This is a genomic window from Desulfuromonadaceae bacterium, assembly GCA_019429445.1.
Lineage (GTDB): Bacteria > Desulfobacterota > Desulfuromonadia > Desulfuromonadales > JAHYIW01 > JAHYIW01.
On sequence record JAHYIW010000006.1, the window covers coordinates 57,672 to 113,380 of the forward strand.

General features: G+C 56.1%; 46 protein-coding genes and 3 pseudogenes (1 of these 49 only partly in view). 29 read left to right on the plus strand and 20 right to left on the minus strand.

Translation table 11 applies throughout. The features are described 5' to 3' along the window. The 6 genes and pseudogenes from K0A93_03330 to K0A93_03355 all read right to left on the minus strand — a co-directional run. Window positions 1-553: the 5' portion of an alpha/beta hydrolase gene (locus tag K0A93_03330; GenBank protein MBW6511139.1), read on the minus strand. It extends 272 nt beyond the left edge of the window; 553 of the gene's 825 nt are visible here — the first part of the coding sequence; the start codon lies at window positions 551-553; the stop codon falls past the left edge of the window. Between the two features lie 349 nt (window positions 554-902). Further along, entirely contained in the window at window positions 903-2,651 is a 1,749-nt protein-coding gene (gene tadA, locus K0A93_03335) for a Flp pilus assembly complex ATPase component TadA (protein ID MBW6511140.1), read from the minus strand. A 136-nt stretch (window positions 2,652-2,787) separates the two neighbouring features. Next, the gene (locus K0A93_03340; protein MBW6511141.1) at window positions 2,788-3,357 is read right to left on the minus strand and encodes a hypothetical protein; all 570 of its coding nucleotides are present in this window, start codon (window positions 3,355-3,357) and stop codon (window positions 2,788-2,790) included. Window positions 3,358-3,401: 44 nt separating this feature from the next. After that, complete coding sequence (locus K0A93_03345; GenBank protein ID MBW6511142.1) at window positions 3,402-3,656, minus strand: hypothetical protein; 255 nt, start codon at window positions 3,654-3,656, stop codon at window positions 3,402-3,404. A 347-nt stretch (window positions 3,657-4,003) separates the two neighbouring features. Next, window positions 4,004-4,348 carry an alkylphosphonate utilization protein gene (locus K0A93_03350; GenBank protein MBW6511143.1) on the minus strand — a complete coding sequence of 115 codons (345 nt, stop codon included), beginning with the start codon at window positions 4,346-4,348 and terminating at the stop codon, window positions 4,004-4,006. 65 nt (window positions 4,349-4,413) lie between these two features. After that, a pseudogene (locus K0A93_03355) lies at window positions 4,414-5,329 on the minus strand (transposase). A gap of 92 nt (window positions 5,330-5,421) precedes the next feature. Between K0A93_03355 and K0A93_03360 the strand changes: the two are divergent. The 8 genes and pseudogenes from K0A93_03360 to K0A93_03395 all read left to right on the plus strand — a co-directional run bounded on the left by K0A93_03360 (window position 5,422) and on the right by K0A93_03395 (window position 16,386). Then, window positions 5,422-6,760 (plus strand): annotated as a pseudogene (locus K0A93_03360) (IS1380 family transposase). A 379-nt stretch (window positions 6,761-7,139) separates the two neighbouring features. Beyond that, entirely contained in the window at window positions 7,140-7,427 is a 288-nt protein-coding gene (gene gatC / locus K0A93_03365; protein MBW6511144.1) for an Asp-tRNA(Asn)/Glu-tRNA(Gln) amidotransferase subunit GatC, read from the plus strand. A 45-nt stretch (window positions 7,428-7,472) separates the two neighbouring features. Continuing rightward, entirely contained in the window at window positions 7,473-8,930 is a 1,458-nt protein-coding gene (gene gatA, locus K0A93_03370; GenBank protein MBW6511145.1) for an Asp-tRNA(Asn)/Glu-tRNA(Gln) amidotransferase subunit GatA, read from the plus strand. A 108-nt stretch (window positions 8,931-9,038) separates the two neighbouring features. Then, window positions 9,039-10,487, plus strand: a complete 1,449-nt coding sequence (gene gatB, locus K0A93_03375) for an Asp-tRNA(Asn)/Glu-tRNA(Gln) amidotransferase subunit GatB (protein MBW6511146.1) — start codon at window positions 9,039-9,041, stop codon at window positions 10,485-10,487. Window positions 10,488-10,530: 43 nt separating this feature from the next. Then, window positions 10,531-11,580 carry an S-methyl-5-thioribose-1-phosphate isomerase gene (mtnA, locus tag K0A93_03380; protein MBW6511147.1) on the plus strand — a complete coding sequence of 350 codons (1,050 nt, stop codon included), beginning with the start codon at window positions 10,531-10,533 and terminating at the stop codon, window positions 11,578-11,580. A 1-nt stretch (window position 11,581) separates the two neighbouring features. After that, the gene (gene glnE / locus K0A93_03385) at window positions 11,582-14,776 is read left to right on the plus strand and encodes a bifunctional [glutamate--ammonia ligase]-adenylyl-L-tyrosine phosphorylase/[glutamate--ammonia-ligase] adenylyltransferase (protein ID MBW6511148.1); all 3,195 of its coding nucleotides are present in this window, start codon (window positions 11,582-11,584) and stop codon (window positions 14,774-14,776) included. 92 nt (window positions 14,777-14,868) lie between these two features. Continuing rightward, window positions 14,869-15,789: a diguanylate cyclase gene (locus tag K0A93_03390; protein MBW6511149.1), complete on the plus strand. Its 921-nt coding sequence runs from the start codon at window positions 14,869-14,871 to the stop codon at window positions 15,787-15,789. 87 nt (window positions 15,790-15,876) lie between these two features. Continuing rightward, on the plus strand, window positions 15,877-16,386 hold the full coding sequence (locus tag K0A93_03395; protein MBW6511150.1) for a rubrerythrin family protein: 510 nt from the start codon (window positions 15,877-15,879) through the stop codon (window positions 16,384-16,386). Window positions 16,387-16,848: 462 nt separating this feature from the next. Here the strand turns inward: K0A93_03395 and K0A93_03400 are convergent, their stop codons facing one another. Genes K0A93_03400 through K0A93_03415 form a run of 4 tightly spaced genes read right to left on the minus strand, consistent with a single transcriptional unit; the run spans window position 16,849 to window position 20,801 of the window. After that, window positions 16,849-17,328, minus strand: coding sequence for a HyaD/HybD family hydrogenase maturation endopeptidase (locus K0A93_03400; GenBank protein MBW6511151.1), 480 nt, complete (start codon window positions 17,326-17,328; stop codon window positions 16,849-16,851). Beyond that, complete coding sequence (cybH, locus tag K0A93_03405; GenBank protein ID MBW6511152.1) at window positions 17,325-17,981, minus strand: Ni/Fe-hydrogenase, b-type cytochrome subunit; 657 nt, start codon at window positions 17,979-17,981, stop codon at window positions 17,325-17,327. Before cybH ends, K0A93_03400 begins: the two co-directional genes overlap by 4 nt. Window positions 17,982-17,999: 18 nt before the next feature. Continuing rightward, on the minus strand, window positions 18,000-19,700 hold the full coding sequence (locus K0A93_03410) for a nickel-dependent hydrogenase large subunit (protein ID MBW6511153.1): 1,701 nt from the start codon (window positions 19,698-19,700) through the stop codon (window positions 18,000-18,002). A 3-nt stretch (window positions 19,701-19,703) separates the two neighbouring features. Next, window positions 19,704-20,801, minus strand: coding sequence for a hydrogenase small subunit (locus tag K0A93_03415; GenBank protein MBW6511154.1), 1,098 nt, complete (start codon window positions 20,799-20,801; stop codon window positions 19,704-19,706). Between the two features lie 398 nt (window positions 20,802-21,199). Here K0A93_03415 and K0A93_03420 point away from each other — a divergent pair, with 398 nt between their 5' ends. The 6 genes from K0A93_03420 to K0A93_03445 all read left to right on the plus strand — a co-directional run bounded on the left by K0A93_03420 (window position 21,200) and on the right by K0A93_03445 (window position 24,772). Then, complete coding sequence (locus tag K0A93_03420) at window positions 21,200-22,093, plus strand: complex I NDUFA9 subunit family protein (protein ID MBW6511155.1); 894 nt, start codon at window positions 21,200-21,202, stop codon at window positions 22,091-22,093. A gap of 6 nt (window positions 22,094-22,099) precedes the next feature. Continuing rightward, window positions 22,100-22,921, plus strand: coding sequence for a YfiM family protein (locus tag K0A93_03425; protein ID MBW6511156.1), 822 nt, complete (start codon window positions 22,100-22,102; stop codon window positions 22,919-22,921). A 397-nt stretch (window positions 22,922-23,318) separates the two neighbouring features. Then, window positions 23,319-23,543, plus strand: a complete 225-nt coding sequence (locus tag K0A93_03430; GenBank protein MBW6511157.1) for a hypothetical protein — start codon at window positions 23,319-23,321, stop codon at window positions 23,541-23,543. 11 nt (window positions 23,544-23,554) lie between these two features. Next, complete coding sequence (locus K0A93_03435; protein ID MBW6511158.1) at window positions 23,555-24,220, plus strand: methyltransferase domain-containing protein; 666 nt, start codon at window positions 23,555-23,557, stop codon at window positions 24,218-24,220. A 49-nt stretch (window positions 24,221-24,269) separates the two neighbouring features. After that, window positions 24,270-24,374, plus strand: coding sequence for a hypothetical protein (locus K0A93_03440; GenBank protein ID MBW6511159.1), 105 nt, complete (start codon window positions 24,270-24,272; stop codon window positions 24,372-24,374). Continuing rightward, window positions 24,371-24,772: a hypothetical protein gene (locus K0A93_03445; GenBank protein ID MBW6511160.1), complete on the plus strand. Its 402-nt coding sequence runs from the start codon at window positions 24,371-24,373 to the stop codon at window positions 24,770-24,772. The genes K0A93_03440 and K0A93_03445 overlap by 4 nt, the downstream gene beginning before the upstream one ends. Window positions 24,773-24,804: 32 nt before the next feature. Here the strand turns inward: K0A93_03445 and K0A93_03450 are convergent, their stop codons facing one another. From K0A93_03450 to K0A93_03475, 6 genes are all read right to left on the minus strand, one after another. After that, window positions 24,805-25,527: a pyridoxine 5'-phosphate synthase gene (locus K0A93_03450; GenBank protein MBW6511161.1), complete on the minus strand. Its 723-nt coding sequence runs from the start codon at window positions 25,525-25,527 to the stop codon at window positions 24,805-24,807. 122 nt (window positions 25,528-25,649) lie between these two features. Next, window positions 25,650-27,737, minus strand: a complete 2,088-nt coding sequence (locus tag K0A93_03455) for an AAA family ATPase (protein ID MBW6511162.1) — start codon at window positions 27,735-27,737, stop codon at window positions 25,650-25,652. Continuing rightward, entirely contained in the window at window positions 27,734-28,096 is a 363-nt protein-coding gene (locus K0A93_03460) for a TraR/DksA C4-type zinc finger protein (protein ID MBW6511163.1), read from the minus strand. Before K0A93_03460 ends, K0A93_03455 begins: the two co-directional genes overlap by 4 nt. Before the next feature lie 99 nt (window positions 28,097-28,195). After that, complete coding sequence (locus K0A93_03465; GenBank protein MBW6511164.1) at window positions 28,196-28,459, minus strand: TraR/DksA C4-type zinc finger protein; 264 nt, start codon at window positions 28,457-28,459, stop codon at window positions 28,196-28,198. A gap of 29 nt (window positions 28,460-28,488) precedes the next feature. Then, window positions 28,489-29,742: an MFS transporter gene (locus K0A93_03470; GenBank protein MBW6511165.1), complete on the minus strand. Its 1,254-nt coding sequence runs from the start codon at window positions 29,740-29,742 to the stop codon at window positions 28,489-28,491. 43 nt (window positions 29,743-29,785) lie between these two features. Beyond that, window positions 29,786-30,106 carry an arsenic metallochaperone ArsD family protein gene (locus tag K0A93_03475; GenBank protein MBW6511166.1) on the minus strand — a complete coding sequence of 107 codons (321 nt, stop codon included), beginning with the start codon at window positions 30,104-30,106 and terminating at the stop codon, window positions 29,786-29,788. Between the two features lie 476 nt (window positions 30,107-30,582). Here K0A93_03475 and trmB point away from each other — a divergent pair, with 476 nt between their 5' ends. From trmB to K0A93_03500, 5 genes are all read left to right on the plus strand, one after another. Further along, on the plus strand, window positions 30,583-31,284 hold the full coding sequence (trmB, locus tag K0A93_03480) for a tRNA (guanosine(46)-N7)-methyltransferase TrmB (protein MBW6511167.1): 702 nt from the start codon (window positions 30,583-30,585) through the stop codon (window positions 31,282-31,284). Then, window positions 31,277-32,470, plus strand: coding sequence for a tRNA pseudouridine(13) synthase TruD (truD, locus tag K0A93_03485; protein ID MBW6511168.1), 1,194 nt, complete (start codon window positions 31,277-31,279; stop codon window positions 32,468-32,470). Before trmB ends, truD begins: the two co-directional genes overlap by 8 nt. Before the next feature lie 84 nt (window positions 32,471-32,554). Continuing rightward, window positions 32,555-32,881, plus strand: a complete 327-nt coding sequence (locus K0A93_03490; protein MBW6511169.1) for a DUF4212 domain-containing protein — start codon at window positions 32,555-32,557, stop codon at window positions 32,879-32,881. Between the two features lie 11 nt (window positions 32,882-32,892). After that, window positions 32,893-34,401: a cation acetate symporter gene (locus K0A93_03495; GenBank protein ID MBW6511170.1), complete on the plus strand. Its 1,509-nt coding sequence runs from the start codon at window positions 32,893-32,895 to the stop codon at window positions 34,399-34,401. 60 nt (window positions 34,402-34,461) lie between these two features. Beyond that, the gene (locus K0A93_03500; protein ID MBW6511171.1) at window positions 34,462-35,268 is read left to right on the plus strand and encodes a sugar phosphate isomerase/epimerase; all 807 of its coding nucleotides are present in this window, start codon (window positions 34,462-34,464) and stop codon (window positions 35,266-35,268) included. Between the two features lies 1 nt (window position 35,269). Here the strand turns inward: K0A93_03500 and K0A93_03505 are convergent, their stop codons facing one another. Continuing rightward, the gene (locus K0A93_03505; protein ID MBW6511172.1) at window positions 35,270-35,725 is read right to left on the minus strand and encodes a universal stress protein; all 456 of its coding nucleotides are present in this window, start codon (window positions 35,723-35,725) and stop codon (window positions 35,270-35,272) included. 295 nt (window positions 35,726-36,020) lie between these two features. Between K0A93_03505 and K0A93_03510 the strand changes: the two genes are divergently transcribed. After that, window positions 36,021-36,800 (plus strand): IclR family transcriptional regulator, encoded by a 780-nt coding sequence (locus K0A93_03510; GenBank protein MBW6511173.1) that lies wholly within the window; start codon window positions 36,021-36,023, stop codon window positions 36,798-36,800. Window positions 36,801-36,879: 79 nt separating this feature from the next. Beyond that, window positions 36,880-37,683, plus strand: a complete 804-nt coding sequence (locus K0A93_03515) for an alpha/beta fold hydrolase (protein ID MBW6511174.1) — start codon at window positions 36,880-36,882, stop codon at window positions 37,681-37,683. Here K0A93_03515 and coaE read toward each other — a convergent pair. Beyond that, a complete protein-coding gene (coaE, locus tag K0A93_03520) occupies window positions 37,658-38,272 on the minus strand; it encodes a dephospho-CoA kinase (GenBank protein MBW6511175.1) in 615 nt (204 codons plus the stop codon). The genes K0A93_03515 and coaE overlap by 26 nt on opposite strands. A gap of 289 nt (window positions 38,273-38,561) precedes the next feature. On the opposite strand from coaE, the gene K0A93_03525 reads away from it, so the two are divergent. From K0A93_03525 to K0A93_03560, 8 genes are all read left to right on the plus strand, one after another. Continuing rightward, window positions 38,562-40,388, plus strand: a complete 1,827-nt coding sequence (locus tag K0A93_03525) for a long-chain fatty acid--CoA ligase (GenBank protein ID MBW6511176.1) — start codon at window positions 38,562-38,564, stop codon at window positions 40,386-40,388. A gap of 142 nt (window positions 40,389-40,530) precedes the next feature. Continuing rightward, on the plus strand, window positions 40,531-42,192 hold the full coding sequence (locus tag K0A93_03530) for a HEAT repeat domain-containing protein (GenBank protein ID MBW6511177.1): 1,662 nt from the start codon (window positions 40,531-40,533) through the stop codon (window positions 42,190-42,192). Further along, on the plus strand, window positions 42,185-43,498 hold the full coding sequence (locus K0A93_03535; protein MBW6511178.1) for an HD domain-containing protein: 1,314 nt from the start codon (window positions 42,185-42,187) through the stop codon (window positions 43,496-43,498). The genes K0A93_03530 and K0A93_03535 overlap by 8 nt, the downstream gene beginning before the upstream one ends. A 279-nt stretch (window positions 43,499-43,777) precedes the next feature. After that, complete coding sequence (locus K0A93_03540) at window positions 43,778-45,568, plus strand: autotransporter assembly complex protein TamA (protein ID MBW6511179.1); 1,791 nt, start codon at window positions 43,778-43,780, stop codon at window positions 45,566-45,568. Further along, entirely contained in the window at window positions 45,565-49,494 is a 3,930-nt protein-coding gene (locus K0A93_03545; GenBank protein ID MBW6511180.1) for a translocation/assembly module TamB domain-containing protein, read from the plus strand. The genes K0A93_03540 and K0A93_03545 overlap by 4 nt, the downstream gene beginning before the upstream one ends. A 132-nt stretch (window positions 49,495-49,626) precedes the next feature. Beyond that, window positions 49,627-49,923: a succinylglutamate desuccinylase/aspartoacylase family protein gene (locus K0A93_03550; protein MBW6511181.1), complete on the plus strand. Its 297-nt coding sequence runs from the start codon at window positions 49,627-49,629 to the stop codon at window positions 49,921-49,923. Window positions 49,924-50,103: 180 nt separating this feature from the next. Next, a complete protein-coding gene (corA, locus tag K0A93_03555) occupies window positions 50,104-51,159 on the plus strand; it encodes a magnesium/cobalt transporter CorA (protein ID MBW6511182.1) in 1,056 nt (351 codons plus the stop codon). Continuing rightward, window positions 51,159-53,609, plus strand: coding sequence for a mechanosensitive ion channel (locus K0A93_03560; protein MBW6511183.1), 2,451 nt, complete (start codon window positions 51,159-51,161; stop codon window positions 53,607-53,609). Before corA ends, K0A93_03560 begins: the two co-directional genes overlap by 1 nt. A gap of 58 nt (window positions 53,610-53,667) precedes the next feature. Here K0A93_03560 and trxB read toward each other — a convergent pair whose 3' ends face one another. Both trxB and grxC read right to left on the minus strand, forming a co-directional pair. Further along, window positions 53,668-54,618, minus strand: a complete 951-nt coding sequence (trxB, locus tag K0A93_03565; GenBank protein MBW6511184.1) for a thioredoxin-disulfide reductase — start codon at window positions 54,616-54,618, stop codon at window positions 53,668-53,670. A 3-nt stretch (window positions 54,619-54,621) separates the two neighbouring features. Further along, window positions 54,622-54,870, minus strand: a pseudogene (gene grxC, locus K0A93_03570) (glutaredoxin 3). Window positions 54,871-55,709: the final 839 nt, after the last annotated feature.

Below are 55,709 nucleotides of genomic sequence, written 5' to 3' on the forward strand. Positions count from 1 at the left end.
GCGCCAATGCTGTGGAAGAACAACTTTCGATCCATTGGCGAATCTCTCCGGCCAAACCGCGCCCGACGAGGGTCGCCCCCGCATGAGGCAGAAACTCCTGGCAAAGACCGTCGATAGCCGCGCGGCGTTGACCATCACGCGCCAACTCCTCAAGCGCCAGACGCCGCGCGCAGTCCGCGCTACTCTGCTCCACGATCGGAGGCGCCAACAGGCAAGTCCCCGCGACACGTTGAGGATATTTGGCGAGCAGTTCCAGAATCACCGCGTTGCCGGATGAGGCACCAATCATCACCGCCCGCCCGATACCAAGGCAATTCATCAACTTAATAATGTCATCCGCATGGGTCGAGAGAGTAAAAGAGGCGTCCCCCGACTGGCTCGCGCCGAATCCGCGCAGGTCTGGCGCAATCACCCGATATCCCGCCTGTGCCAGAGTTGCGCATTGCTCACGCCACATGCGCCGGTCAAGAGGGAACCCGTGAATCAAAAGGACTGCCGGGCCACTGCCAAGGTCATCGTAATCCAGTTTGAAATTATCAATTTGTACATTCATGGGATTCTCCGAAATCGTTGAGGGTTAGAGCATCTTTCCGGAGCATATGGCAATGATTATACCAGTGTTTGATCTGTTTATCAAAAATCGGATAGTTATTATGTTTCAGTAAGTTAAAAAGTTTTCTTAGATACTGGAACGATCAACGGCTGGAAAATTCTTTTGCAGAACAGCAAAAGCGTTATACAAAAAAGAATATAATTATCATCTGGCGCATTTTATAACACAAGTGATAACGACAATTATTATGTTATTTCAGTGAGTTAGGGTTTAATGTGAAGAGATATACGCGGTTTTTCGCAAAAACAAAAGAGGATCGATACGGTTTTTTTGCAGGTATGCAAAAAAGCTAATCGTTCCCGACATAGAGCGTTTTTTTCAATTCGTCAATGGTGGTAATCCCATGGAGGACTTTTTCGCAGCCAGCCTCAAAAAGGGAACGTGTTCCGTCGGCTCGGGCACACTCAAGCAGTTCCTGGCTGCTCGCTCCTTTGCGGATCAACTCCTTGATTTCATCGGTAATTCTTATCAGCTCGTAGATCGCGGTGCGACCACGATAACCACTCTCCATGCAAGCCGAGCACCCCGTCCCCTGTCGCAAGATGACATTCGCGGAATCTTCCGGTGCAATGCCGAGAAAATCGAGGTTTTCACGGGTGGGTTCGACAAACTCGGCACAAACGTCACAGACCTTGCGCACCAGTCTCTGGGCCATTACCAGTAACAGGGTGCTGGTGATGACATAGTGGGGAATGCCCATGTCGAGTAGCCGGACAATCGACTCGACAGCATTGTTGGTATGCAGGGTCGACAAGACCAGATGTCCCGTCTGGGCTGCACGCATGGCGATGGTGGCGACTTCCGTGTCGCGAATTTCACCGAGAAAAATAACGTCCGGGTCTTGGCGCAGGATTGAGCGCAGACCGTCCGCAAAATTCATGCCGCCGCGTTTATTGACTGGAATATGGTTGATGCCGGGGAGCGTTGCCTCGACCGGATCTTCCAGGGTAACAATATTGAGTTCCGAGTTACTGATAACATTCAGCCCCGAGTGGAGGGTTGCCGTTTTCCCGCTTCCGGTCGGTCCAGTGATCAGGATCATGCCGTGCGGGGCATTAAGACAGCGCTCGAAGATCTTGATATCATCGGGATCAAAGCCAAGCTGGTGGAGGGTTTCAAGTTTGTTGTCTTTTTTCAGCAGGCGCAGCACCGTTTTTTCACCATAAACAGTGGGGATTGTCGAGACCCGGAAATGGATAACCTGCCCTTGATAGTTAACGGCCAGATGACCGTCTTGAGGGATTCGACGGATAGTGATATCCATATCACTCATGACCTTGAGCCGAGCGGTGATTGCCGGAGCCAGTCGTTTCGGCGGGCTGAGAATGGTGCGCAAACGGCCATCGACACGGAGCCGAATCCGCAATGAGGTGGCGTAAGGCTCGACATGGATATCGCTGGCACGGCGGTTGATTGACTCGACCAGCAGAAAATTACACAGCGTAACAATCGGGGACTGGGTGCTTGCCAGCTGCAGTTCGTGAGCGAGGAGTGCAGCGGAGGCCGGCTCGTCCTCACCCGGTTCGCGCATCTCGACGTTTTCCAGTTGCTCAATCGCCTTGTTGTAGAAGTCCCCCCCTTGCAGAATCTCGTCGATCAGCCCCTTGGTTTCAAGGTGTCCCTCGATATAGCGTTTAAAGTCGCCCTCGGTGCAGGTCGCAATCACCAGTCGCGAAAACCCGGTCTTGAAGCGAATGTCGTCAATCGCCGTCAGGTTGTAGGGGTCCATCATCGCGACCCACAACTTGCGGTCTTCACATTTGATCGGGATGACTTCGTATTTGCGGATCAGCTCGACAGAAAGCAGGTTTTGCAGGTTGGGGTCGGGAATGACGTCTTCCAGATTGACAACTTCCACCCCCATCTGGTCGTTAAGCGCGGTACGAATCTGCTCTTCGGTGCACAGGTTGAGACTGACCAGCGTCGCCCCAAGTCGCCCACCGCCGCGCCGCTGTTCTTCAAGGGCTTTTTCAATCGCCGCTTCACTGACAACGCCCGCTTCAACCAGAAATTGACCGAGTTTATGTCGAAAGTTCATAGATCCTCAACGGAAGATGGAAATATCCTCTGAAAGAGTAGCAAGCGGTGCAGCGGTGTCAAATGGTGCGATAGTCTTTGTGTTCGCTGCTGTCGATCACGAAAGGAGAGTGAAAAACGGCGGAGCGCATCAGGCTTTATAGTTCGAGCTGTCCGAGCGTAGCGGCGATCTGCTCAAGCTGGCCCAACTCCACCACAGTAAAATCTGCGCCCGCCTCATCCGGCGTTCTCCCCTTGCGACTGATTTGAATCACCCAGCGTACGGAATTGTCCCAGCTGGCCGGGGCACTGATAATTTTCTGGATCGGGAGGCGGTGCTCCGGGTCGTCCGGGGTACGTTCCATCATGTGCAGGTGATTGGTGTCGGCGAAGGTATTATCGATCCGTGGCTGGCGATCCTTGATCGTCAACGCCACCAATGAAGTGACGAACGATTTGAGCGGAAAGTTGACCATGCTGCCACGGCGTGAAGGTGGCCAGCTCAGTGACGCATGGCGCCCGGCGGGATCAATCTTGAATAAACCGACCTCATGGGAACGGACCCCGAAAAAAGCGGCAATCTCCCGCGCAATCATCTCCAGACGACGTTCTCTTGCGGTGACGCTGTAGATTTTCAACAAATGCTGACAAAATGCGTCGATATTCATCATGTCCTCGTTCAGGGGGCAGGGCGTTCCGGTCGTTTGTGCCGGGGCTAAACCCGTCACGATTCACTATCAGGTCAGCCGCTTTCAAGCACATCCAGCTCTGGCTAGTCAAACTGCGACGGCGAGTGATGATTGCCGATAATCTCCCGCACCACAGAAATCTTCTCGTGCGGAAAAGCCATTGCGTGCAGGATTTTTTCGGCCTCGTCAGGGCCGTACTTTTCCTGTAACTTGCCGGTATTGTAGCCATGCGCCGCTTCGGCCGGCTTGATGCCAACAGCGTGCAACAGTGCCGCAGCAATGATGATATCGCGGTCAATACTGATCCACTCGCAAAAAAGAATGAGATGGCTAAGCAAAAATTTCGTCCTCCAAGGCTTGGTGGTTTTTCAGGGGCGAAGGCCTACATCAGGTAGGTCGAGGTCCTGAAAAATCAGCGTAACGACGGAGGGCGGACTTTTTGCGACGCCATCAATATTCGTTTGTTCACGACATAGATTCAGGCTGTGATGCAGCACCAGCAGCGCGTGTTCGATGCGCCGGGCGTCGGTACCGAAAAAATCGACCAAACGGCAGGGCAACTGACCGATCAGGTGTTCTATAAAGTCCGTCGTGTTGGAGGATTAAGCCACTGTTTTATTGATAACAGAGGGCTGTTCCGGGTGCAAGCAAGAAACGGGCGGGTTGGAACCGGTTGGGTCAATTATCATCCCAGCTTTTTCACAAACTCGGACTTCAACTTCATCGCTCCGATCCCGTCAATCTTGCAATCAATGTCATGATCACCACCGACCAGACGGATGTTTTTAACCTTGGTGCCGACCTTCACCACCAGCGACGAACCTTTGACTTTCAGATCCTTGATCACGGTGATCGTGTCGCCATTCGCCAGGACATTGCCGTTGGCATCCCTGCTAACGTCGGCATCGACAGAACCGGTCACAGCGTCAGCCAGCGCCCATTCATAAGCACATTCCGGACAAACGTACAGCGCCCCGTCTGCGTAAGTATATTCAGATCCACATTCCGGACAATTCGGCAACGAACTCATGTATTACTCCCGTTGGTGTGTACAAAGCAAACCCTCACAGAATTGTCTGTAGGGCGTCCATGGTGTTAATTTACTTCCACTATTGCGGCATGCAAGGACATCATCCTGCTCGCCAGTTTCGGATCATCCTGCCTTCGATCCGACAGGCGGCGCACGGCTGAACTGATGCTCCCGATATCCCGGTTCACCCGCCTGGCCACATCGGAAAGTGTCACGCAGCCCGATTCACGGGCCAACCAGCCCGCCACCGCGCGCGCTTCTGAAGCAATCCGCTGCTGTGCCCTTGTGCTCAACATGGGCACGTCGAGATGATAGGCGAGGCACACCTGGTCGATAATGTGTTGCGCTGTTATGTGACGCGCCATCCCCCTGAGCCGGACAGGCATTTGTTTATAAAATTGTCGTCGCCGAGAAGCCGTGAATCGGCACCGGCACCGTGAAACTCGGGACGGTGTGCTTCCCCTGCCCCGTCAAACACAAACGCCGTGTAGGCCGCTCGCGACCTGGCAACATTTTTCCCAACTGGACAAGCACCTAATCGGTGGTCAACCACGGAAGTATTTCCCTCCCAAGGTAAGCGCGGTGACTGCTCCGGGGGTATTCTTCCGGGCTTGTGACCATCCCGGCTCGCACCGGATTGAGATGAAGGTAGCGAACCAGTTCGAGCAGATAGTTGTCACCATCCACCAGCACGGCCTTGTAGCGTCCCTGAAAAAGATGGCCGGTCCGTTTCTCCCGCCAATTGATCCAGCGGGCATAACGGAAGGAGAGATTCTGCATGCAGCGCGAGAGAGGAATGGCACCGACTTGCAAGGCAAGGTGGATGTGGTTGGACATAAGACAAAAGGCGTGAAACCGGTAGCCAAACCGACAGATTCCTTCCTGAAGCAGCAGATAAAAACAATAGCGGTCAGCGTCGAGTAGAAACACGTCCTGCCCGCCGTTACCCCTGAGAATTACGTGATACCTACATCCTGCAATCGTTTAAAAATAGTGGAGATTAAATAAAGAAAAGGTAATATTCCCTTGGAGTTAGATGCCAATCAAGCCATCAGGGATGGATCACCTTTCCCATGCAAACATTATCACAGAAAACATCGACAAGGAAACCAGAAATCAAGGGAGAGGCTACGGCAAAAGGAATGACGGTCGACACAGGCCTTATTCCTGTGCTGAAGTTTATGGACGCCCTCCAACTTGAAAAAATGATTTCCACCATGGTGTCAACTCCTGAACGTGCCGCCAACGCAGCGTACCGTTTTTCCGATGCCGTACAGATGACTTTTTGTGCTCAGATCGCCGGGGCAACAGCTTTAGAGTATGTCCCGAAAATATGCGGCGACGCGGTTGTCCTTCGCTGCGCAGGGTGGGAGAAGGGGCCTCATGCGACGACTCTTGGTCGTATCATCAAGGATGTCCGTGAGCGCAACATCTGCGAGTTGGAATCATTGGTCCCCAAGCTGCGTCACAAGGGTTGGAATCGCATGCTGCGTAGCAATCGTAAACTAACCTGCGCCCTGACCGACATGATCATCGATATGGATTCAACGGTGCAGGGCGTCTGTGGTCGGCAAGAGGGGGCCAAGAAAGGATACAATCCTCACAAAAAAGGGCAGTTGGCTTATCACCCCCTGCTGGCGTTCTGTGCCGAGACCAAAGAAATTCTCCATAGCTGGTACCGTTGTGGTAGCGCTTATACCAGTAACGGAGCTGTTGAATTCCTCAAAGAGCTGATGGCCGGATTACGCCACGGGGTGAAATATCTCCTTCGTGCCGACAGCGGCTTCTTTGACGGTGATCTGCTTGACTATCTGGACTCGATTGAAGCCAGCTGCTGATCAAGCTTAAGTTGAAAAACCTGGATCAACTTCTCGCAAAGCAGAACTGGATCCTCTTTACAAAAGATCCGGGGTGGGAAGAGACAACCTTCAGCTATCAATGCGGGACCTGGTCAAAAACAAGATCTTTTGTCGCGGTACGGTATCAGACCGGCGTCACGGATGACTTGTATCAGACACCGATCTATCACCGCTTCTGCTACGTCACCAATGAGAAGAAGAGCCCCATGGAGACACATCGTCACTATGGTCAACGCGCCACAGCTGAAACCTGGATCGAAGAATGTAAGAGTCAGATGGGTGCCGGTTATATCCGGGCAAGTAAATTCCTAGCCAACTCGGCTCTCTTCCAGTGCCGCATACTGGCCTACAATAGCCTCAAGTGGATGGGGCTTCTGACCGGGCCGCCGGACAGACATGGGAAGTCAAAACCGTTCGTCTCTGGTTGATACGACTGGCTGGCAAGTTGGTGTCATCAGGGAGACAACTCACACTCAAGATCCCTCAGAAGTTCCTCTACCGTGAACAGTGGGAGGCTTGGGAGCATATGACCCGTGCGCTTTGCTTTGACTGACCAACGACACCAATCAATTCAAGCGGCGTCCAGCAGGAAAAAACGCACTCCGTGGAGAAAAACAAACTCCGTGGAGTCGTGCGTCCTGATGGCACGACCTGCCCCCCCCCGTCATCATTCTGACCAAGTTTAAAATGAGCCCGTCGTTGGCAATATGTGACGGATAGCCAGACATGCAAAAATTTTTCTTCCGATGATCGGATAAGTACAGGTCTGTTTTGTCTCAGAAAACCAGATTGCAGGATTTAGGTTAAATGTAATTTCAAGCAATTACGCAGAGAACAAATTTGTCCTGATATCACCGCTTAGCACTTGAAAAAAAGTCCCGCCCCGTGGTAGTTTTCGCGGGCAAAACATTCTGTTTCAGGGAGTATAACCAATGAAAATATCGCGTGAACAAGTGGTGCAGGTGGCGAAGCTGGCGCGGCTGGAGTTGGGCAACGATGAACTCGATGCGCTGACCGGTCAGATGGATGCGATTCTTGCCTATGTGGATAAACTCAATGAACTCGATACCGACGGGATTATTCCGATGGCCCATGCGGTTCCGGTGGAGAATGCTTTCCGTGCCGATGCGCCGGTTCCGTCGCTGGGGACAGAAAAAGCGTTGAGTAATGCGCCCGCGGCAGCCGATGGCTGTTTCAAGGTGCCGAAAGTCATCGAATAATCAACCATCCCACGGTTTCCCGTGATGACTGTTCTGGAGTAATTTATGAGTCTGACTGATCTGACCCTTCGCGAACTGCACGACAAGTTACGCACCAAAGAGCTTTCCTCGGTTGAGGTGACCCGCGCCTATCTTGAGCGAATCGCCGCGCACAACGCCGCCCTCAATATCTATCTGACCGAACGTCCCGTCGAGGCGCTACGCGACGCGGAAGCCGCTGACCGGCGGATCGCCGCCGGTGAGGCCGCGCCGCTGACCGGAATTCCGCTGGCGCTCAAGGATCTGCTCGTGACCGAGGGGATTCGTACCACCTGCGGTTCTAAAATTCTGGAAAACTTCATTCCGCCCTACAACGGCACCGCCGTGCACAAGCTGCGCGACAGTGGCGCGGTGCTCCTTGGCAAGCTGAATATGGATGAATTCGGCATGGGCAGCTCGAATGAAAACTCCGCCTTCGGTCCCTGCTGCAACCCGTGGGATCGCGAGCGGGTCGCGGGGGGGTCATCGGGGGGCAGCGCCGCCTGTATTGCGGCCCGACTGGCGGTGGCCAGCCTCGGCACCGATACCGGTGGTTCGATCCGTCAGCCCGCGTCGCACTGTGGGGCGGTCGGTCTCAAGCCGACCTACGGGCGGGTGTCGCGCTACGGGGTGGTCGCCTACGCCTCGTCCCTCGATCAGGTCGGGCCGATGACGCGTACGGTTGAGGACAGTGCTTTGCTGTTGCAGACCATCGCCGGGTATGATCGGGCGGATTCGACCTCAATCGACTGTCCGGTGCCGGACTACCGCGCCGCACTGCGCAACGACCTCAAGGGGGTGCGGGTCGGCCTGCCCAAAGAGTATTTTATCGACGGGCTCGACCCGGCAGTGCAGCGCACCGTTGCGAGTGCCATCGACGTCCTGCGTGATCTTGGCGCCGAAATTGTCCATGTCAGTCTCCCCCACACCGACTACGCGGTCGCCTGCTACTACCTGATCGCCACCGCCGAGGCTTCCAGCAATCTGGCCCGCTACGACGGCGTGCGTTACGGTCGCCGCGTCACCGGGGAGGGCGGGTTGATCGAGATGTACAACCGCACCCGTGGTGCGGGGTTTGGTGACGAGGTCAAGCGCCGCATCATGCTCGGCACCTACGCCCTCTCCTCCGGCTACTATGATGCCTATTACCTCAAGGCGCAGAAGGTCCGGACGCTGATCCGCCAGGATTTTCTCGACGTCTTCGCGCAGGTCGATGTCCTCGCCACGCCGGTGGCGCCGACCCCGGCGTTTCGCCTCGGCGAGAAAGGTGCCGACCCGCTGCAGATGTACCTCTCCGACATCTTCACCATCCCGGTCAATCTGGCCGGAACGTGCGGGCTGAGTCTGCCCTGCGGGTTCGCGACGGGCAAGTTGCCGATCGGCCTGCAACTGATCGGCAAGCCGTTCGGCGAAGATGCGCTGCTCGGCGTTGGCCATGCTTACCAGCAGGCGACCGACTGGCATAAACAGCAGGCAGAGCTATGATTCTCACCACAGAGATCACGAAGTGCACGAAGAAGTCCTATGCTTGAGTCTTTTCTCCGTACTCTTCGTGCTTTTCGTGGTGCATAAACGATAAAAAGGATTCAAACGATGAATTCAGAATACGAAGTTGTTATCGGGCTGGAAGTTCACGTTCAACTGACCACTGCCACCAAGATTTTCTGCGGCTGTTCGACCGCGTTCGGCAATGCGCCCAATTCGCAGACCTGCCCGGTCTGTCTCGGACTGCCCGGCGCGCTGCCGGTGCTGAACCGGCAGGTGGTCGAGAATGCCATTCGTACCGGGCTGGCGACCGATTGTCAGATTGCGCCGCGCTCGATCTTCGCGCGCAAGAACTATTTTTATCCCGACCTGCCGAAAGGCTACCAGATCTCCCAGTTTGAACTGCCGATCTGCGAGCACGGCCATCTCGACATCCCGTTGGATGACGGCACCAGCAAGCGCATCGGCATCACCCGCATCCACATGGAAGAGGATGCGGGCAAGTTGCAGCACGGTGAAACTCCGGCGACCGCCGACAGTTCGTTCGTCGATCTCAATCGCGCCTGCACCCCGCTGCTGGAGATCGTCTCGGAGCCGGATATGCGCTCTGCAGACGAGGCGATCGCCTATCTGAAAAAACTGCATCAGATGGTCAAGGCGTTGCAGGTCTGCGACGGCAACATGGAACAGGGTTCGTTTCGCTGTGACGCCAACGTTTCGATCCGCCCTTGGGGACAGGCCGAACTCGGCACCCGCGCCGAACTCAAGAACATCAACTCCTTCCGTTTTATCAAGCAGGCGATTGAGTATGAAGTTGAACGCCAGGCCGATGTCCTTGAAGCGGGAGGGAAGGTGATTCAGGAAACGCGCCTCTTCGACAGCACCAGCGGGACGACCCGCTCGATGCGCGGCAAGGAAGAGGCACACGACTACCGCTATTTCCCTGATCCTGATCTGGTGCCACTGGTGATTGACGCCGACTGGATCGAACGGGTACGCGACGCGTTGCCGGAGTTGCCGGAAGCGAAACGTGCACGGTTCGTGCGTGACTACGGAATCCCGGCCTACGATGCCGAAGTCCTGACGCAAAACCACGAAGTCTCCGGCTACTTCGATACCACCGTCGCGGCCGGTGCCGATCCAAAGCAAGCTTCGAACTGGATCATGGGTGAAGTCCAGCGTCGCCTCAACGACGCGGGGAGCGAAATAAGTGCCGCACCGGTCGACCCCGCCATGCTCGCCGGAATGCTCAAGCGTATCGCCGACAATACCATCTCCGGCAAGCTCGCCAAGACGGTCTTTGACGAGATGTGGAAGAGCGGCACGGACGCCGATACGATTATTGAAGCAAAGGGGCTGAAACAGGTCACGGACAGCGGTGCCATTGAAGCGATCATCAATGACGTCATCGCAAATAATGCCCCCCAGGTTGCCGATTATCGCGCTGGTAAGGAGCAGTTGTTGGGCTTTTTTGTTGGTCAGGTCATGAAGGCCAGTAAAGGAAAAGCCAACCCCGCCGCAGTCAACGACATATTGCAAAAGAAACTTCAGGGATAGGACGAATACGATGTCGAAAAATTGTGTTTTCGCCCCGACCGGGGTGACGATCAAACCGATCCTTTATGCCGATGGCGTCCTCAAGATGATCGACCAGCGCCTGCTGCCGACCGAGGAAGTGTGGCTCGAATATACCGACTATCGCGCCGTTGCCGAGGCGATTGTGACGATGGTGGTGCGTGGCGCTCCGGCGATCGGGGTGGCCGCTGCCTACGGTGCGGCGTTCGGGGCGCGCGATATTCAGGCGACTGACGGTGCTGATTTCATCCGCCAGTTCGAAGCGGTCTGTGAGCATCTCGCCGCCACCCGCCCGACTGCGGTTAATCTCTTTTGGGCGCTGAAGCGCATGAAGTCGTTTGCCGCCGCCAATGCCAGCGCCGGGCAACCGGTGGAAAATCTCAAGATCGGCCTCGAATATGAGGCGCTGGCGATTAATGACGAAGATATCCGCATCAATCTGGCGATGGGACGTCACGGCGCGCCGCTGATCCCCGACGGGGCACGGGTGCTGACCCATTGTAACGCCGGGGCGCTGGCCACCGCCGGGTTCGGAACCGCCCTCGGGGTGATTCGGGCCGCCGTCGCGGCGGGAAAAAAGGTCTCGGTAGTGGCGGATGAAACCCGTCCGTTTCTGCAAGGGGCGCGCTTGACCGCCTGGGAACTCTCCCGTGACGGCATCGACACCACCCTGATTTGCGACAACATGGCCGGTTATCTGATGAGCAAGGGGGAGATCGACTGCGTCATCGTCGGGGCCGACCGCATCGCCGCCAATGGCGATGTCGCCAACAAGATCGGCACCTACACGGTGGCGATTCTCGCCAAAGAACACAACATTCCGTTCTACGTCGCCGCACCCCTCTCAACGATCGATCTGGAGCTGAGTGACGGTTCGCTGATTCCGATTGAGGAACGTGATACCCGCGAGGTCACGCATATCGGTGACAAGCAGTTGGCACCGGACAACATCAGCGTGCGCAATCCGGCCTTCGATGTGACCCCGGCCCGACTGGTCACTGCGATCATCACCGAGCGCGGCGCGTTGCTGGGCAATTACAGCGAGGACCTGCGGCGTATCAAGGCCGGAGCCTGATTTGCATCCCGTTGAACTCGCCACGCGGATTACCACTGGCGACCGCACTCTCCTGGCGGCACTGGCGACGGAGCTCGGCTTCGCTGAAAGTCGCAAGACTGCCGCCAATATTGAGGAGCTGCGGGGGCACTTTCCCGCCGAGCTGCTGGCAAAAGTAGTCCTTGATGCCGGTCACGCGGCTGACCCCGATTGTGCGCTGAACGGTCTGGAGCGCCTGACGACAACGCTGAATCCGGATTATCTGATTCAATCTTTGGCAAGTGACACCATCCGCCAACGGTTACTGATGGCGCTCGGCGCCTCGCAGTTTTTGACCAACATCCTCTGTCGCAAGCCGCGTTACTTCGAAAATATTTTTGTCGGGGGCGCGACCGATATTCCCCGCGAGTACCCGGAAATGATCCGCCTGCTGCGTGAACGAATCGCCGCCGATGCCAACTTTGCAACGTTACAAAGCGGCTTGCGCTCGTTCAAGCGGGAAGAGATGCTGCGCATCGCGACGCGTGATCTTTGCGGCTTGGCCGATCTTCAGCAGACGACCGCCGAGCTTGCCGATCTGGCGGCAGCGACCCTGCAACGCGCCTGTGAAGTTTGCGCTACCTTGTTGCGCGCCGAGTACGGGGCGCCCCTCCTCGATAGTGCTGAGAGCGAAGTTTCGGACCGCGGCGAAACCGCGCAAGGTGAAGCGGAATTCTGCATCCTCGGCATGGGCAAGCTTGGCGGTCGCGAGCTCAACTTTTCTTCCGATATCGACCTGATCTATCTCTACAGCAGTGATCGGGGGCGGACCGGCGGGATTACCGATCCGAGCGGACGGGTGAAAAACCAGATCTCACTGCACCAGTATTTTGTCAAAATGGGTGGAATGATTACCAAAGCTATCGGCGAAGCGACCGATGACGGTTTTGTTTTTCGGGTTGATCTTGACTTGCGTCCCGGGGGGCAGCGCGGCGAGATGGCGAATTCGCTTGGCGCAACCGAAATCTACTATGAAAGCTGGGGACAGAGCTGGGAACGGGCCGCAATGCTCAAAGCCCGTCCGGTTGCCGGCGCTCTCCAGGTCGGCGAGGAACTGCTGGAGCGCCTGATCCCTTTCATTTATCGCCGCAGTCTCGATTACACCATGATCGAAGATATCAAGCGGATGAAACAAAAGATCGACAACAGCCTGGCGTACAAGAATCAGGAAGAAACGAATCTCAAACTCGGTCGCGGGGGGATTCGCGAAATCGAATTTTTTATTCAGGCGTTGTTGCTTATCCATGCCGGGAAGAAGCCCGCGTTAAGGGAACGCAATTCTCTTCAGGCGCTGGCCTTGCTGCACGATGAAAAACTGATTACCAGCGAAGAATTCCAGACGCTCCATGCCGCCTACGTGTTTTTGCGCACAATCGAACACCGTATTCAGATCTATCAGGAGCGCCAGACGCATAATATGCCGACGAAAGAGGTGGAATTGCGTTGTTTGGCAAGGCGCAGCGGCTTTACCGATGTCAGTGCCTTTCTGGCTGAACTTGGCCGTCACCGTGACAACGTCGCGGCGATCTACCATGACTTGTTCTATTCCGGTGAAGAGGAGCTTCGCGATGAAATTCGGCCGGAGATTCATCTGTTGTTCGATGCTTCGGCAGATGCCGATCTGATCAAGGACCTGCTTGCAGAAAAGGGGTTCACCAACGTCGACAGGGCCTACGACGCGTTGCTCGCATTGCGCACCTCTCCGGCGCGTTTGACCGAACGCGCCCAGCGTCTTTACGAACGGATTACTCCCTTGTTGATGCAAGCGGTGACCGATTCGCCGGAACCGGATATGGCGCTGGCCAATCTGGAAAAATTTCTTACTGTCAAGCGCGCTCGCGGGGGGTTCTACGCCCTGCTGGCAGAGAATCCGCCGATCATCAAACTGCTGGTTTCATTGTTCGGCACCAGTCAGTATCTGTCGCGTAATTTTATTCTTCACCCGGAAATTCTCGATACGCTGGTTTCCAGCGCTCATGCCAAAACCTTTCGCGAACGCGACGAATTGCGGATCGAGCTCGTCAATCAACTGGCCGAGAGTGATGACTATGAAGATCGCCTCGATATTTTGCGGCGGTTTCGCAATCAGGAGTTTTTGCGTATCGCCTTGAATGACATTCACGGCGATATGCAACAGGGGGCGTGTGCCATGCAGCTCACCTGGCTGGCCGACGTTTGTCTGGAACAAGCCGTCGAACTTGCCTGCGAAGAGTTGCTGCCGCGCTTCGGCCTGCCGTTCGGTCAGGGCGAAGACGCAGAACGCGCGGCAGAGTTCGCGATCATCGCCATGGGGAAACATGGCGGCATGGAACTGAACTACCATTCCGATCTCGATCTTATTTTCATTTACGATATTGCTGGACGCACCCGCCCGGTTAGCGGGACGGAAACAGGCCGTTTTCGCGAGCTGTCGAATCAGGAATATTTCGCCAAGCTGGCCCAGCGGATTATCTCGATTCTCACCCTCGCCACCCGCGAGGGGTATGTCTACCAGATTGATACCCGCCTGCGCCCGTCCGGCAATCAGGGTCCGCTGGTGACCAGCCTTGCGGCTTTTACCCGTTACCACGAATCATCCGCCCAGCTCTGGGAACGGCAGGCATTGCTCAAGGCCCGGGTTATCGGTCCCGCCGCACTGACCCGGACGACGGAGGAACTCCTCACCCAAATCGTCTATCTGCGCCCCTTGCCAGCTGAAACCCGAAGTGAGATTGTGCGCTTGCGCGAACGGATGGAGCAGGAAATTGCTCACGAAGGGGATACCATGTTCAATATCAAGACCGGACGGGGGGGGATGGTCGATGTTGAGTTTCTCACCCAATATCTGCAACTGCGCCATGGGGGGGGATTCCCTGACCTGCGGCAGGTCAGCACGCTGCCCGCCCTTACCGCGCTGCATCGCGAAGGGTTGATCGCTGCTGACGATTTTAACGGGTTGTATGACGGGTATAAATTTTTACGTCGGCTCGAAAACAAGCTGCGGCTGGTTCATGATCAGTCAATCAACCAGCTCTCCAATGATCGCGACTATCTGACTAAACTGGCACAGCGTCTCGGTTATCCGGAGCACCCTTTGTCCCCCCATGAGGCACTGCTCAGGGACTATCGGGCATGGACTGAACGCATCCGTAGCGCCTTCTTGCACTGCCTCGCTGAAGAGGTTGAAGTTCCGTCATAACTCTTTGATATGCGGAGAAACATCAGAGTTAGACTTTACAAACGGACAAGACATGGTTTCATTTAAAAAAATCAACCAGAGTGAATGACGAAATGAATGGTGCAATTATGATTATTGATGATTCCGCGGTGGCGCGGGGTCTTGCCAGTGAATGTCTGCTCAATGCCGGAATCACCAATCGGATCCTGCTGGTTGCAGATGCAGATTCGGGGTTGGGGTTGCTGCGCAACGAGAAGGTTGACTTGATCCTCTGTGATTTGAAAATGCCGGGGATCAATGGCCTGGAGATGCTGCAAAGATTACAAACGGATCCTGCTTTATGTGACATTCCGGTGATCATGTTGACCGGCGACGAATCACGTGAGGACAAAATTCGCGGGCTGGAAAAAGGTGCCAGCGATTATGTCACCAAGCCGTTCGATGCGGCCGAGCTGTCAGCGCGGGTAAAGGTTCAGTTGAAAATAAAATCGTTGCAGGACAGTTTGCGTGCCAGCAACGAACGCTTGCAGGCCCTGGCCAATACGGATGAGCTGACCGGGTTAAGTAACCGCCGCAACCTGTTTGATTTTTTACCTCGTGAGTTTCAACGCAGCTCGCGAACCGGTGACCATCTGTCACTGGCGATGATTGATCTGGATCATTTCAAAAAAGTAAATGACACTTACGGTCATCAGCAGGGGGATTTTGTGCTGCAACGGATTGCCGCGTTGCTGCTCCGAAACTCACGCCCTTATGATTTGGCGGCGCGTTTCGGCGGCGAGGAGTTTGCGCTGGTTTTACCTGAAACCAGTCTCGCCAGCGCGGCAAAAATTTCCGACCGCTTGCGCGAAGAAGTGTGTAGTATGATCTATGCCGCTCCCCTGGAAAATTTGCAGCAGACCATCAGTATCGGCGTTGCCGCCATCCCTCATCCCCGCATTGGCGACATTGACAGTTTGATTCGCGAAGCGGATGATGCCCTCTATCGGGCCAAACGCAATGGGCGCAACCGGGTCGAATCGATGGTTGATTGAGAAGCTGACAAGACAGTTGACATGTGTGTGGAACTCGCTAGAATGGGTAAGCTTTTTAATTTATGATGCACGTATCGGAGAGTTGTGATGGCTGACTTGAAAGAAACCAGGACTGAAGCAAATCTGCTTGAGGCGTTTGCCGGAGAATCGCAGGCCAATCGTCGTTATCTGGCGTTTGCCAGCAAAGCAGAGCAGGAAGGTCATAGGCAAGTTGCGAAGTTATTCCGTGCCGCGGCGGCGGCGGAAACGATCCATGCTCTCGCTCACCTGCGCGTGGTCGGTGGGGTGGGTGAGACTGCCGACAACCTGCGCGAAGCGATTGCGGGCGAGACCCATGAGTTTACAGCGATGTACCCGGAAATGATTGCCGTTGCCGTAGAAGAAAATATCGCCATGGCGAAGCGCAGTTTCGAATTGGCCAACACGGTGGAAAAAATCCACGCGGAGCTTTATCAGCAGGCGCTGGCGAAGCTCGGCAACAACCCGGAAGTCGATTACTACGTCTGCAAGGTTTGCGGGAACACGCTGGAAGGGGCCCCCGGGGGCGCCTGCGAGATATGTGGTGCCGGAGTCAACGCTTTCCAGCTGATCGAATAACTCATCCTCCCCCAGGGTAAACACGCAAGCCGGGCTCTGGGGCCCGGCTTTTTTATTGTGCTCGTCACAGCGCATGAGGTTGTTATGGAAAAATGTCCAGTTTGCAAGGAAGAACAAAAAGGAAAATATTGGTGCAAGAGCTGCAAAACGGTCTTTGTCTGTCCGCAGCAATCGTGTGGGGCCACGATTGGCAAGCGTGACACGGAGAGTTGTCCCCGTTGCGGACTGCTGTTCGCCGATTATCTGGCCGATCGCAAAATGTATCGCCTCTGTCCGAAATGCAAAAAAAAACAGGGTCTCTCCGACCCTCAGTGCCACCATTGTAACTATCGCTTTAATTGTCCGACGTGTGGACATAAGGTGTCCTCCACCAGCATGCTCACCTGTCCACGCTGTGCAACCAGCCTGAGGTAAAAAAGGGGGCCGCAGTTGCGGCCCCCGGATGTTGCACGTGTTTTTCAGTCAAGCCGCCAGTTCCGGTGGCGCCCCCCATCTGGTCAACTCATCGATCACCGCAGCAATCACCTGCGGTAGCGCCCTCGACACTTCAGGGGTAAGGGCCATCTCCATCTCGATCGAACCCGGCTGTACGCCCCAGACCACCAGCTCGCGTGGCAAGTAGCCCTGCAATTCTGCTACCGTCAGCAGATCCTGCACCCCCATCTGGTGGATCGACAGTTTGCTGGCAAAAACACGGGGCACTTCGTCCCCGGTAACGCGGAGGATCGTTCCCGGATGGGCACCGATTTCCAGTGCGTCGATGATCAGCAAGCGATCGATTCCTTCGAGCATCGGGAGCAGATCGAGACCGAGAGTTCCGCCATCAATCACTTTAACCTGCGGCGGGAAGCGATAATCGCTCTGCAATACCTGGACAATTTTTACTCCGAGCGCATCGTCGTTCATCAGCATGTTGCCAAGACCCAGAACGAGAATGCTCATTCAACCTCCTCATCAGGATCAACAAATTTGTAGCCACCGAAAATACTGCTCAGACAGCCGTTCTTTTCCTTTACGTCCATCAGCGCAGCGCTGTAAACGTGATGAATACCGAAGCCAATCAGCAACCACATGATGATGTGGTGCGTCAGCCGCAGCTGTTGATTGCCAACCGCCAGTAATGGCTGGCTCAGATTAAACCAGAAACTGCCCGGCTCGAATTGTCCATAGATGGCAAAGCCGGTGATGCACTGCACCAGAAAGAGCGCGAAGACGCCCGCGTAGGCCATGACCGCCAACGCGTTGTGCCCCACTTCGTAGGGCGGAGTTTTGCGCAAAAAGGTGTACCACGCGAAGGTGCCGACAATCCGCTTCCGCCCTTTTGCGGTCACCCAGGGAAAATACTCTCTCCAGCTTGCGTACCGGTTGCCGCAAAACATCCACACCATGCGCGCCAAAAAGGAAGCCAAAAACAGATAGGCAAAAACGTAGTGGATGAAACGCATCCAGCCCATCACATACGGTGTGGTGGATGACACACTGATAAATGGATTACCGATATACAGTCCGGTGACCGAGAGAACCACGAGGGCAACCACATTGACCCAATGTGTGATGCGAACCGGCCATTCCCAGACATAACGAAGTTCCAGCATAAGCTTCGCCTCCTTGCGTTAGAGGGCCTTGACCTTAATGATTTCCTTGCCGGTGATATCCAGCACATGAACCGCACACGCCAGGCAGGGGTCAAATGAGTGGATTGTCCGCAAGATTTCCAGAGGATTCTCCGGGTCAGCGATCGGCGTGCCAATCAGTGCCTGCTCGTACGGACCCCGTTGTCCTTTCTCGTCACGCGGACCGGCATTCCAGGTTGAAGGAACCACCGCCTGGAAGTTTTCGATCTTCTGGTTTTTGATCCGGATCCAGTGACCAAGCGCACCACGCGGTGCTTCGTGCCAGCCAAACCCCTGGGCTTCTTTCGGCCAGGAAGCAGGATCCCACATCTCGCCGTTATGCATGTCAAGAATGCCACGACCCATATTGTCGGCCAGTTGCAGCAGCCATTCTTCATTTTTTTGCGCCAGCACCAGCGCGTCAACCCCGCGCGCGGCGGTACGGCCGAGGGTTGAGAAGAGCGCGGACGCCGGAGCACCGAGGGTTTTGAGGACGAAAGTGACGGCTCCCTGAACTTCCGGAACGCCGTGCGCATAGGCCACCAGGACGCGTGCCAGCGGGCCGACCTCCATCGGTCGTCCGTCGTAACGGGGCGATTTGACCCAGGAGTATTTCTGGTCGGTATCGAGCCATGTGTAGGGCGGTTTCGGCCCGGTGTAATTGGCGTTGGTTTCGCCGTCGTAGGGGTGGAGCGCTTTGTCATCCCCCCCCTGGTAGCTGTACCAGGAATTAGTGACCGACTCGGTAATCTTTTTCTCGTCCATCGGATAGACGTTGGCCAGATCCTTGTCGGTGATGACTCCGCGCGGGAAGAAGTTCTGCCCGCTGGCATCGGGGAAATCCCCGTAGGAGAGATAGTTGCCGACGCCGCCGCCGATTGCCGCCCAGTCGAGGTAAAACGGTGCTACGGCAAGCAGGTCAGGGATGTAGACCTGCTCCACAAAAGAGCGGGCCTTTTTGAACAGTTTCATCATCCAGGCGATCTTGTCGGCGTTGATGGCATTCTGGCTGTTGGGGTCAACCGGGATCGACATGCCGCCGACCAGGAACGTCTGTGGATGCGGGTTTTTCGAACCGAGGATAGCGTGGATTTTAATCACATCTTTCTGCCATTCGAGGGCTTCGAGATAGTGGGCGACCGCCATCAGGTTTGCTTCGGGAGGCAGCTTGTAGGCGCTGTGTCCCCAGTAGGCGTTCTGGAACGGGCCAAGACGACCGGTGCCGGCAAACGCCTTGACCCGCTCCTGGATCCCCTTGAAATATGCGGCACTCGATTTTGGCCAGTCCGAGATTGATTGTGCCAGCTTCGAGGTTGCAACCGGATCAGCACTCAGCGCGCTGACAATATCGACCCAGTCGAGGGCGTGCAGGTGATAGAAATGGATAACGTGATCATGCACGTTCTGGATCCCCATGATCAGGTTGCGGATCAATCGGGCATTGTCGGGGATCTGGATCTTCAGAGCATCTTCGACGGCACGAATACTGGCCATCGAATGCACGGTCGTGCAAACCCCGCAAAAGCGCTGGGTGAAGTGATGAGCATCGCGCGGATCACGCCCTTTAAGAATAGTTTCCACGCCCCGAAAAGCAGTGGAAGAACTCCAGGCGTCAACAATCTTGCCCCCATCAATCTGCGCTTCGATACGCAAATGACCTTCAATACGGGTGATCGGATCAACGGCTATTCGTTTGGCCATCGTTTAGCCCTCCTTCGAATCGTGTTCGTTTTTGCGCAGGGCGCTGGCGACGCCGTGGGCGCCAAATGCAACAGCGGTTGCCGCCGCAAGTCCAAGGCCGATCTGGTCGGCGGTCGTTTCAATGCCGAAGCCGGGCACTTGCGGCAAACGGCGGTAGAAAGGACTCATCGTGTCCCAGAAACCCGGCTCGGAGCAACCGATGCAACCATGACCGGCCATGACCGGCCAGCTGACGCCCTCGTTGTAGCGGCAGGTCGGACAATTATGAAAGGTTTCCGGACCTTTGCACCCCAACTTGTACAGACACCAGCCCTGACGATGGCCGGGATCACCGAACGCTTCAGCATACTGACCGGCATCGAAATGTGAGCGCCGTTCACAGTTGTCATGAATGCGCTTGCCGTGAGCGAAGAGCGGGCGACCGAGTTTGTCGGTTGCGGGCAGTTTGCCGAAGGTCAGAAAATGGACGACGGTCGCCGTCAGATTGGTCGCGTTGACCGGACAACCGGGCAGGTTGATCACCGTGGCACCAGGCACTGCCTCCTGCACTGACATGGCCCCGGTCGGATTTGGCGCGGCGGCGGGCAAACCGCCGAACGCGGCACAATTGCCGACCGCGATTGTTGCGGCGGCGTTGCCGCAGACTTCCTTGACAATGGCGAGAGCACTCTTGCCGCCGACGCAGCAATAGGCGCCGTCACGCGGGATCGAACCCTCGACGATGGCAATATATTTGCCCTGGTATCTCTTGATGGCGTCGTCCTTCGATTTTTCAGCCTGATGACCGGCGGCCGCCATAATCGTCTCGGCATACTCAATCGACAATGTGTCGAGAATAATCTCGGCTGCCGTCGGCTGATTGGCGCGTAAAAACGCCTCGGTATCCCCGGTACAACTTTGCAGCTCAACCCAGATGACCGGAACCCGATTGTCTTCAATGGCCTGAGCGACACGGGGAACCAGGGTGATCGGCAAGGCCAGAGCGGCGGTCGTCGCGGTACAGAACTTGATAAAGTCCCGTCGTTTGATGCCTCGGGCTTCCCACTTCAGCAAAGTCTCTTCGGGAATCGAGACCGCGGCGGGGGTTTGCTCCTCTTTCATATCACTACCTCCTTCTTTGGTGAGCTGCTGAGCGGTGTTAAGCAGAACCGATGATCATTATATCAAAAAAATAAATAAATTCTCAGGTCTTCGGTTGAAATAAGTAGAACGATGTTATCTTGTTTGACATTATTTGAATATATTGTCAAGTGTTTAAAATAACAAGAAAATTTCAGATATTTAATGTGAAAAATAAAAGAAGGAAGTTCCTTTGTTCTTTTTTGTTAAAGCTCTGTTTGGCGCGGAGCACAAAAAGACCGGTGCTGCCTTTTATGAATTGACCGGCATGGTATACTTCTGAGGGCATCTTTAACGGGGCCCTTCAGCGTGCCAAGATGACGTTTTTGCTGTTACTTTTATGCATGGACCAGGGAAGTATTGGTCGCCGGAGAAAAACGATGAATGTTTTTGTGACTGGTGGAACAGGTTTTGTCGGCCGCGAAGTTGTCACGCAACTGCTTGCGGCCGGACATGATGTGCGTTGCCTGGTGCGCCGCAAGGCGGGGAGCGGGCTGTCCGAGGACAAGCGGATAACCCTCGTCGGTGGAGACGTAACCGACAGTGCGACGCTGGCGGACGCCTTGCTCGGGTGTGATGCAGTGATTAATCTGGTCGGCATTATTCGCGAGTTTCCGAGGCGGGGAATCACTTTTACACGGCTACATACCGAAGCGACCCGCAATCTGGTGATGGCTGCCGAGAGTCAGCAGGTGTCGCGTTTCATCCAGATGAGTGCCAACGGAACACGGCCCGACGCGCGCAGCGCCTATCATCAGACGAAATGGCTTGCCGAAGAGGCGGTGCGGGGGGCGGCACTGCAATGGACCATTTTCCGGCCGTCGTTGATCTTTGGTCGCGATGACCAGTTTGTCAACCTGCTCGCCGGATTTTTGCGCCAATCTCCGCTGTTGCCGATCATTGGCAGTGGTGAATATCGTCTTACCCCGGTTGCGGTGAGTGACATTGCCGCAGCTTTTGTCCGCGCGCTGACCACGCCGGAGAGTATCGGTCAGCTGTATCATTGTGGTGGCCCCGCTACGTTCACCTATAACGAGATCGTCGATCTGGTCGCTGCCGCGCTCGGCAAGAGCGTCTGGAAAATCCATCTGCCGCCCGCATTGTTACGTCCCGTCGTGGCACTGTTGGAAGATTTTCCGCAGTTTCCACTGACGCGCACCCAGATGCTCATGCTGCTGGAGGGGAATGAGTGCGACCCGACAGCATGGCGCAGCGCATTCGCTCTGCAGTTAACGCCTTTTGGCACCGGCATTTGTGATTATTTGACGGCCTGAAGCCCGATGTGTGTTTTTTGTCGTCACCTGTTTATTATCCTGCTGCTGAGCACGCTCCTTCCCTCGTTTGCGCTGTGCGCGGAGGAAGCCACAGCAACCGGCCTGAATCGTGGACAAAAAACCCTGCTGCTCAATGTTGGCTCGACGGCAGCGGTCATTGGTTGGGGGATCCTCAATTGGGACTATTTTTCGCGCACGCCGCGCACAAGTGATGAAGGTTGGTTCGGCAGTGAGACCGACAGCGGTGGTGCCGACAAACTGGGACATGCCTATACCAGCTACCTGCTCAGTCACAGCTTTTCCAGCATTTACCGCGCCTGGGGGTACACCACTGCAGAAGCGGCGCGTTACGGGTGCTATTCGGCCCTCGGTGTCACCGGAATCATGGAATTGGGGGATGCGTTCAGCGCGAACTACGGTTTTTCTTACGAAGACATGCTGATGAACCTGGTTGGGGCAGGGTTCGGTTTCCTGACTGAAACCTGTCCGGCGTTGGGACGCAAGGTCGATTTTCGTTGGGAATATCGCCCCGACCTCGGCAATCTGGAGGGGGACTTCGTCACCGACTACGAGCATTCCAAGTATCTTCTGGCGGTAAAAGCAGCAGGATTCAGTGCGACCCCCGGCTGGCTCAAACCGTTCGAAGTTCACTTCGGCTACTACGTCCGTAGCGCTCATTCCGTGGCACTGAATGGCCGTCTCCGTACCCTCTACACCGCGCTTGGCATAAATCTGACCCGCCTGCTGCGCCCCTATTGCGCAACGCGTTTTTTTGATTATTTTCAGATGCCGTATGTATATCTGGCTCTGGAGCATGACGTGGATTAACAATCCCCGTGACCGCCCGGCTTCGGTCTGAGGAACCCCGAGAGTTGCACTTTTCGGATGGTCGTGTTACTTTTCTGCAGCAATCAATCATCAGGAAGAGCCATGCCCAATTTATCCGCCAAACCATCGCGTACTTTGATCACCAGCGTAAAAATCCCGCCGCCTTAATTCCCCGGGCCACCCGTACCCACGACGCACAATCCTGACGCCTTATGGTTTTGCGGCGCTACTGCGAGGGGCTGAAGGTTGCATGAGTATTCATTGTCCGTCGCCTCCGCTCTGGGCCGTGTTGACGATTCAGTCCAGATCTCACTTTCTTTGCCCGTGTTCTTATCGCCCCGGATGAGCGCAGGGGCCACGATGTTTCAGGCGGCTTTGGCACCAACAAAGGAAAGACATGGAAAGCCAACCATTAACAGAAATTCAGCGCCGCCGTACCTTCGGCATCATCAGCCACCCTGACCCGAAACGACTGGCCGCCTTCGAGAAGGCCAACCAGGCCAATCTGGCGCATGACGCGGAAGGGAATCTGACCTATCTGGCGTCCAGCGAATGGCGGTTGGGGTTCGTGACCGAACAGTGGCCGGAAATCATTTTCCTGAAAACCCGTGAGCACGACTAAGTGACGCATTCATGTTGAGAAAAAATACTCTCTGCTGGCAGCCCGAGCAGACGACGGACCTGCATGAGGAGCGTTTGGACAAGGTGGTACAAACGCTGTTGGCGTGCAACGTTCTGAGCGTCCTCGATCTTGGTTGCGGGCCAGGCGAATTACTGATGCGCCTGGCCGCAGAAAAACAGTTCACGACCATTGTCGGCATCGACACATCGCAGGAGGCTCTGGCCGAGGCGCGAGCCCGACTCGCCTTCCATGATGAGGGGTTCGCCGACCGCAAGATGTCCCTGTTTCTTGCGTCCTACACATCTTTGGACGAGAATTTTTGCGGGTTTGATGCAGCAGTCCTGGTCGAGACCATCGAACATGTTGCGCCGCAACGCCTGTCGGCAGTCGAGACGGCGGTTTTCGCCGGATATCGGCCGAAGACGGTCATCGTCACCACGCCTAATCGCGAGTACAATGTGCTGCACGGCATTCCGGACGGCGTTCTCCGCCACCCGGATCATCGTTTTGAATGGACCCGGGATAAATTCAGACGTTGGGCCGCTGGCGTGGCACGGCGCAACGGTTACCAGGTCGTGTTTGAGGATATCGGCGCATTCGACTCCCGCCATGGCAGTTCGACACAGATGGCGACCTTTTCGTTGATGCAAATCGGAAGCTCTCGCGCGGTACGGTAGACGTGAGTATTTATAGAATTCTGCAGCAAGAGATCAGCAGATCGACCCTTTGATTCCATGGCTTGATGCCATCATTCTCGGCATGGTTGAAGGCCTCACTGAGTTCCTGCCGGTTTCCTCGATTGGACATGTGATCCTGTTTCAGAATGGCTGAACTGGCATCGGAACCCTGCCACTAAAGCTGGCGTTGATGCTTTTGAAATTGCCATCCAGTCTGCGGCGCTACTGGCGGTCATCGGTATTGACATCACCCATATCCGGCCGATGTTGCGGGGTTTGCGCGGGCAGGACAGCGAGGGGCGTCGTTTCCTGCTGGTGGGTTTTCTGCCGCCGGCCATCATCGGTGTGCTGGCCGGAAGCTGGATCAAGTCAACGCTGTTCGGGATTGGTCCGGTCATTGCCACCCTGGCGATCGGCGGATTGCTAATGGTCGTCATCGAGCGCCGGTTTCGACGGCAGCTCCTAAGTGAACCGAGCCAGGAGAAGCGACCCCTTGCGGCCATGACGCTTCGATCAGCTCTGGCCTTCGGTATGGTGTTTTACTTTTCTTAACTGTCGTTGTAAAATCGCAAGCGCCCGGCTGATCATATGCGGGTACGGATCAACGCCACCATGTCTCTGACGGCGCGGTCGAGGCCCACCAGCATGGCGCGAGCGATGATGGAGTGCCCGATGTTGTATTCCTCGACACCTCCCAACGCGGCCAGGGCCTGAATGTTGACATAATCAAGCCCGTGCCCGGCGTTAACGCCAAGACCCAGCTTCTTAGCGAATTTAATCGCCGCATCGATCTTCCCGAGTTCCTCCATCCGATCATGCCAGCCAGAGGCGTTAGCGTAGGTTCCTGTGTGAATTTCGATGCAGTCGGCTCCACTCTTCTTGGCGACCTTGATCTGTTCGGGGTCGGGATCGACGAACAGGCTGACGACGACACCTTTTTCCCGCAACGTCTTGACCACCGACGTCACGGTGCCGCGGTTGAAGATCACATCCAGACCACCTTCTGTGGTCAGTTCCTGGCGTTTCTCCGGCACCAGCGTGACCTGCTCCGGCTTGGTCATAAGGGCGATACCGACCATTTCTTCCGTAGCGGCCATCTCCAAATTGAGCCGGGTCTTGACCGTCCGGCGCAGAATTTCCAAGTCTCGATCCTGGATGTGACGGCGATCCTCTCTCAGGTGGATCGTGATTCCGTCGACCCCGGCCAATTCACCGATCGCCGCCGCCATCACCGGATCAGGCTCCACGCCGCCGCGCGCCTGACGAACGGTGGCTATATGATCAACATTCAATCCAAGTTTTGCCATGTGCCTTGAACCTTTCATCGTGGTTGGTTTCCGCGCCGAATAGCGCAAAAAAGCTCTTTGCTGTTTTTTGGTTTCCCTTTGACTATCGGTGTGGGCAAGGACTTCGAGCGGGGATGTTGCGCTTAGCCTGGCAGGAAAGGCGAAGGTTCGCCTGAGTGGGTCAGCATCAGCCGGTGCATGGTGCGGGTACAGGCCACGTAAAGCAGATTGCGATCCATGGCGGTGTGATAATTGGCGGCGTTGGTCTCGGGTACGATCACCCGATCAAATTCCAGCCCCTTGGCCATGTGGGCGCTGCAGACGGTGATGCCGGTGGAAAAAACCGCACTGGCGGCATCCAGCAGTCGCACCGCGATACCGTCTTTATGCAGGGCTGCGGCGATCTTTTCCGCCTGTTTCTGCGTCTTGCAGATGATCCCCAGGCTGTTGTGCGCCGAATCAAGAAATTCAGCCGCCAGTCGGCAAATCTGTCCGATCTCTTCGGCACGGCTGCGACAACTCAAGACCTGTGGCTCTTCGCCAGGGCGTTCCATCGGTATCAGGTCGGGGTTGGGACAGATGCTCTGCGCGAACCGCATGATCGGCAGGGTCGAACGGTAGCTACGGGTCAGGGTCATATAGTTCGCGCCGGAGAAAGGCTTGCAGATCTCCTCGGCCCGTGAGGCGCTGTAGGGATTCACCGCCTGAGCCACGTCGCCGAGAATCGTCTTGCGGCAGGCAAACAGGCGCGCGAGTAGCGCATACTGCACCGGCGTGTAGTCCTGCATCTCGTCGATGAGCAGGTGCTTGACCGCCCGGTAGGGATTGTCGACCCCCTCCAGGCGCAACTTGAGGTGGATAAGTGGAAAGACATCGGCGTACTCCAGCTTGCTCCCCTTGGCCGGCTTGAACAGTTCCGGCCGACCGAGCCAGGTATAAAACTCCTGATACGTCTTGCGCAGGGTGCTGGTCCGGTGCATCGTCTTCAGGGCGGCGCGCAGAATGCGCCGGTCTTCGGCATCCATGTTGTAATGGTAGGTCGCAGCCATCTTGACATCGACCGTCTGAACCACATGGGTGATGCGCTCAGCCGGACTCTTGCCGCGATACCTGGCGAAGGTTTCGGCGAGAAACCAGCCCGGCACCAGACGGCTGCAGAGAGTGACGTCCTCGGCCACGAACCGGGTTGCTTCCACGTGCTCGGCGTAGGCATCAAGCTGTTTGAGAAAATTGGTTGAGGACTTGAAGACAATGCGTTCGCGCATCGCTTCGTCCGCTGACTCCAGCAGCAGGGCGGTCTGCTCGAAAAAACTCTGAAAGCGGATTTTGTACTCCAGCAGTTCGTCAGCAAGCCTTTCCATGCCGATCTCGGCCACTGACTCCTCGCCCAGTTCGGGCAGCACGTTGGCAATGTAGCTGGCAAAGACCCGGTTCGGCGAGATGATCAGGATGTCTTTCGAGCTCAAGGTCTCTTTGAACCGGTACAAGAGAAACGCGATCCGGTGCAGAGCGATGGAGGTTTTGCCGGAACCGGCGACCCCCTGGATGATCAGGGTCGGGGCCTGATCGTCACGGATGATGGCGTTCTGGTCGCGCTGGATGGTGGCAACGATATTCTTCATGCCGTCGTCAGAGGCGCGGGCGAGTTCCTGCTGCAGCACATCGTCGACGATGTTGAGCCCGCTCTCCAGCATGAGCTCCATTTCGCCGTCGCGAATCCGGAACTGGCGTTTGAGCATGATCGCGCCACGGACCTTCCCGGCCGGTGATTCATAGGCGGCCGCACCGGTCTCGTAATCGTAGAACAGGGACGCGATCGGCGCCCGCCAGTCGTAGACCAGGTGCTCCTTGTGCTGCTCGTCGTGGTAATGGTGAACACCGATATAGAAGGCTTCGGGCGCGTCTTGATCGTTCCGAACAAAATCGAAGCGACCGAAATACGGCGAACGAGCGAGTTTGAGCAGACGCTGCTTTTGCGCTGCGAGCGACTCGCCGGTCATCAGCATCTGCTCGATCGCCTGGCGCGTCGTGACCTTCTCGACGTGATCCATGCCCGCCTTGTTCTCCCATAGATAGGTTTTCTGCTCCTGGATATCCTTTTGGTAGCGCGCCAGGCGTTCCTCGATGCCTTGCACCGTTCGGTGCAGTCGGCGTTGCACATCGTCGAGACGCAGACGCTCTTCACTTTCCGGGTCGTGGTGGTTCAAGGCCTGGGTATCGGTGGTTTTCATCTGCCAGCCTTTCCCTCTGCCGCGCGTGCGCATTCGATGCAGACCAGGGTCGCCGGGTCGACCTTCAGTCGCTTTTCGGCAATCTCCTCGTCGCATTTGACGCAGTACCCATAGTCGCCGCTGCGCAGCCGGTTGACGGCCGTCCGGATGCGTTGCAGTTCCACCTCGGTGCGACGGGACGAGGCCTGGGCCATGGCCTGCTGCTGCATGGCATCCATGCGCGAAAGGCGACCCACCTTGGTCTGGTCGAGTTCCACCGGCGCACCTTCTCTCTGCTGTGCCTCGCGCCCTGCCATGATTTCGGCGAGACGTTTCTCCAGAAGAATTTTAAACACATTTAAATCCAAATCATCGCGCATGGCTGAAAAATCTCCTGTTTTTCTGGCTGCCCCGCTTCGCAAAGGTGGACACCGCCGTTACGCGGGGGCGGCGAAGGGAGAAGTAAAATCCGATGATAGTCATGTCGTCTTTGTCGTCGAACATTTCAGGCAGACTAAGGTCGTTGGATCGACCAGCAGACGTTCGTCGTCAATCTCCTCACTACAATCCATGCATCTTTTGTAATTGCCCCATCTGATGCGGCTTAAGGCAACTTCGATGCGTTCTTCTTCGGATTTGACCTGTCCCGAACTCTTCAACTGCCGTAAAGCACCGAACCTCTTCAAAAGAAGCTGTTGGAAAAACTCCACATCCAGATTCTTACACTCTTCTGTCTTGTCCATCGTTACAACTCCATTGTTCAGAAAGTACTTCAAGCCAGCACTGCCGTGGCCGTCTGGCCGAGACGGCAGCGGACCAGCAGTCCCGTGACCACCGCCATAAGTCCCAGCACGGTACATCCGGGCACGATCACCGTAAAGGGCACGCCGACCTTGAGCAGCCCGCCGACTACCACCGGCCCCAGGGCCGTGGCAAAAACACCGATCGTCGCCACCATCCCCTTGGTGGCTCCCAATGATTCGACGCCATAAACTTCCGCCCACAACGCCGTCATCGTCGGCCCGTTGATCCCCTGACTGACACCGGCCAGGGTCAAGTAAACCAGGGCACCCCAGGGGTTCGATCCCAGACTCATAGCGAGCAGGCCCGTGCAGACCGGCACCAGAGTCAAGGGGAACAGGTTTTGTGCACCACAACGGTCGATCCACGGGCCGATCAGCAGCGATCCGGCCATGCGCGCCGTGGCAAAGCCGATGAAAGCCGTTGCCATGGTTGTGACGGACCAGCCATACGCCTCGGCCAGGGGGATCTGATAAAGGAACAAGGCAGTCAGGACCAGCGGCAGGAAAATTGTGCTCGGCAATAGCGCATAAAATCGACCGTCACGGAACAGCGCAAACCTGCGAGGTGCAGGTGGCACCTGTGCTGCTGGCGCTTCGGGGTTTTTCTGGCTCTCACCCCGGAGCAGAAAAGACATGGTCGGCAGCAGCACCAGTGCGATGATACCACCGAGAATCGCCCAGCTCTGACGCCAGCCCACACTTTGAGCCAGCAGCACGACTCCTAACGGGAGCAGTCCTTCGCCCAGGGGATAGCCGAGCCCGGAGAGACTTAAGGCCCGGCCGCGCCCCTTCTCGAAGACCCGCGCCATGGTAATCGAGGCGGTCAGGCTGAGCAGCCCTTGCCCGGCCAGCCGCAGTCCAAGCAGGGCGACAAACAAAAATCCGACATTCGGTGTCAGCGCCATAGCCAGGCATGCCAGCACGAGACCCCATCCAGCGGCTAAACTGAAACGCCGCAGCGGGACCCGGTCGAGAAGACGACCGAACCAGGGAAGGCTTGCGGCCGAAGTGATGGTTGCTGCGGCATAAAGCGCTCCAAATTGTGCTGTGTCAAGGGCGAAGACGTCCAGAAACTGCGGCACAAAGATCGAGATCAGAAAGGTCTGACCGAAACTGGAAAAGAAGGTCAGGAGCACACCGAAGATCAGAATTTGCGGGTGAGCCTGCAGGAAAGAAAAATATCCATAGCCTTGCTCCGCTGCTTGGGGGGTGACTCGATCCATGTTCACTTTCACGGGCCTGCGACTCAGCGCGCGGATCAAACCCTTATCCCCGGGCAACACGAGCCCTTTTCAAGGCAGCAACCCGCAGCGACCACCCCTGCCCTGTCAGTTTGCCGTCGATATATACTGCCGGAAGCACCCCGTTTCTCTTGACATGCAAACGCTCAGCAACTCCAGGATGTGCTGCAAAAGCCAGGGGGGTACTGTCGAGGCCATAACGCTGGAGTTCGATACCGGTCTCTTGCACATGGCTGAAGAAAGTTTCAATTTTTCCCCATGTCGCGGCGGCCAATACTTTGCCATCAGCCGCCTCACAATCTGGTGCTGGTACGCTTTCAGAAAGTTCAAAAATTTCGATTCCCAATGGTATAAAACTCCTCAAGGCACGGGGATAAGAGCCCTGTTACTTCTGTTACGAAACCTTCATCACGCCCCGCAATCAGTTGGGCGTGATATAAACAACATTCAAAATCGTCCGGCTGATCGACGACTTTGTGACGTTTTTCTTAAACTCTGTAGAGGCTTTCGGATTATGCAGGATAAAATTGAAAACGGTGGTGAACAGATGTCTTGCTCGTTCAACTTTGCCAGACGTTAAGGTGGCGTAAGAAATGCGGCAAGGAGGGCGTGAAACTTTTCACCGCAGCTGATGACTGGCGGTATTTTCCGATCAATTACATTCATAATTCCACGAATTATAAACAATTATCGTTACAATGTAAACGCGTAACTTTCCGGTCCGTCCGGCTGCGGTCAGTTGGCTTCGTTCTTGCCACCCCACGCTGTACATGCTAGTGTTACAATTTTTTGGTGCTGAATCAGTATGTTGGAGTATCTCTTATGACCCAGAGAGTCATTGAAATCAACTCACCGTCATTTGTCTGTGAACAACAACTTGCGGCGACTGCCGGGGTTGCGGAACTTTTTCCGGTAGAGCAGCCGCTGGTCCTTGAAATCGGCTGCGGGACCGGTCACTTCATCGTCGACCTGGCACGGCAACAGCCGCACCGGAACTACCTGGCGATCGACATCTACAATAAAGGGTGCTACAAGACCTGCGCCAAAATCGATGCAGCGGGGCTTGATAACGTGCGCGTCCTGCGCATGGAGGCGCGCTATCTGCTTAACCGTTTTTGTGCGGCTGACTCACTGGCAGCGGTCTATGTCAATTGTCCTGATCCCTGGCCAAAGAAACGTCACCGCTATCGGCGTCTGGTCAACGGTGATTTTTTGCGGCTGCTGCTCTATTATCTGCATCCGCATGGCGAATTCTTCTTCGCTACCGACTTTACCGATTACGCCGCGGATGTTGCGGAAATTCTGCCTTTTCATCCCGGCTACAGAAACCGTCAACCGACCTCGTTTTCCTATCAACTGCCCGGCTATCCGTCTTCAAAATACATGCGGCGTTTTCTCGATCAGGGGCAGCCGATTTACTATTTCCATTATCAACGTGTTGCCGACTTCAAGATCCGTGTCGATGAATTACCCGAGATTGTTCAGGGCTTCCGGATCCGCTGGGGAAAGGCCGCCAATGCCTGAGTACCTGACCGTCGGTGTGGCGGGGATCGGTGGTACGATCAAGGAAACGGCCACCGATTTTTGTGTCGAAGAGGTAGCGCTCTATCGTCCGTGCGGTGCCGGGGAGCATCTTTACCTGTGGGTCGAAAAGACCGGCATGACGACGTTCGATCTGGTGCGCAAGCTGGCGCGGACCTGTCGCATCAGTGAACGGGAGATCGGCTACGCCGGGATGAAGGACGCTCGCGCCACGACCCGCCAGTGGTTGTCGCTCCCCGCTGCCACCGCGCCGCGCATCACCGAACTCGATTTACCCGGAGTGAAGGTGCTGGAAACCGGACTTCATGGCAACAAGCTGCGGCTCGGTCATCTGGCGGGCAATCGTTTTGAAATTCTCATTCGAGGCGTTGCCGACGACGCTGTTAGCAGTGCCGAAAAAATTTTCAAGCAACTGGAGCACAGCGGCGTTCCGAACCTTTTCGGGGAGCAACGCTACGGTATTCTGGGGAATTCTCACCGCATCGGGCGCGCTATTCTGGGGGGCGATTTTGACGCAGCGGTGCAGGAAATCATTGGCAACCCGGAGCTGATCCGTACCGAGGACTGGCGCGTTGCAGCCCAGGCGTTTCGTGATGGTGGTCCGGCGGCGGCACTGCCACTGATGCCGCGACGCATGAATCATGAATGCATGCTGTTACGCGAGATGAGCAAAGGGGTGACCGCGAAAAAAGCGTTGTTACACTTGCCCGCGAAGCTGTTGCGCCTTTATCTTTCCGCCTGTCAAGCGGAGTTGTTCGATCGATTGCTCACTGCTCGCCTCCCCGATCCGGGACAGTTGCTCCCCGGTGACATCGCCTGCAAGCATGCCAACGGTGCTTGTTTCAGAGTGACTGACCTGACCGCCGAACAGGCCCGCGCGGATGCGTTCGAGATCAGCCCCACCGCCCCACTCTTTGGTCACAAAGTGATGCTTGCCGAGGAGGAAGCCGGGCGCCGCGAAACTGCCGTACTCGATGCCAGTGGCCTGACGCTGGAAGCGTTTCGTCTGGAGCAGGGGCTGGGGATGGCCGGGGAGCGTCGCCCGCTGCGGGTACCGGTCAATGCGATCGGCTACACCCTTGAAGCTGAAGGGTTGCGGGTTCGTTTTATGTTACCCAAAGGGTCGTTCGCAACCAGTCTGTTGCGCGAACTGATGAAAATCAGTTGAGAGATGAAAAATATTTTATTTTCTGCCATAATCTCCCGGTACAGGTGAAGCTTCCCTGCTTCGGCCCAACTGGAAGGAATGTGAATGACGACTGAACCGGCAAATAAAGGTGACAATAACCGGGTTAATTTCTTTTTGCCACAAGCGGGCTTCATGCGACACGAGGTACGGCTGATCAAAATCATGCTCGCTGCCTGGCTGTTGGGCTCCTTCGGTTTTCCGTTATTGCTGGCTGACTCACAGCATAACCTGTTGGGTGAAAGCTTCCTGACCGAGGGGAATGTCTGGGGGTTCCCCCTCCATTTCCTGGTCTCCGGTCAGGGGGTCATCCTCTTCTTTATCCTGATCTGTTTTCTGTTCAATGCGCTGATGGATATGTTAACTGCTCGCCGCCGGGGGCGGCGACGCTGAATGGTGCACTAATGCCCGACTTTGCTTTCAAACCGATCGCGCTGCTGATTCTGCTTGCCGTTCTGGGATGTTCACTCCTTGGTGGCCTGGTCAGTCGTGCCAGAAATGACGAATATTATTGGGTCTCCGGTGCCACCGCCGGTCGCGCCGGAATCGGTGCCGCGATTGCATCAAACTGGATGAGTGCTGCTTCCTTCCTCGGTATCGCCGGGGTCTTTTACCTCAAGGGCTATCTGGGGATGGCCTACGTGGTCGGCTGGACCGGCGGTTACGTGTTGTTGCTGGTTCTGATGGGGAATCAGATTCGGCGGTTCGGTAAATATACCGCGCCGGAATTTGTCGAAGCGCGTTACGATTCACCTTACGCGCGTCTGATCGCGGCGATTATTGCGATTCTGATCACCCTGGTTTATTGCACCGCGCAATACAAAGGTCTGGGGCTGGTCTTTGCCTGGATGTTCGGTTTTGACTACACGACCTCGCTGGTACTCGGCGTGGCGGTTACGTTGAGCTATCTGACCATCGCCGGGGCGTTGGGTGCGCGGCGCAAACAGCGTATGCACTACGCTGTACTGATCATTTTTTTCCTGCTGCCGTTGATGATTATCGCCTACTATCTCGACTATTTCTGGCTATTGCCGCAGATCGGTTACGGAGAGGCTCTCCGCGATCTGGGTCAGGGGGGGCAAGGGGACTGGATGGCACCCTGGAAGTACGCCTCTGTCTATGAGTGGATTGCTCTTTGTTTCACGCTGATGGTTGGAACTGCCGGATTGCCGCATGTACTCACCCGCTTCTATACGGTGCCGAATCTTCGCGATGCGCGCTGGAGTGTCGTGTGGGGGATATTCTTCATCGGCCTGTTGTACTGGAGTGCACCGGCCTACGCCGTTTTTGCCAAGATCATGGAACTCCGTGATGGTCTGGGGGCAGCACAACCTGCGGATCTGGTTGTTATTCTGGCCGCAGAGCGCGCCGGAATCCCGGTCTGGGCCGTCGCCATGCTGGCGGTTGGCGGTGTTATCGCAGCAATCTCGACCGTGGTTGGATTGCTGATCAACGGTGCGGGGGCATTTGCCTACGATATTTATTTTCGTCTGCTCAAGCCGGATGCCTCGCAGCAGCAGCAGATGAAGGTTGCTCGCATGACAACGCTGCTCCTGGCAGCACTGGTGGTGGTGCTGGCGATCAACCCGCCGGGACTGATCGCCGAGATTACTGCGGTGGCTTTTGCGCTGGCGGGGAATACGCTCTTTCCGGTCTTTCTGTTGGGGATCTGGTGGAGTCGCGCCAACAAATACGGCGCGATTGCCGGGATGCTGAGTGGCATCGCCATCACCATCGGCAGCCTGCTGTTGGCCTGGTGGTCGCCAGAGCTGTCCAGATTTTTGCCACCGACCTCTTCAGCCTTTATCGGCGCACCGGTCGTTGCGCTGGTTATGGTCGGGGTTTCACTGGTGACACCGGCACCACCGGAACGAATCACCCGCTTTTTGATTGAAAAAGTTCATCAGCCCTGAGTGTACCATTTTTCTGATGAGCCCAACCTCCAAAATTAATAGAAAAGCGTTTTATTTCAGATGAAACTGGTCATGTCAGCGGGGACGTTACATACTCTGCCGCTGGCAAAAACATTTGAAATTGCTCGTGATACCGGTTTTGACGGCATTGAAATCATCGTCAATCATGATTTTCGCTTTGCCGACAACGCGGGAATGGTGCGTGACCTGCAACAGATTCTGCCGGTGATGGCGTTGCATGCACCATTTTTTCAGATCGATGGTTGGGGGGACAAGGTTCGGCAATTGTATAAAACTGTCGATCTGGCACAGGCCACCGGCATTCCGCTGGTCAATTTCCACCCCCCCTGCTGGCTTGGGCTGGAGCTGAAGTTCTGGCGCTGGGTGATGAAAATAAGCGATTTTCAGGCGGAGATTGGCGGTGGTGACGTCGTGATCACCATCGAAAATATGCCGCGCCAACCAGCGCTCAAAATCAATCCCTACGTATTTTCACAAACGACCCACCTGATCGATTTCATGCGCGCCCATAACCTTTTTTTGACTTTTGACACGGCCCACATGGGCTCGACCAATGCCAATTTCCTGCACGATTTTCACCTCTTTTACAACTCCACAAAAATGCGCAACATTCACTTCTCTGATTATGGCTACGGGCGCGAACATCTGCTGCCGGGACGCGGGATATTGCCTCTGACACGGTTTCTGAACCATCTCAGCGAAACCGGCTATGATGAGACAATTACGCTCGAATTGTCGCCCTATGAACTTCCTGAAGACGAAGCGGGAATTCGTGCGGCGCTGGCAGAAGTCTACACCTATCTCTGCCAGGAGACGCGCCTCCCGGGGCAATGCGCGGTGGGATAAACTAACGCACGATATAGACGGAATGACGAGAGTGGAGGGCGATTTTCGTTGACACGCTGCCGAGCAACGTGCGCTTGACCCGACCGACACCTGAGGAGCCGATCACGATCACATTAATATTGTTGTTTTCGGCAAAAAGCATGATTTCTTCAGCCGCGTCACCGTAGCGTACCACACACTCAAGAGGCGTGCCCGATTCGCGGGCGGCTTTTTCGACAACGTAAAAGATGCGTTGGCGTTTTGCTTCCCAGTCGGGCAGTTCGGTAGCGAGTGGTTTGGGGAAAAAATCGGTAAATGATGGGTTGTGATCACCGGAGAGGATCAGAATGGCAAATACCTTGCTTTTGAAACTGGATGTCGAATTGCTTATCCCCAGGCGAACGGCTTCTTCGGCGGCCTTGTCCGATTGAGGTGAACCGTCGATCGCCACCAGGATATTTTTCCCAATATTCAGCATGTAACGTGCTCCAGAATGATCTGCCAGGTTCAATCTAACGGAACCTTGAAGAGCTGTCAAGCGGTCGTCAAAACATAAAATATACAAAATTTTCCAATCTCTGTTGACATTTATAGAACAACATTTTATTATCCGCTAAGGGCATTTTAAAAATGGCGTTTATGTGCTGCGACGAGGGGTCGCGGCTATACATATTTCGCATTAATTCCCATTCTTCTTGACATGCGTAGATGAACTCTTATCATAGGACGATAAATTACTGTAATTTCGCGAATACAAAGAAGGTGATATTGCCATGGCAAAAAAAGAAAAATCCGAATATATCATTCAGGCGGTTTCTCATGCCCTCGATCTTTTGGAGCAGTTCCACGAGGAGGTTGATGAACTGGGGGTGACCGAACTTAGCAAGCGCTTGAAATTACACAAAAATAATGTTTTTCGGCTCCTTGCGACACTGGAATCGCGCGGCTATATTGAGCAGAACCGGGCGACGGAAAACTATCGCCTGGGGCTCAAGTCGCTCGAACTCGGCCAAACCTTCATCAAGCAAATGGGCTTGCTCCGCCAGGCAAAACCAATTCTTGACGGGATTGTCGGCGAATGTAATGAAACAGCCTACGTGGCAATCTTTAAAGAGGGGTATGTTGTCTACCTTGATGTGGTTGAAACCAACCTGACCGTGCGCGTGGTGTCGCGCGTCGGTTCGCGCCTGCAATCATACTGTACCGCGTCGGGTAAGGCACACCTTGCCTATCTCTCGGATGAAGAACTCGAAGCGACCTTGCCGACCGAGCTTAAAGCCTATACTCCGCAGACAATTACGTCGTTGGACGCACTGAAAAAAGAATTGCGCAAGGTTCAGGAGCAGGGCTACGCGATCGATGATGAAGAGCTCGACCCGGGGGTCCGTTGTGTTGCCGCCCCGATCAGAGACTATACGCGCCGGATTGTCGGCGCGATCAGCATTTCAGGTCCGTCGATGCGGCTTAGTGATGAGCGGATCACGCAAGAGATGGTGCCGCTGGTGCTTGGTGCAGCCGAAGATATGTCGACGCGACTTGGCTATAATAAGTAAACTTTTCAGCAGGTTATCGGTTCACAGGCCCGCCTTTTCTGATGGTGGGCCTGTTGCGTTAAGGGGGGCACCAGGCAAGATGAAGGTGCTTGATGCTGTCGCGGTGATGCGCGCTGAAGCGATGCAGGCCGGAGTCGACAATGTTGCCAATCGACCTTTTTTACTGACGCCTGAAGAGCCGACGGAGCGGGCCGTGTTGCTGGTTCATGGCTTCACCGCGAGTCCGTGGGAGATGCTTCCGGTCGCCGAGTATTTACAGACTGTCGGCTTTGCGTCACTGGCCGTACGCCTCGCCGGTCATGGCACTTGTCCTGAAGATCTGGCGACGCGGCGCTGGCAGGAGTGGCGAAATGATGTGGCCGTTGGCTATCGGCTGCTGGCAGAAAATTATCGCCAGGTCTTTGCCGTCGGAGTCAGTACCGGCGCACTCCTTTTGCTGCACAGGTCGTTGACTGATCGCTATGTCGGGTTGACGCTGATTTCCCCCTATTTGCGACTGCGGCACCAGCTGGCACCCTGGGCCGACTGGTTGCACCGCTTCATTCCCTACCAACGCGTCAATCATGCGTCAACGGCGGCGCCCTATTATTACCCTCGTCGACCGTTGGCGGGAGTCGCCCAGCTGAACCGTCTGGTGGCACAGATCAAGACGGAACTGCCAAAGATGAAAACTCCGACGTTGATCCTTGGCGGGGGCGGGGATCGAACGATTGATGTCGGCAGTACGCGAACCCTGTTTAACCGGTTGGGCGCGCCAGACAAGACCTGTTATCAATTCGGCCAGGAAGCGACGCATGTCTTGTGTGCTCCGGAGAGCCCGGTGCAGGGCGAAACGTTGCGCCGCATCGCTGAATTTTTTAATCGCCAGGAAGCTGACAAGTGACGGTGAGTTGATGATAAAGCGCGCTGACCTGAGCACGGGTTTTAGCGCGTGATCCGGAATTATCGATCACATAATCGGCCCGTGCCACCTTTTCCTCCTGCGGCATCTGCGCCGCAATCCGGGCCGTAACCGCAGCGTTATCAATACCGTCACGACGAGCTAGCCGGCGGCGCTGCAGTTCAGGGTCGATGCTGACCATGAGAACAGCATCGACGCGATTTTCCGCGCCAGCTTCAAAGAGCAACGGGGCTTCGTAGACAATCAACCGTTTGCCGGCGTTTTTCAATTGTTGCAAGGTCAATTCCGCCAGCGCGGCGATTGCGGGATGAATGATCTGGTTCAGATCGCGGCGTGCTGCGTGGTCGGCAAAGATGATCTCAGCCAGTCGTGCGCGGTCAAGTTCGCCATGCGTGGTGATGATGGCTTCACCGAAGCGCTGACGCAACGCCTGCAGGGTCGGTCGTCCCGGTTCAACAACGGCGCGTGCCAGATCATCAGCACTGACTACCGGCACACCGAATTCTTTAAAAATAGCGGAGACATAACTTTTACCGGAGGCGATACTGCCGGTGATACCGAGGACCATGATCAAAATCCTTTGGTGAAGGGTTAGTGAGACCTTTTCTGATCGGGCATTATTTGTCAACGAATTTTTCAATTTTGATATACTGGCAGCCTGTCACCCATAATCTTTCGCATCTTGCTTGTTCTTTGCCGCGTCAGCTACGTTCCGATTCCAGCTGCTTAGCGATGGCTAGGCAACAGAAATCGCGCCTTGCTGACACGTCAAAGCCCTGTGCAATCCCTCGAAATCCTATGGGTTACAGGGGACTGGTCAGCAGCAGTACTGTCTGTCGAGTTTATCACAGGAGGTTGCCATGGCCCGGACGATTTCCCAGATATTTTTCACGCTCGCGACAGAACGCGGTGAACGAACCGCTTTGCGCCGCAAACGGGAAGGAACGTATCGATCAATATCGTGGTTTGAGATGGCCCGCGAGGTACGGTTGTATGGCCGAGGGGTGCTGAATTGCGGCATTGAACCGGGTGACGGGGTCGCGATTATGTCTCCGAACTGTCCGCAGTGGGCCTATGTCGATCTGGCCACCATGGCCTGTGGTGCCCGCACTGCTCCGGTTTATCACACCGAGGATGAGGCAACCTTACGTTACATCCTGCACGATTCCGCCAGTCGCCTCCTGTTTCTCTACTCGCCGGAACTCGGTGTGGAGTTGATCGATCACCTTGCCACCTTGCCTCAACTCCGCCAGGTGGTGATGCTCGACGGAGCGGTTGACCACCCTCTCTTTGTCACCCTTGATGAATTTCTCCGTAGCGCGGAGAATGGTTCGGCGGAGCTTTTTACAGAGCGGTTGACAGCAGGACGAGGTGACGATATTGCAACATTGATCTACACTTCGGGGACGACCGGAACGCCAAAAGGTGTACTGCTGAGTCACGCCAACTTTTTATCGAACATCGATGCCAGTATCGAAGCGTTTGCGATCGGAGAAGAGGATGAATGCCTCTCCTTCCTGCCGCTGTCACATGTGTTCGAAAGAATGGCCGGTTACTATCTGATGCTGATTCAGGGCGCGGTGATCAGTTATGCCGAGAGTATTGACACGGTCCCCGCCAATATGGCCGAAGTGAAACCGACCATTGTTGTCAGTGTTCCACGCCTCTATGAAAAAATGTATGCCCGGATACTGGATCAGGTTTTGTCCGGTTCCTGGTTGCGTAAACAGATCTTTTTCGGTGCTTTGCATGCCTGTAAACGGTATGTGCAGCTGAAACTGTCCGGAGAACAGCCCGGGCGGCTGCTCAGTCTTGGCGTCAAGCTTGCCCGCCAGGCGGTTTTCAGCAAGATTCATGAGCGCCTCGGCGGACGGCTGCGGTTTTTTGTCTCCGGTGGTGCACCGCTTGCGGCGGAGATTGCTGAATTTTTTCTTGCCGCCGGAGTACCGATTTATGAGGGGTATGGGCTGTCCGAAACATCGCCGGTCATCGCGGTGAATACGCCGACGGCGCTACGCCTCGGAACGGTGGGGCGGCCGATTTCCGGCACCGAAGTCCGGATTGCTGCCGACGGCGAAATCATGGTCCGCGGTCCAGGCGTTTTTCACGGCTACTGGAATAAAGCTGAGGAAACAGCTGAAGTCCTTGGTGCCGATGGTTGGCTGGCAACCGGTGATATCGGGGTACTGGATCACGACGGCTATTTGATGATTACCGATCGAAAAAAAGATTTGATTGTAACCGCAGGTGGAAAAAATATCGCCCCGCAGTTTCTTGAAAACCTCTTCAAGGGCGACAAGTATCTTGCCAACGCCATGGTCTACGGTGACGGCAAACCCTACCTGACGGCACTTCTGGTGCCCAACTTCGATAATCTCGAAGCTTATGCAAAATACAAAAAAATCAACTATTTGAATCATTGCGACATGGTCAATCACGCGCGCATTCTGGATCTGATCCGGCGGCGGATTGACCAGTTGCAGAAGGCGCTTCCCTCTTATCAGAGAATCAAGCGATTTACACTGATTGCGCGCGACTTTGCCTCTGCCGAGGGGGAAGTGACCCCCACACTAAAGGTCAAACGCAAGGTTGTCTTCAACCATTTTCGGCGTGAGTTGGAGGATATGTATACCCTTTCGGCGCAAGGTGCCACAGATCGAGGGTTCTGTATTATTGACAATGAATGAGACGAGCGCCGCCGTCGGCTGCCACGGTCTTTACATCTTATCCAGAAAGCAGTACCTTTAACGTTGTCTGAATTTTCAATCAGGCATGTTGAATTGATATCGGGATGTTATCAACAAGGTAAAAACCTGAACAATTATTACTATGGGAATACAGAAACAACATCTTCTCGAAGACGCGCTAAAGGGACTTGACCGGATGGTCAAGTCCGGACGCTTCTATCCCGAGGGACATCCGGCTCTTGCTGCTGCAACGGAAGAGGCCATGATTGCTTTTCGGGCGCTGGTCGCGGATGAGGATGCTTTTGTCTTCACCGTCCGTCGTGAAGTCATTCTGCTCGACGACAAGCCGCTGGTGACGGAAAACCCGGCCGTTAAAAAAATGGCCGCACTGCTCTTCTCGCGGCGGATTAATCGCCTGCTGATCCAGGCTGATGTCAAGGTGGAGGATATCCTCACGCTGGTGCGCTGTCTTGCGCTTGATCCGGCAACCATTCAGGCTCGGGGGGGCATTCAGGAAGTGTTGTATCGCGAACGGGTGACGACGCTCTGGACCAATGAAATTGATATGGAGGAAATCCTCGCAAAGCGTGAGGAATTGGCGCAGGCTGAAACCACCGGGAGCATTTCGGGCGAGCCAGCGATTGCCGACGCGTCGCCACCCGCAGATGCAGGTGGAGGTGTGGAGGGGGGTCATACGCTCGACAACAACACCGACCAAGGCAAGGAAGCAGAAGCGGGTGCGACCGCAGCAGCCCAGCCACAACCGGTTAACAAGAACTATCTGTGCGAGCTTCTTCAGGCGCTGCGTGGTGCGCAGGATGATGAGCACTATTGTGCCTTGTTGCGTGAAATTCCGGCAGCCGTTCGTGACAGCCTGACCGCCGAATATCGCACTGAGATCTTCCAGACGCTGGCGCTGGTCTGCCGGGTGGTGGGAGAAAACACCTTATCGGAAGAACGTCACAAAGTCGCGCAAAGTGTGCTTGGCGACCTTTGTGCCAACGATTTATTTGATTATCTGCTCGATACTGTCTGCGACAAGAGTCTGTCTGAGGAGCTTCAGCTGTATGCCCAGAAAATCACAATTTTTCTTAAAGCGCGTATCGGTCCTCGGGTTATGCATCGGCTGGTCGACGCGGAAGATGCTTCCGCACGCCGGATACTGACCGCACTTCTTTCTCGCTTCGGAAAAAATGCATTACCTATCGCGCACGAATATCTGCACGACGAGCGTTGGTATGTGGTGCGCAACGCAACAATTGTGCTGGCAGAGTTGCGGCTTCAGGACGCGGTTCCAGATCTTGCCGCGCTCTTGACCTACGATGATGTTCGGGTGCGTCGTGAGGCGGTGCGTGCGCTGACCCGCATCGGTGGTGATCAGGCCGTAGCAATTCTGATTGAATCGTTGTCCGGTGGGGACGCTGATCTCATTCGTCAAGCGATGCTGTCGCTTGGCGCAATGCGCAGTACTGCAGCCATCCCCGCTATTCTGCGGCTGCTTGAAGACGACACGAGCATGCTGAAAAATTTTGAACTGAGCAGGGATGCCATTCGGGCGCTGGGTGAAATCGGTGCCGAGACAGCGGTCCCCCGATTAAGCGAGATCATCGCCATGAAAAGGTTCTGGAAGCGTGGACAACTTGACGAATTGCGCGCGACGGCGGCACACAGCCTTGGCGACATCATGGGTGATGCGGCGCGTCAGGCACTCGAATCGGCGACCACAGACCGCACCCAGAGTGTCGCTCAGGCGGCCCATCATGCCCTGAAATTACTGAACAAGAGAATACCGACTGATGACTGAAAGCTACCTCAAGATTATTCAAAGTTTTGTCGCCAGCTTAAAAGGATTGCGCCTCTATCCCGCCCAACATCCAGCGGTGCAGCGCCAACTTGGAGCGTTGCTGGAGGGGCTGGAGGGGTTGTTCTTTGCACGTCCCGTGTTGCGAATCGGCAATGTTGACGGCTCTCTTTTTTGCGAAGATCACCTGTTTGTCGATCCTTCTGCGGTGACTGAAGAGATGGGTCATCTGTTAAGCGAACGAAAAATCGAAAGAATTGAATTTTCGCGTGGCGTCGACATTGAGGAGCTGCGGCAGTTTACACAAATATTTGTGCAGCAGCGTGCGGATAGCGATGTTGCTGCCCCGGTGCTGACCCACATTCGGGTGATCAGTACCGAAACAACCACTGTTGCCAAGAAGGAAAGTCCGCGCGAAGTCTACGGACGGGCGTTGCAGGTAATGGACAATATCTTCCAGGATGTGCGTCTCGGCGCGATCCCCTCGACCGTCGAGATCATCGGCGTGGTCGAGAGTATGGCCAAGTTGACCATTGAAGACCCCTCCGCGCTCTTTGCCCTGTCGATGCTCAAGGATTATGACAACTACACCTTTACCCATTCGGTCAATGTCGGCGTTCTGGCCCTGGCGGTCGGTCGAGCCTGCCGTGTTTCAGAAGAGGAACTGCGCTTGCTCGGTATAGGCGGGTTGTTGCACGATCTGGGCAAGTTGAAAATTGATATCGGCATCATTACCAAACCGGGAAAACTGACCGATCTGGAGTTCGGAAAAATCATGGAGCACCCCGCTGAAGGGGCGGCCATTGTTCAGGCCATGGACCAGGTTCCTGCGCAGGTAATCGATATTGTCCTGGGTCATCATTTGCGCTACGACCGCCAGGGGTATCCGCCTGCTGCGCGTGACCGGAAGATGTCACGGCTGGTCGATATGACGGCCATTGCCGATACCTATGATGCATTAACGACATTGCGCTCCTACCAGCGACCGCTGACACAACGTGAAGCCGTAAAGCGCTTGCGTGAACTCAAATCGACCGCTTTTCACCCCGAATATACCGAGATGTTCACCACATCCCTGGGCCGTTTCCCGGTTGGGACACTGGTGCGCCTTGATGATAATACGATCGGGCTGGTCATAAAAGTCGGTGAAAAGGACCCGAACTCGGTCAATTTAAAGCTGCTGATCGATGCGCACGGGGTGAAATATACCGATAACCGGCTGCTGAATCTTGCCGGTGCCGAGAGTCGCCGGGTTGCTGGTGAAGTTGAACCCTTTATCGTCGGCATCGACGTTAGCGAACACCTCTGATTAGCTTCAAACAGTATTTTCCGGGCCGTAATCCGAAGATGCAAAGTTGTACGCCTCCCCTAATCGCTTCACCAGCACCAGAGTGACCCGGCAACCCCCTTCAACCTGATCATCGACCCGGCAATCGCCCCGTGTCACGGTGGCAGTGCTCCCCTGCTGTCATGACCCGCACCATTAATGCCCTTGCCGCGATGGCGAGAAAACATATCCCGCAATGTTAACCGGTTCTGTTATAATCAGGATGCCTTGACTTTGTCCTCGAGCCACAGTGAGCACCATTTGAATAATCACCTGCTGTCCCGGACGGGACAGATCCTCCTGACGGTCACCTGCGGTCTGCTCCTTGTGATCAGTCCGGCTGCCGCTGCGAAGCAGAAATCGTCGTTGCAGCTGCAGGTTAGCGGAGTGACCGATGAGCTGGAAGAGAATGTAACCACCGCGCTGGTGCTGCCGCCGCTCCTGGCGCGGTCGGGACGCATCGAGCCGCGCTGGCTCCGGCGTTTTGTTCAACAGGTCCCCGCACTGGTCAGCGAAGCGCTCAAGCCTTACGGCTACTATCACGCCCAAACCACAACCTCGACCGAGACGTTCAATGATTCCGACAAAACCCGCCTCAATGTGGCGATCGTGCCGGGAGAACCGGTGCGGATCAAGACGCTAACGATCACCATCGCCGGGCCGGGTGAAGATGAACTTGCACTACAAAAGCTGCGCGAATTCCGCCCGCTTCAGGAGGGGGCGATCCTGCGCCAGGATTATTATGAAATCGCCAAAGGTGCGTTGCTGGCCCGCTGTATCGATCTGGGCTACCTCAGGGCGGCCTTCATTCGTCACCAGATTCTGCTCGACCTGGCGAACAACCGGGCCGAGATCGACCTGGCCCTCGACACCGGTCCGCTCTTCCGTTTCGGCGCGGTGACAATCAGCGGTGCGCCGAACTATCCGGGGAACTTTTTGCGCCGCTATCTGGCGTTTAACCCCGGTCAACCCTTTTCCTATGCCCGCACCGGCCAGACCCAGCTCAATTTTCTCAACTCTGACCGCTTTCGCACCGTCACCGTCACCCCGCTGACGAGCGGGGAGGAAATTAACCCGATTCCGGTTGATATCATTCTCGAACCGACGGCGCGACGCAAACTTCGTCCCGGGGTCGGCTTCGGCACCGATACCGGCCCGCGTTTCACCCTTCAGTACCGCGACCTCAACGTGCAGCAGCGTGCCCATGAACTGACCACCGAGCTGATGATCGCCAGGCAACGCCAGCAACTGACAGCCTCCTACGTGCTCCCTGGTTTACACAACATAAACAACCAGACCGCGCTGCACCTCGGTGCGGAACGGGACCAACTGGACACCTACGAAAACCGCATCTACAGCGCTGAAATCGAGCGGCAGAAAATCTTTTTAAACGGCAACCAGGGAGCGCTCTTTCTGCGTCTGACCCAGGAAGACGCGGCTCTCGAAGGGAAGCGAACCTCGCGGGCGCAGATGCTGATTCCGGGCTTCCGCTGGTCGCGACGGAAGCTCAACGATGAACTGCGCCCGAGCAGCGGCTATCAGTATCAGCTCGAAGTGCGCGGCGCGCATGAAAAGGTCGTCTCTGATACCACCCTGCTGCAAACCATTGTCTCCGCCAGCGCGGTGCAGCGGCTCCCCTGGTCATTCCAGCTGATCGGGCGCGTGAAAGGGGCCGCAACGCTGCAAAACGGCACGATCGACGATATTCCCGTGTCGCTGCGCTTTTTCACCGGGGGGGACCGGAGCGTGCGTGGCTATGCCTACCAGAGCCTCGGCCCCACCGACGCCAACGGTCAGGTTATCGGTGGTCGCCACCTGCTGATCGGCAGCCTGGAGCTGGAGCGCAATATCAACGAAGACTGGGCGCTCGCCGCTTTCTTCGACACCGGCAACGCCTTTAACCAGCGGGCAGATTTTGAGCGTTATGATGGTGCCGGACTGGCGGTGCGTCGTTACACCCCGGTGGGACCGATCAAGCTCGATCTGGCCCGCACCGTGGGGCAGCCGAAGGTCTCTTACCGGCTGCACTTCAGCATTGGATTCGGCTGGTGAGCCGCCGCACCGGTTACCGCATCGTCGCCGTCCTGGTGCTGCTGCTCAGCATCACGGTGGCCGCCGGATACTGGCTCCTCGGTACGCCGCAGGGGGGGCGCTGGCTGCTCGGAGCCGTTGCCCGCAGTGCGGCAGCGGAGTTGACAATTACCACCGTCGAGGGACGGCTGTGGGATCGGTTGAGACTGACGGGACTGACGCTGCGCCAGGCCGAGCAGTCGCTGCGACTTGACGAACTGACCCTGCGCTGGAAGCTGCGGGAGCTGCTGAGCGCCCACCTTGAGGTGACGGAACTGACTGTCACCAAAGGGACAATCGACTGGTTCCGCACCCCGGTGAAGACCGACCCGACGCCGCAAGACGCCGCCTTTTACTGGCCGCAACTGTCGGACTGGAGCCGTCGCATTGCCGTTGACGTCGAGGCTCTGGAAGTGCACCAGCTGCACCTTATCCTCCCCGCCACGGAACTGGTTGTGGAGCGCTTCGCTGTCGCCGCCCACTGGCGGGAGGCAATCCTGACTCTGACTGACCTCGATTTGGTTACCCGCGCTGGACATTTGCACGCCGACCTCAGCGCCTCCTTTGTTCAGCCGTTGCTCCAGCTGAACGGCTATGCCGAACTGAACGCGGCGGTGGCCGAAATCGACCGCGTCGACTTCGCGTTAACGTCGACCCCGCAGCCACAATCCACAGTGCAGAGCGGCACGTTTCAGATCACCGCAACGCACGGTGAAACGCCGCTGGCCAGTGCTGCGGCCACCTTGACCCTCACCCCCGCGCAGCTGCGTTTGCAGCCATTGCGCATCGAGCGGGCGGGGCGGGCGGGGGCGCTGACGGGGCAGCTGCTGCTGGATCTGCCGCTGCCGTCGCGCTTCGCGCTGGCGCTCAACACCAGCGACCTTGATCTGGCCGAAGAACTCGGTCTGACCACCGACCTGCACGGCCAGCTCAAGCTCCAGGGGAATCTGGAACAGGCTTCCGGACAACTGTCGTTCGTCAACCGCGCTGACGACTGGCGGGCATTTGACCTCGCCACTGCCGTGACGGTGCGGCGCAGCGGCGCGACGTTTTCACTGCTGCGCTGCGCGTGGCTCGGCGGTCAGCTCAGTGGCGCGGTCGAGGCCGACTGGCAGCAGCAGCCAAGGCTCCTTGCTACCCTCGCTGGCCGCAACCTCGATCCCTCGCTGGCGTGGGCGAGTTTGACCGGAACGCTGAATTTTGATTCGATAGCCACCATCGAACTGACCCCGGACGGTCGACCCGACATTCAGCTGGATGCCGGGCTGCTCGACTCGATCGTGTGGAATCATCCGCTGACCGGCCAGATCGATGCCCACCTGAGCGGCGACGAACTGACGGTGACGGCGCTGGAACTGGAGGGGCAGGGACTGAACTTGAGCGCTCACGGTGAGCCCGCCCGACGTATCGACTTTGACGCCACCGTCGTCGATCTTGCCCGCTTTTCGACCGGGGAGACGACTTTGTCTGGCAGTGCCGCTGCTGCGGGCTGGCTGCGCTACGCGACACCGGGAATCAGTAGCGAGTTCAGCGTGACAACCACCGGAATGTCGTTCGCCGACCTCGACCTGAGCGCCGCCACCCTTGATGCGCAGCTCGCCGCCGAGGGGACGCTGGCCGCCACGCTGACCGCCAGCGACGGTCGCTATGGCAATCTCCACTTCGATACCCTGCGTCTCGATCTTGGCGGACAGCGGGAGCAGCACACCCTGCACCTCAACCTTGCCGGGAACAAGGTTCACGGCGACGTTACGGTAACCGGGAGTTATGACACATCGATGTGGAGCGGCACGCTCGACCGGATCAACCTGACCGGGACCGACTTCGGCACCTGGCAACTTGCCGCTCAGGCCCCCCTTACCGTCAGCCGTGCGGAGGTCACCCTTCTCCCGCTGCGTCTGACCAGCAACGGGGAACGCACGATCGAGATCGAAGGCGTGCTGCGTAATAACGAACTGATGCACGGCGAGGCGCGCTGGAACCAGCTGGATCTGGCGCTGAACCAGCTCTGGCTGGAGGAACCGCGCCTTACCGGAACCAGCAGCGGGGAGTTGCGCGTTGACCAGGGGGCGGCGGGACATCTTGCTTTCACCGCCCGGCAGCAGGCCCACGGCACTCTTCGTTGGGACGACTTGAGTGTGGCTGTCACCGACCTGACCCTGACTGCCAGCGGCGACGACAGCGGCTTTAGACTCGCCAGTGAGCTGCTGCTGGCCGATGGCGGACGCCTGCACGGCCGGCTCGGTTCCACCGCGCCGCTACGCTCGCTCCGGCCGCAGGAAGGAACGGTTGACTGTAACTGGGAAGGGCTCGACCTGGAACTGGTGCGCTCCTTCATTCCGCCGCCGTTCCGCCTCGACGGCACCCTCCGCGGCGAGGTTGCCGGGCGCTGGTTCGCCGGTGAGCGCCTCAACCTGAGCGGTTCTGCGGCGATTGATGGCGGCCACCTGCACTGGCAGGACGGAGGAAAGGAGGTCAGTTTTGCCCTCGCCACCGCCGGACTGGACTGGCGCTGGTACGATGCAGCGCTGGCCGGCAAACTGAAGCTGGCGTTGACCGGGTACGGAACGGCCAATGGCTCGTTTCACCTGCCGCTGGCGGCCCGCTTGCCGCCAGTCTTTGGCCCCGACGCTCCGTTCACCGCGCAGCTGACCGCCGCACTTGGCGAGCAGGGGTTGCTGGCGGCGCTCTTCCCCGAGCTGGTCAACGCAACCCGTGGTGAGCTGACGGTTGAGTTGAACGCAGTCGGCAGCTGGCGCGAACCGCAACTTGCCGGGGAGTTGACGCTGGCGCACGCGGCCGGGTATCTCCCCGCCGTCGGTATCGAGCTGACCGATATCTTTGGCGCGGCGCGGCTGGACCCCGCCGGCAACGGCACCCTGCGTGTGCAGATGCATTCCGGTGCCGGACAGATCGAGCAGCAGGTTAACTTTCAGGTCGCCGCCGGTCGGATCGCTGCTTTTGAGGGCACCCTCAAGGGTGATAACTTCCGCATCGTCCACCTGCCAGAAATTGAAGTCATCTGCACCCCCGACCTGCGCTTTCAGGGACAACAGGACAAGATCGAGCTGCGCGGCGAAGTGCTGGTTCCCGAGCTGCGTGTTGAAGGGCGAGATAAACGGGAATTGGTCCGCCCGAGTCGCGATGTCCGGCTGGTCGGGGAATCGACAACGCCTCCGCGATCCGTCACGAAATCGCCCTGGGAGGTGGATGGACGGGTCAAGATCGTGCTCGGCGACCATGTGTTGGTCAAGGCGGGGGGCGTTGATGCCCGTCTCAGTGGCGCCGTTGAAGTCGCCGCCACCAGCGCCAATGACCTGCGCGGCTGGGGGCGTATCAATGTTGCCCAGGGACAATATTCCGGCTACGGAGTATCGCTCAATATCGAACGCGGGACGATCCTCTTCGCCGGGGGACCGATCGACCTCCCGACCCTCGACATTCTCGCCCTGCGCACCATTGGCACCGTCAAGTCCGGGGTCCTTATCTCCGGCACCCCGCGCAGGCCGGTGATCAAGCTCTACGCCGAGCCGACTATGTCCGAGACCGATATCCTCTCCTATGTGGTGCTTGGCCGCCCCATGGATAGCGGCAGTGCCCAGATCGATCCGCTGATGACCGCCGCCGGACTGCTCCTCTCGCAGGGGGAGTCGGCCATGGTTCAGGATCGCCTCAAGCGGATGTTCGGCATCGACGTGATCGCCGTCAGCGCCGGTAACGGTGAAAATTCGATGGTCACCCTCGGTAAATACCTGACCCCCGATCTCTATCTCAGCTTCGGCAAGGCCCTCTTCGGCGAGACCAACCTGGTGCAAATGCGCTACAGGTTTTTCAAACACTGGGATCTTGAATCAAGTTTCAGCGATGAAAGTGGCGCGGACATTCACTACCAGATTGAATTTGATTGATGCCTTCGCAAAAAAACGGCTGAGTCATTTAATCCATTACAAAAACAACCGAGCCCAAAATTTTCGCCACAGTCACTATCGCGTTGCTATCGTTTGTATTTCTGACATAATTCGTTAGCGCGTAACACGGAGCTGCTTTATGAAGCAGGGGAAGCCTTCCATTTTGATGAGCTGTCGATCCGTACCGGACTGCGCGGGATTATTGCGGTGATGCGCGCAATCGACATGTTGCCGCGCGGCAGCAGAGAAGAACAACGCACGACGGTATTTCGGGCTGACACCTCAAAATGGGTTCGGGCGCCGATCAGCGGGATGGTCACAACAATCATTCCGGTCGGCAAATCGGTCAAAAAGGGGGATTTTCTTGGACTTATTTCCGATCCGTTCGGTGAAAATGAACAGCCGATCTATGGCCCTTTGCGGGGCTGATCGTTGGCCGACTGGAATTGCCGCTGGTTTATCAAGGCGATGCGCTCTTTCACATTGCGCTCGTTGACGGAAATATTTTCGGCAATCAGATCGTCGCAGATCTGGTGTCAGCTCTTGATCAGGAATATTTCTGGCCGCAATTACAGTAAACTTGACAGCACCACAGCTGCAGGGGGATTCATGGTGGGACACCACGTAAAACAGGTCGGGCTGCCACCCGGCAGTCTGATCCATATCGGCGAGGTCAAAACTGCTCGCCCGACGCTGTCGATTATCGACTTCAGCCCTGCCCACCACGCGCACCGCACCGATGTTACCCTTGCCGAGTGTCTTGCCGTGAAAGAAAGTCCCTGGGTCAGCTGGATCAATCTCTACGGCATCCATGACGTAGAACTGCTCCGCGCCCTCGGCGAAGGTTTCGGGATTCACCCGCTGGCCCTCGAAGACATCCTCGACACCGCCCATCGTCCGAAAATCGAGACCTTTGATGACTACACACTGATAATCCTCAAGATGCTGTCATTTAATGACGAACAGGGCGAAATCGAGACCGAGCAATTCAGTTTCATCTTCGGTGAGAACTATGTCCTCTCCTTTCAGGAACGCCCCGGCGATGTGTTCAACGCGGTGCGCGAACGGCTGCAGAAAAAGAGTGGCCGGATCCGTTCCCGGGGGAGTGACTACCTGGTTTACGCCCTGATCGATTCGCTGGTTGACCATTATTTCCACATTCTCGAAAAAATCGGCGATCACCTTGACATTCTGGAACAGCGACTGATTGAAGAGACCGATTGCGACAGTCTCAACCGCATCCATTTTTTCAAAAAAGAGCTCCTCCTGCTGCGCAAGGCGATCTGGCCGTTGCGTGACGTCACCATCGAAATGCTCAAGGATGAAAGTGACCGGATTCACCCGGACACCCATATTTTTCTGCGCGATCTCCACGACCACGTCATCAAGGCGATCGATTCGGTCGAGCTGTTTCGCGACACGACCTCCAGCCTGCTTGATCTCTATATGTCGATCAGTGGTAACCGGATGAACGAGGTAATGAAGGTGCTGACGATCATGGCCTCGATCTTCATTCCGCTGACTTTTATCGCCGGGGTCTACGGCATGAATTTCGAACTGATGCCGGAGCTTAAATGGCGCTGGGGCTACCCTGCGGCATTGATCCTGATGGCCAGCAGCGCGGTGGGGCTGCTGATCTTTTTTAAACGCAAAAGGTGGCTGTAATGTTGCGTCGCGCTCAGCTCAAACGATTATGTCGGCAAGTGCCGGGCAGCCTTGCCCTCATGGCGCTGCTGCTGGGCGTTGGCGCCGGAGCGGCCTGGTCGGAAACTGTGCCGGCCGAGACGCCAGCCGCATCTGCCGTGACCGAAGCGGCGCTTTATCCGGGGCTGGAAGAGGTCGTCCCTGAGGCGACGACGCTTGACGGTGCCGCAGTTCTTGCCCAGCAGCAGATAGAGACCTTGCGGCAGACCACGGCCTTCAGTGCCCGTGTCGAAGAAATGCGCACCAACTGGCAAAAGGAAAACGCTAAAATTAAAGAACTCGGTGTGCCGATCGACTGGCCGGTCAACCGCCTGTTTAATGTGCGCGCCTATCTGGAGGGCGAAGAACGTGATGTCGTTCAACTGCTGAATAAAATTGCCGAACCTTTGAAGGTGCTGGAAGAGCTCAGGAAAAGCTGGGGGAATAAAAAGGACTTCTGGCAGGGGTGGGAGAAATCGCTCGTGGATTCCGGGGCAAAAGTGCCCAAGGCAACATTTCGCGATGTGCACAACAAAATTCGTGAGGTACTCGAACGGGTCGCCGAAGCTTCCGCTGTGCTGCTCAAATTACAGGAAAATACTTCACAAATCAATCAGGAGATCATCTCTCTCAAAGAAAAAATTGACGGCGAACTGACCGCCCTCAAAGCAAGCCCGTTCCGACGCAATGCCCTGCCTTTGCTCAGCAGCGAGTTCTTTGCGCAGTTTAATACCGAGCTGCTGACAAAAACCATCGCTGGTACGAAAGCCGCGCTGCACGTCAAAAGTACTTTTTTTGCACGCCAGGGGTGGCTGCTCATCCTCCAGGCGCTGCTGTTTGTCGTTCTGCTTGTCCTGCTCCGCCACCTGGCAGCGACCACCGCCGACAAAGCTGAAAACTGGCAATTCATTTTTCAACGACGCTACTCCGCGGCACTTTTTATTTCCCTTGCCGCACCTTATCTGTTTTATGTTTCTCCGCCGCCGCTACTCTACCTCGGTGTCATGCTGATCGCCACCATCTCGGCTGCCCGACTGGCTGGTGAGCTTCTGTCGGAAGGACACCAGCGGCTCCTCACCTACACCCTCGCGGCGCTTTTTATCGTTTCCAAAATATTCACCACGCTGGCCCTGCCATCGCCCCTCTATCGCCTCTATCTGAGTCTCATGGCGGTCTGCGGTATTCCCTTTCTTTACTGGCTGGGACGTCAGCACCGGCAACACGTCACCGACGGAGTTGACCGTTATCTGACCCTGCTCTACAGCGGTACAATCATCTTTCTGGCGACCTTGACTGCACAGATCGGTGGTTTTGCGGTCTTCTCCATCAATCTGGTTAATTCCACTATCGGCACAGTTTTTCTGATGCTTTTCACATTGATGACATTGCGCATTGCTGAAGGGGCCATCGACCTGCTCTTCAGTAGCCACGCTCTGGGCACAACCCGTTTTGTCAAAAATCTGGGGACGCACGCAAACACCCGCCTGATCCGTTTGAGTCGATTCATAATTTTTACTATCGCCAGTCTTTACCTGCTGGAAGTGTGGGGCTTGTTTAGTGACATTAGCGCTGCCTGGCTTTACCTGATGGGACTGGAACTGATCATCGGTGAATTTCATCTGTCGATCAAAACGATCGTCCTGATCGGAGCGGTCCTCTATTTTTCGATTCTGCTCTCCTGGTTTTTCCAGTCATTTCTCGAATCACAGTTCTTTTTCGGCAAACGGATCGATCGCGGGGTCAGGGACGCCTTTAAAAAGCTGAGCCACTACGCCATCGTGCTGGTCGGTTTTATCGCCGCCATGACCATGGCCGGCATTGAGCTGCAGAACTTTGCCATTCTCGCCGGTGCGTTCGGCATCGGCATCGGCTTCGGTTTACAGGATATCGTCAACAATTTTGTCAGCGGTCTGATTCTGTTGTTTGAGCGTCCGGTCAAGGTTGGCGATGCCATCATCATCGACGGACAATGGGGAACGATCAACAAGATCGGCATGCGTTCAACGGTCGTTGAAACCTGGGATCGCTCGGAACTGATCGTGCCAAATTCGCACCTGATTTCTGAAAAGGTGCAAAATTGGACGTTGTCGAGCAACATCTCGCGGGTCACCATCAAGGTCGGTGTGCACTACGGAACAGACATGGAAAAGGTCATCAAAATTCTCAATCAGATCGGCGTCGGGCATCCGGCGGTGGTCGATGATCCCGCGCCATCGGCGATTTTTACCAATTTCGGCGACAGCTCGATTAATTTCGAATTGCGGGTCTGGGTCGATGACATCAGTAACCGCCTGGTGGTCATCAGCGCGCTGGGGATTGCGATCGGCAAGGCGTTCAAAAAAGCAAAAATTGAAATTCCCTATCCGCAACGTGACCTGCACCTGCGCAGCGTGGCCTCCGCTATCACGCTGTCGCAACCGCCGGACAAATAAAACGGGGCCACGGCTTTTGCCGTGGCCCCGCAGCATCAACCTGCCCGGTCGTTCGGTGTTACTCCTGTTCAGCCAACCACCGTTCAGCATCAATCGCGGCCATGCAGCCGGTTCCGGCAGCGGTCACCGCCTGACGGTAGACCGCATCCATCACATCGCCACAGGCAAATACCCCGGCAATATTCATCTTTGACGAACCCGGCGTCGTCACCAGGTAGCCGTTATCATCCATATCAAGCACGCCCGCGAACAGCGTGGTATTCGGAGTATGGCCGATGGCAACGAAGAGGCCGGTAGTGCCCAGTTCACGCGTTGCGCCGGTGTTGACATTCTTTACCCGCAGGTCCGTCATCCCCTTCTCCTCATCGCCCAGCACTTCATCGACCACCGTATCCCACAGGATCTCGATCTTGGGGTGAGCAATCGCTCGTTGCTGCATGGCGTGGCTGGCGCGAAACGCGTCGCGGCGATGAATCAGGTAAACTTTTTCACAAATCCCCGCCAGATAGAGCGCTTCCTCCAGCGCGGTATCGCCGCCGCCAACCACCGCCACCGGCTGATTGCGAAAGAAAAAGCCGTCACACGTCGCACACGCCGACACCCCGCGGCTCATATATTTTTTCTCACTCTCCAGCCCGATATATTTGGCGGTGGCACCGGTGGCGACGATCAGGGCATCACAGGTAAAGAGTGACTTCCCCTCCCACAACCGGAACGGTCGCGCGGCAAGATCGACCCGGTCAATGTGCCCGAAGTGGATTTCGGTGTCAAAACGCAACGCCTGCTCCTCCATGCGTTGCATCAGTTCGTTACCATCGATCCCCTCGGGAAAACCAGGGAAGTTATCAACCTCGGTCGTCGTGGTCAGTTGCCCCCCCTTGGTCATCCCGGTGATGATCGCCGGAGCCAGATTGGCGCGCGCGGCGTAGATCGCGGCAGTGTACCCGGCCGGGCCGGAGCCGAGGATGATCAACCGATGATGGCGGAACGTTTGCTGCCCCGCCTCGATCCCGAGTAAGGCGTTCAACTCGCCCTTTTCTTCGAGGGCATAAAGGTCGTCACAACCGCCGACATGGGTATCCCCGATAAAGATCTGCGGCACAGTTTTGCGCCCCTGGGTACGCTCCAGCATCACCTCCCGCTGGGCAGGATCTTCATCGATACGGATTTCCTCAAAGGGGACATCTTTCGATTTCAACAGTTCTTTGGCTTTGACACAGTAGGGACATTGCTGCTTGGAAAAAATGACCACCTTCTTCATTGATGACTCCTGTTTGCTCTGATCAATCTGGAAGTTGTGCAAAATGCGAAAGGGTCGCGCATGTGTTGCCGACGACACTATGTAAAGTACCATTCCGGACGTGCTTAGACAACCCTCCCTTTTCCTGAGGAAAATGATTAATTTGTCGGGACAATCCAAATCTGGATCGGTATCGAAAAGAAATGACACCTGAGCACAAAAATATCGACGTCTACCGACTTTGACCGATGATGCGGTTCAAGGTGATTGACGGCAACAGCAAGAACGATTTCGCTCCCGATAGCGATTTCGATATTAACACCACAAAAGCCACCGCAGCCCTTGCAACGGTTGGGGGGGATTGCTCTTGAGTGATGAGCGGGGATGGATTAGGGTGTGGGAACTTGCATCGGTTGAGGGTTTGCAATGGGTCGGGATTTGGAGGAAGATTGGGACGCCGCGCTTGCGGTTGATGACAGTGGTGCGGCTTTTTGTGTTTTGGCAGTGAGTGCTTTCTACAAGGTGTAGCTCTGGCCCTGTTGGTTCTAAATGTCAAAATATCAGCTACGTCCCCTTTCACAAAACTCCGGATACCCGCAAGGGGCATCCCTACAAAACCAATTCGCGTCCGGTTGGTCGTTCATCGTAGGGGCACCCCTCGCGGGTGCCCTGGGTTGCGGGTCGAAAGAATCATTGGTGGTCGATTGATTTTTGCAGTTGAAGGATGAAACATGAACCGGCGGGTTTCGTCCCGCCAGCCGACATCCTTTTGCCCGGCAGCAAAAGGATGCAAAAGTGCCTGCGCTCGCAGCGGGCATGGTGGTCGCGTATCGCTGTGATTTTAATCAGGGGAGAACGAA

What these genes read in the sequence shown, in the direction of transcription:
- K0A93_03450 (MBW6511161.1), bottom strand. Translation starts at nt 25,527, where the DNA reads ATGGCAAAACTTGGATTGAATGTTGATCATATAGCCACCGTTCGTCAG.
- K0A93_03420 (MBW6511155.1), top strand. Translation starts at nt 21,200, where the DNA reads ATGAATGTTTTTGTGACTGGTGGAACAGGTTTTGTCGGCCGCGAAGTT.
- K0A93_03430 (MBW6511157.1), top strand. Translation starts at nt 23,319, where the DNA reads ATGGAAAGCCAACCATTAACAGAAATTCAGCGCCGCCGTACCTTCGGC.
- gatC (MBW6511144.1), top strand. Translation starts at nt 7,140, where the DNA reads ATGAAAATATCGCGTGAACAAGTGGTGCAGGTGGCGAAGCTGGCGCGG.
- K0A93_03465 (MBW6511164.1), bottom strand. Translation starts at nt 28,459, where the DNA reads ATGGACAAGACAGAAGAGTGTAAGAATCTGGATGTGGAGTTTTTCCAA.
- K0A93_03415 (MBW6511154.1), bottom strand. Translation starts at nt 20,801, where the DNA reads ATGAAAGAGGAGCAAACCCCCGCCGCGGTCTCGATTCCCGAAGAGACT.
- gatB (MBW6511146.1), top strand. Translation starts at nt 9,039, where the DNA reads ATGAATTCAGAATACGAAGTTGTTATCGGGCTGGAAGTTCACGTTCAA.
- trmB (MBW6511167.1), top strand. Translation starts at nt 30,583, where the DNA reads ATGACCCAGAGAGTCATTGAAATCAACTCACCGTCATTTGTCTGTGAA.
- K0A93_03425 (MBW6511156.1), top strand. Translation starts at nt 22,100, where the DNA reads ATGTGTGTTTTTTGTCGTCACCTGTTTATTATCCTGCTGCTGAGCACG.
- K0A93_03500 (MBW6511171.1), top strand. Translation starts at nt 34,462, where the DNA reads ATGAAACTGGTCATGTCAGCGGGGACGTTACATACTCTGCCGCTGGCA.
- K0A93_03395 (MBW6511150.1), top strand. Translation starts at nt 15,877, where the DNA reads ATGGCTGACTTGAAAGAAACCAGGACTGAAGCAAATCTGCTTGAGGCG.
- K0A93_03510 (MBW6511173.1), top strand. Translation starts at nt 36,021, where the DNA reads ATGGCAAAAAAAGAAAAATCCGAATATATCATTCAGGCGGTTTCTCAT.
- K0A93_03460 (MBW6511163.1), bottom strand. Translation starts at nt 28,096, where the DNA reads ATGCGCGATGATTTGGATTTAAATGTGTTTAAAATTCTTCTGGAGAAA.
- K0A93_03560 (MBW6511183.1), top strand. Translation starts at nt 51,159, where the DNA reads ATGTTGCGTCGCGCTCAGCTCAAACGATTATGTCGGCAAGTGCCGGGC.
- corA (MBW6511182.1), top strand. Translation starts at nt 50,104, where the DNA reads ATGGTGGGACACCACGTAAAACAGGTCGGGCTGCCACCCGGCAGTCTG.
- cybH (MBW6511152.1), bottom strand. Translation starts at nt 17,981, where the DNA reads ATGCTGGAACTTCGTTATGTCTGGGAATGGCCGGTTCGCATCACACAT.
- K0A93_03390 (MBW6511149.1), top strand. Translation starts at nt 14,869, where the DNA reads ATGAATGGTGCAATTATGATTATTGATGATTCCGCGGTGGCGCGGGGT.
- K0A93_03515 (MBW6511174.1), top strand. Translation starts at nt 36,880, where the DNA reads ATGAAGGTGCTTGATGCTGTCGCGGTGATGCGCGCTGAAGCGATGCAG.
- K0A93_03470 (MBW6511165.1), bottom strand. Translation starts at nt 29,742, where the DNA reads ATGGATCGAGTCACCCCCCAAGCAGCGGAGCAAGGCTATGGATATTTT.
- K0A93_03495 (MBW6511170.1), top strand. Translation starts at nt 32,893, where the DNA reads ATGCCCGACTTTGCTTTCAAACCGATCGCGCTGCTGATTCTGCTTGCC.
- K0A93_03525 (MBW6511176.1), top strand. Translation starts at nt 38,562, where the DNA reads ATGGCCCGGACGATTTCCCAGATATTTTTCACGCTCGCGACAGAACGC.
- K0A93_03455 (MBW6511162.1), bottom strand. Translation starts at nt 27,737, where the DNA reads ATGAAAACCACCGATACCCAGGCCTTGAACCACCACGACCCGGAAAGT.
- K0A93_03505 (MBW6511172.1), bottom strand. Translation starts at nt 35,725, where the DNA reads ATGCTGAATATTGGGAAAAATATCCTGGTGGCGATCGACGGTTCACCT.
- K0A93_03410 (MBW6511153.1), bottom strand. Translation starts at nt 19,700, where the DNA reads ATGGCCAAACGAATAGCCGTTGATCCGATCACCCGTATTGAAGGTCAT.
- K0A93_03535 (MBW6511178.1), top strand. Translation starts at nt 42,185, where the DNA reads ATGACTGAAAGCTACCTCAAGATTATTCAAAGTTTTGTCGCCAGCTTA.
- K0A93_03490 (MBW6511169.1), top strand. Translation starts at nt 32,555, where the DNA reads ATGACGACTGAACCGGCAAATAAAGGTGACAATAACCGGGTTAATTTC.
- K0A93_03530 (MBW6511177.1), top strand. Translation starts at nt 40,531, where the DNA reads ATGGGAATACAGAAACAACATCTTCTCGAAGACGCGCTAAAGGGACTT.
- tadA (MBW6511140.1), bottom strand. Translation starts at nt 2,651, where the DNA reads ATGAACTTTCGACATAAACTCGGTCAATTTCTGGTTGAAGCGGGCGTT.
- K0A93_03435 (MBW6511158.1), top strand. Translation starts at nt 23,555, where the DNA reads ATGTTGAGAAAAAATACTCTCTGCTGGCAGCCCGAGCAGACGACGGAC.
- gatA (MBW6511145.1), top strand. Translation starts at nt 7,473, where the DNA reads ATGAGTCTGACTGATCTGACCCTTCGCGAACTGCACGACAAGTTACGC.
- truD (MBW6511168.1), top strand. Translation starts at nt 31,277, where the DNA reads ATGCCTGAGTACCTGACCGTCGGTGTGGCGGGGATCGGTGGTACGATC.
- K0A93_03400 (MBW6511151.1), bottom strand. Translation starts at nt 17,328, where the DNA reads ATGAGCATTCTCGTTCTGGGTCTTGGCAACATGCTGATGAACGACGAT.
- K0A93_03350 (MBW6511143.1), bottom strand. Translation starts at nt 4,348, where the DNA reads ATGAGTTCGTTGCCGAATTGTCCGGAATGTGGATCTGAATATACTTAC.